Origin of the sequence: Moraxella sp. RCAD0137 (assembly GCF_002894025.1) — a bacterium.
GTDB classification, from domain to species: Bacteria; Pseudomonadota; Gammaproteobacteria; order Pseudomonadales; family Moraxellaceae; genus Moraxella; species Moraxella porci.
Genome location: NZ_LTCC01000015.1, coordinates 1 through 46,029 on the forward strand (window position 1 = coordinate 1; position 46,029 = coordinate 46,029).

At 48.3% G+C, this 46,029-nt stretch carries 45 protein-coding genes and 4 tRNA genes; 15 read left to right on the forward strand and 34 right to left on the reverse strand.

What is annotated here, in order from left to right; all coding sequences use genetic code 11:
- The coding region (locus AZ602_RS08440; protein WP_146025225.1) for an IS3 family transposase at positions 1–78 on the forward strand (78 nt) is incomplete at its 5' end.
- Positions 79–177: 99 nt separating this feature from the next.
- Here AZ602_RS08440 and AZ602_RS08445 read toward each other — a convergent pair.
- The 9 genes from AZ602_RS08445 to AZ602_RS08485 form a co-directional block, all read right to left on the reverse strand.
- Positions 178–1,704 carry a fumarate hydratase gene (locus AZ602_RS08445; RefSeq protein ID WP_103034526.1) on the reverse strand — a complete coding sequence of 509 codons (1,527 nt, stop codon included), beginning with the start codon at positions 1,702–1,704 and terminating at the stop codon, positions 178–180.
- Between the two features lie 159 nt (positions 1,705–1,863).
- Positions 1,864–2,949: a histidinol-phosphate transaminase gene (hisC, locus tag AZ602_RS08450; protein ID WP_103034527.1), complete on the reverse strand. Its 1,086-nt coding sequence runs from the start codon at positions 2,947–2,949 to the stop codon at positions 1,864–1,866.
- Positions 2,950–2,988: 39 nt separating this feature from the next.
- Positions 2,989–4,290, reverse strand: coding sequence for a histidinol dehydrogenase (gene hisD / locus AZ602_RS08455; RefSeq protein WP_103034528.1), 1,302 nt, complete (start codon positions 4,288–4,290; stop codon positions 2,989–2,991).
- A gap of 27 nt (positions 4,291–4,317) precedes the next feature.
- On the reverse strand, positions 4,318–4,980 hold the full coding sequence (gene hisG / locus AZ602_RS08460; RefSeq protein ID WP_103034529.1) for an ATP phosphoribosyltransferase: 663 nt from the start codon (positions 4,978–4,980) through the stop codon (positions 4,318–4,320).
- An 87-nt stretch (positions 4,981–5,067) separates the two neighbouring features.
- Entirely contained in the window at positions 5,068–6,330 is a 1,263-nt protein-coding gene (gene murA / locus AZ602_RS08465) for a UDP-N-acetylglucosamine 1-carboxyvinyltransferase (RefSeq protein WP_103034530.1), read from the reverse strand.
- Positions 6,331–6,351: 21 nt separating this feature from the next.
- Positions 6,352–6,594, reverse strand: coding sequence for a BolA family protein (locus AZ602_RS08470; protein ID WP_103034531.1), 243 nt, complete (start codon positions 6,592–6,594; stop codon positions 6,352–6,354).
- 167 nt (positions 6,595–6,761) lie between these two features.
- Positions 6,762–7,511, reverse strand: a complete 750-nt coding sequence (locus tag AZ602_RS08475) for a BON domain-containing protein (protein ID WP_103034532.1) — start codon at positions 7,509–7,511, stop codon at positions 6,762–6,764.
- 44 nt (positions 7,512–7,555) lie between these two features.
- The gene (locus AZ602_RS08480; RefSeq protein ID WP_103034533.1) at positions 7,556–7,966 is read right to left on the reverse strand and encodes a YraN family protein; all 411 of its coding nucleotides are present in this window, start codon (positions 7,964–7,966) and stop codon (positions 7,556–7,558) included.
- Positions 7,966–8,421: an RDD family protein gene (locus AZ602_RS08485; RefSeq protein WP_103034534.1), complete on the reverse strand. Its 456-nt coding sequence runs from the start codon at positions 8,419–8,421 to the stop codon at positions 7,966–7,968. The genes AZ602_RS08480 and AZ602_RS08485 overlap by 1 nt, the downstream gene beginning before the upstream one ends.
- Positions 8,422–8,614: 193 nt before the next feature.
- Between AZ602_RS08485 and rlmH the strand changes: the two genes are divergently transcribed.
- Positions 8,615–9,097: a 23S rRNA (pseudouridine(1915)-N(3))-methyltransferase RlmH gene (gene rlmH, locus AZ602_RS08490; protein ID WP_103034535.1), complete on the forward strand. Its 483-nt coding sequence runs from the start codon at positions 8,615–8,617 to the stop codon at positions 9,095–9,097.
- A gap of 81 nt (positions 9,098–9,178) precedes the next feature.
- Here the strand turns inward: rlmH and pnp are convergent, their stop codons facing one another.
- The 5 genes from pnp to AZ602_RS08515 all read right to left on the reverse strand — a co-directional run bounded on the left by pnp (position 9,179) and on the right by AZ602_RS08515 (position 14,065).
- Positions 9,179–11,272 carry a polyribonucleotide nucleotidyltransferase gene (pnp, locus tag AZ602_RS08495; protein WP_103034536.1) on the reverse strand — a complete coding sequence of 698 codons (2,094 nt, stop codon included), beginning with the start codon at positions 11,270–11,272 and terminating at the stop codon, positions 9,179–9,181.
- Positions 11,273–11,468: 196 nt separating this feature from the next.
- Positions 11,469–11,735 (reverse strand): 30S ribosomal protein S15, encoded by a 267-nt coding sequence (gene rpsO / locus AZ602_RS08500; protein WP_078317272.1) that lies wholly within the window; start codon positions 11,733–11,735, stop codon positions 11,469–11,471.
- A gap of 182 nt (positions 11,736–11,917) precedes the next feature.
- Entirely contained in the window at positions 11,918–12,550 is a 633-nt protein-coding gene (locus AZ602_RS08505; protein WP_103034537.1) for an opacity family porin, read from the reverse strand.
- Positions 12,551–12,733: 183 nt separating this feature from the next.
- Positions 12,734–13,654: a tRNA pseudouridine(55) synthase TruB gene (gene truB, locus AZ602_RS08510; protein WP_103034538.1), complete on the reverse strand. Its 921-nt coding sequence runs from the start codon at positions 13,652–13,654 to the stop codon at positions 12,734–12,736.
- A gap of 3 nt (positions 13,655–13,657) precedes the next feature.
- A complete protein-coding gene (locus AZ602_RS08515; RefSeq protein ID WP_078254069.1) occupies positions 13,658–14,065 on the reverse strand; it encodes a ribosome-binding factor A in 408 nt (135 codons plus the stop codon).
- Positions 14,066–14,557: 492 nt separating this feature from the next.
- On the opposite strand from AZ602_RS08515, the gene AZ602_RS08520 reads away from it, so the two are divergent.
- Entirely contained in the window at positions 14,558–15,409 is an 852-nt protein-coding gene (locus AZ602_RS08520; protein ID WP_199174111.1) for a DUF2382 domain-containing protein, read from the forward strand.
- Positions 15,410–15,556: 147 nt separating this feature from the next.
- A complete protein-coding gene (locus AZ602_RS08525; RefSeq protein WP_103034540.1) occupies positions 15,557–16,036 on the forward strand; it encodes a YsnF/AvaK domain-containing protein in 480 nt (159 codons plus the stop codon).
- Between the two features lie 70 nt (positions 16,037–16,106).
- On the opposite strand, the gene infB is transcribed toward AZ602_RS08525, so the two are convergent.
- From infB to rsmH, 13 genes are all read right to left on the reverse strand, one after another.
- The gene (gene infB, locus AZ602_RS08530) at positions 16,107–18,845 is read right to left on the reverse strand and encodes a translation initiation factor IF-2 (RefSeq protein WP_103034541.1); all 2,739 of its coding nucleotides are present in this window, start codon (positions 18,843–18,845) and stop codon (positions 16,107–16,109) included.
- Positions 18,846–18,996: 151 nt separating this feature from the next.
- Positions 18,997–20,478, reverse strand: a complete 1,482-nt coding sequence (gene nusA, locus AZ602_RS08535; RefSeq protein ID WP_103034542.1) for a transcription termination factor NusA — start codon at positions 20,476–20,478, stop codon at positions 18,997–18,999.
- Between the two features lie 59 nt (positions 20,479–20,537).
- Complete coding sequence (rimP, locus tag AZ602_RS08540; protein WP_103034543.1) at positions 20,538–21,035, reverse strand: ribosome maturation factor RimP; 498 nt, start codon at positions 21,033–21,035, stop codon at positions 20,538–20,540.
- Between the two features lie 185 nt (positions 21,036–21,220).
- Positions 21,221–21,297: transfer RNA gene (locus AZ602_RS08545), tRNA-Met, on the reverse strand.
- 86 nt (positions 21,298–21,383) lie between these two features.
- Positions 21,384–21,468 (reverse strand) — tRNA-Leu (locus AZ602_RS08550).
- Positions 21,469–21,524: 56 nt separating this feature from the next.
- Positions 21,525–21,824, reverse strand: coding sequence for a preprotein translocase subunit SecG (secG, locus tag AZ602_RS08555; protein WP_103034544.1), 300 nt, complete (start codon positions 21,822–21,824; stop codon positions 21,525–21,527).
- Between the two features lie 40 nt (positions 21,825–21,864).
- The gene (gene tpiA, locus AZ602_RS08560) at positions 21,865–22,623 is read right to left on the reverse strand and encodes a triose-phosphate isomerase (protein ID WP_103034545.1); all 759 of its coding nucleotides are present in this window, start codon (positions 22,621–22,623) and stop codon (positions 21,865–21,867) included.
- A gap of 267 nt (positions 22,624–22,890) precedes the next feature.
- A complete protein-coding gene (gene mraY, locus AZ602_RS08565; RefSeq protein WP_078317301.1) occupies positions 22,891–23,988 on the reverse strand; it encodes a phospho-N-acetylmuramoyl-pentapeptide-transferase in 1,098 nt (365 codons plus the stop codon).
- Between the two features lie 27 nt (positions 23,989–24,015).
- The gene (gene murF, locus AZ602_RS08570; protein WP_103034546.1) at positions 24,016–25,506 is read right to left on the reverse strand and encodes a UDP-N-acetylmuramoyl-tripeptide--D-alanyl-D-alanine ligase; all 1,491 of its coding nucleotides are present in this window, start codon (positions 25,504–25,506) and stop codon (positions 24,016–24,018) included.
- 38 nt (positions 25,507–25,544) lie between these two features.
- Entirely contained in the window at positions 25,545–27,104 is a 1,560-nt protein-coding gene (locus tag AZ602_RS08575) for a UDP-N-acetylmuramoyl-L-alanyl-D-glutamate--2,6-diaminopimelate ligase (RefSeq protein ID WP_103034547.1), read from the reverse strand.
- Positions 27,105–27,131: 27 nt separating this feature from the next.
- The gene (locus tag AZ602_RS08580) at positions 27,132–29,084 is read right to left on the reverse strand and encodes a penicillin-binding protein 2 (protein ID WP_103034548.1); all 1,953 of its coding nucleotides are present in this window, start codon (positions 29,082–29,084) and stop codon (positions 27,132–27,134) included.
- A gap of 3 nt (positions 29,085–29,087) precedes the next feature.
- Positions 29,088–29,441, reverse strand: a complete 354-nt coding sequence (locus tag AZ602_RS08585) for a cell division protein FtsL (RefSeq protein ID WP_103034549.1) — start codon at positions 29,439–29,441, stop codon at positions 29,088–29,090.
- 89 nt (positions 29,442–29,530) lie between these two features.
- Positions 29,531–30,511, reverse strand: coding sequence for a 16S rRNA (cytosine(1402)-N(4))-methyltransferase RsmH (gene rsmH / locus AZ602_RS08590; RefSeq protein ID WP_103034550.1), 981 nt, complete (start codon positions 30,509–30,511; stop codon positions 29,531–29,533).
- A 362-nt stretch (positions 30,512–30,873) separates the two neighbouring features.
- On the opposite strand from rsmH, the gene gltX reads away from it, so the two are divergent.
- From gltX to AZ602_RS08610, 4 genes are all read left to right on the forward strand, one after another.
- The gene (gene gltX / locus AZ602_RS08595) at positions 30,874–32,376 is read left to right on the forward strand and encodes a glutamate--tRNA ligase (RefSeq protein WP_103034551.1); all 1,503 of its coding nucleotides are present in this window, start codon (positions 30,874–30,876) and stop codon (positions 32,374–32,376) included.
- 125 nt (positions 32,377–32,501) lie between these two features.
- Positions 32,502–32,577, forward strand: a tRNA-Ala gene (locus AZ602_RS08600).
- A gap of 97 nt (positions 32,578–32,674) precedes the next feature.
- Positions 32,675–32,750, forward strand: a tRNA-Glu gene (locus AZ602_RS08605).
- An 84-nt stretch (positions 32,751–32,834) separates the two neighbouring features.
- Positions 32,835–33,521, forward strand: coding sequence for a metal-dependent hydrolase (locus AZ602_RS08610; RefSeq protein WP_103034552.1), 687 nt, complete (start codon positions 32,835–32,837; stop codon positions 33,519–33,521).
- Between the two features lie 6 nt (positions 33,522–33,527).
- Here the strand turns inward: AZ602_RS08610 and AZ602_RS08615 are convergent, their stop codons facing one another.
- From AZ602_RS08615 to AZ602_RS08635, 5 genes are read right to left on the reverse strand one after another with little or no spacing between them, the layout of a single operon-like run.
- Entirely contained in the window at positions 33,528–33,956 is a 429-nt protein-coding gene (locus tag AZ602_RS08615) for a CopD family protein (protein ID WP_227525207.1), read from the reverse strand.
- An 11-nt stretch (positions 33,957–33,967) separates the two neighbouring features.
- Entirely contained in the window at positions 33,968–34,801 is an 834-nt protein-coding gene (locus AZ602_RS08620; RefSeq protein ID WP_227525208.1) for a DUF3025 domain-containing protein, read from the reverse strand.
- Between the two features lie 29 nt (positions 34,802–34,830).
- Positions 34,831–35,715: a class II glutamine amidotransferase gene (locus tag AZ602_RS08625; protein ID WP_078317311.1), complete on the reverse strand. Its 885-nt coding sequence runs from the start codon at positions 35,713–35,715 to the stop codon at positions 34,831–34,833.
- Between the two features lie 24 nt (positions 35,716–35,739).
- On the reverse strand, positions 35,740–36,648 hold the full coding sequence (locus AZ602_RS08630) for an AEC family transporter (RefSeq protein WP_158245123.1): 909 nt from the start codon (positions 36,646–36,648) through the stop codon (positions 35,740–35,742).
- 41 nt (positions 36,649–36,689) lie between these two features.
- Entirely contained in the window at positions 36,690–37,688 is a 999-nt protein-coding gene (locus AZ602_RS08635; protein ID WP_103034556.1) for a homoserine kinase, read from the reverse strand.
- A gap of 176 nt (positions 37,689–37,864) precedes the next feature.
- On the opposite strand from AZ602_RS08635, the gene hisF reads away from it, so the two are divergent.
- From hisF to AZ602_RS08660, 5 genes are all read left to right on the forward strand, one after another.
- Entirely contained in the window at positions 37,865–38,647 is a 783-nt protein-coding gene (gene hisF / locus AZ602_RS08640) for an imidazole glycerol phosphate synthase subunit HisF (RefSeq protein WP_103034557.1), read from the forward strand.
- Positions 38,648–38,830: 183 nt separating this feature from the next.
- Positions 38,831–39,325 carry a 6,7-dimethyl-8-ribityllumazine synthase gene (gene ribE / locus AZ602_RS08645; RefSeq protein WP_078254621.1) on the forward strand — a complete coding sequence of 165 codons (495 nt, stop codon included), beginning with the start codon at positions 38,831–38,833 and terminating at the stop codon, positions 39,323–39,325.
- A 231-nt stretch (positions 39,326–39,556) separates the two neighbouring features.
- Positions 39,557–40,084: a transcription antitermination factor NusB gene (gene nusB, locus AZ602_RS08650; RefSeq protein ID WP_103034558.1), complete on the forward strand. Its 528-nt coding sequence runs from the start codon at positions 39,557–39,559 to the stop codon at positions 40,082–40,084.
- 3 nt (positions 40,085–40,087) lie between these two features.
- Entirely contained in the window at positions 40,088–41,017 is a 930-nt protein-coding gene (thiL, locus tag AZ602_RS08655; protein WP_103034559.1) for a thiamine-phosphate kinase, read from the forward strand.
- Positions 41,018–41,094: 77 nt separating this feature from the next.
- Entirely contained in the window at positions 41,095–41,676 is a 582-nt protein-coding gene (locus AZ602_RS08660) for a phosphatidylglycerophosphatase A (protein ID WP_103034560.1), read from the forward strand.
- Positions 41,677–41,729: 53 nt separating this feature from the next.
- On the opposite strand, the gene AZ602_RS08665 is transcribed toward AZ602_RS08660, so the two are convergent.
- Complete coding sequence (locus tag AZ602_RS08665; protein ID WP_103034561.1) at positions 41,730–42,632, reverse strand: Hsp33 family molecular chaperone HslO; 903 nt, start codon at positions 42,630–42,632, stop codon at positions 41,730–41,732.
- 134 nt (positions 42,633–42,766) lie between these two features.
- Complete coding sequence (locus AZ602_RS08670; RefSeq protein WP_199174110.1) at positions 42,767–43,258, reverse strand: hypothetical protein; 492 nt, start codon at positions 43,256–43,258, stop codon at positions 42,767–42,769.
- Positions 43,259–43,607: 349 nt separating this feature from the next.
- Between AZ602_RS08670 and glmS the strand changes: the two genes are divergently transcribed.
- Both glmS and AZ602_RS08680 read left to right on the forward strand, forming a co-directional pair.
- Positions 43,608–45,446, forward strand: a complete 1,839-nt coding sequence (gene glmS, locus AZ602_RS08675) for a glutamine--fructose-6-phosphate transaminase (isomerizing) (RefSeq protein ID WP_103034562.1) — start codon at positions 43,608–43,610, stop codon at positions 45,444–45,446.
- A gap of 149 nt (positions 45,447–45,595) precedes the next feature.
- Positions 45,596–45,946, forward strand: a complete 351-nt coding sequence (locus tag AZ602_RS08680) for a TnsA endonuclease N-terminal domain-containing protein (RefSeq protein ID WP_103034563.1) — start codon at positions 45,596–45,598, stop codon at positions 45,944–45,946.
- Positions 45,947–46,029: the final 83 nt, after the last annotated feature.

The following is a 46,029-nucleotide window of genomic DNA, read 5'->3' on the forward strand; positions in this document are numbered from 1 at the left end:
AATCATGATAGAATAAAAGTAAAATTAAAAGGACTGAGTCCTGTACAATACAGAACTCAGTCCTTTATTAAACCTTAACCGTTAATCTTAAACTGGTGTCTAAGAATTGGGGGTCGGTTCACATAAACTTGGGTGTTTTGTCATCTATCAGCAAATATCGCTAACAATGCCTGTCAATTAAGCTTCGGTCACTGGGATTTTGCCAATTTTGGCTTGCCAGATTTTTGGTGCGGTGGCGTGCACTGAGCTACCACTGCTATCGACAGCGACAGTCACTGGCATATCTTTGACTTCAAACTCATAAATCGCTTCCATACCAAGCTCAGGGAATGCCACGACTCTGGCTTGTTTGATGGCTTTTGAGACCAGATAAGCTGAACCGCCCACTGCCATCAGATAGACTGCTTTATTATCAGCGATGGCTTGGCAAGCTGCTTCGCCACGCTCTGATTTGCCAATCATGCCCAAAAGACCTGTTTGCTCAAGCATCTGACGAGTGAATTTATCCATGCGGGTTGCCGTCGTCGGACCTGCAGGTCCCACCACTTCATCACGCACAGGATCAACAGGGCCGACATAGTAGATTAGCTTATTGGTGAAGTCCACTGGTAGCGCTTCGCCGTTATTGAGCATATCGGTCATGCGCTTATGCGCTGCATCACGGCCAGTGTAGATCTTACCACTTAGCAGCAAGACATCACCTGTCTGCCACGTCGCCACTTCTTCTTTGGTTAGGGTATCAACATTGATGCGTTTGCCATTTTCAGGATTATAAGTGATATCAGGATAGACATCTAGGCTTGGCGGTGTCAGCTCGACAGGACCAGAACCGTCCAGCTCAAACTCCACATGGCGAGTCGCTGCACAGTTTGGAATCATGGCAATCGGCTTAGACGCAGCGTGGGTTGGGTAGTCTAGAATTTTGACATCCAAAACAGTGGTTAGACCACCCAAGCCCTGTGCACCGATGCCCAGCGCATTGACTTTTTCGTACAGCTCAAGGCGTAGCGCTTCGACAGTACTTAGCTCTGCACCTGATTTGGCTTTGGCTTGTAGCTCATGGATATCAATATGGCTCATCAGCGACTCTTTGGCAAGTAGTGCCGCTTTTTCAGGCGTACCGCCGATACCAATACCCAAAATGCCCGGTGGACACCAGCCTGCACCCATGGTTGGGATGGTTTTTAGTACCCAATCCACGATACTGTCCGATGGGTTTAGCATAGCAAGCTTTGATTTATTCTCAGAGCCGCCACCTTTGGCCGCACAGGTCACTTCCACTTTATCGCCAGCGACGATTTCCATGTGAATGACCGCAGGGGTGTTGTCTTTGGTGTTCACGCGTTTGCCCGCTGGGTCAGCCAGTACAGATGCACGCAAAGTATTATCAGGGTGGTTATAGGCACGGCGTACACCTTCGTTTACCATGTCAGCAACACTCATTGTCGCATCCCACTGAACATTCATGCCCACTTTCAAAAATACCGTTGCGATACCAGTATCTTGGCAAATCGGACGATGACCTTCGGCACACATACGGCTATTGACCAAGATTTGGGTCATTGCATCTTTGGCAGCCGGGTTTTCTTCTTTTTCTAGTGCTTCGACCAGCGCTTCAATATAGTCGGTCGGATGATAATAACTGATGAACTGAAACGCATCGGCAATACTTTGAATAAAATCTTCTTGCTTAATTACGGTCATGATGACTTCCTTTGTTGGCGAATTTGGCGTAAGCACGCCAAACGGCTGATATTATCTTGGCATCCGCCAAGACCCAGTGTGATGAATTTATTCTACCATTATTTATGATAAAAATTCACCCATATTTGTCAATTACTATGATTGAAAAAATTTCAAAAATTATAAAATTTGTTTTAAAACTTCAATCAATCGAGCGTTCTGCTCAGCAGTGCCGACACTGATTCGCAGATAATCTTTGATACGTGCCTGCTTAAAATGTCGGACAATCACGCCTTCGCTGCGAAGTTTGGCAGCGATATCAGCAGCATCTTGACCTGCGATAGTGGCAAAAACAAAATTCGCCGCCGATGGCAATACATCAAAACCAAGTGCCACCAAATCCGCTGTCAGCTGATGACGCAGCTCGATTACCTCGGTGCGACGACGCTCAAAATATTCACGATCCGCCACGCTGGCCGCTGCCCCTGCTTGCGCCACACGATCTAGCGGATAGCTGTTAAAGCTATTTTTCATCGCCATCAACGCTGCGATTAGGCTTGGATTGGCAAATGCCATACCCACTCGCAGACCTGCCAGTGCACGAGATTTTGAGAAAGTTTGGGTGACAACGATATTATCAAATTCACGAATCAGTGCGATTGCTGATGCCGCCTTGACATCATCAGCATAATCGATATACGCTTCATCAATGACCACGACTGCATCAGGATGGCGTGTGGCAAGCGTGCGAATGTCATCGAGTAGCAGTAGCTTGCCCGTCGGTGCATTCGGATTGGCTAGGATAATGGCATCACATGGCTTGTCGTAGTCATCGATATCAATGCCAAAGCTGTCATTGAGCGGTACAGTTTGGGCATCCACCCCAAAGGTATCGGCATAAACAGGATAAAAGCTATAGCTGATATCAGGCATCAGTAGCGGGCGAGTTTTTTTGAAAAAACACGCAAACACCAGCGCCAGCACTTCATCCGAGCCATTACCAACAAAAACTTCATCGCGACTAAGACCATAATAATCCGCCAATGCATCACGCAGATGATCTGACTCAGGCTCAGGATACAGACGCAGTGCCGTCGCTTCATCAGCGAGCACCGCTTGCATGGCCGCCACCGCTTTTGGGCTAGGTGGAAATGGGTTTTCGTTGGTATTAAGTTTCACCAAATTATCATGCTTGGGCTGCTCCCCTGGCACATACGGCGTCAGGCTTTTTGCCTTGTCGCTCCAAAGGCGAGTATCAATCGTCATGGGATTTCCTTTTGTTAATTGGTCAAAGCTGTTGCTTGCTCAGTTTGCCTGATGGCGATAGCGTGCTGACAAGGCGTGCGCTTCTAAATTTTCTTCGACGGCCAAAATATCAGCGGTCTTGGCAAGTGGTACCGCACCCGTCTGGGTACAATAAATCAGTGATGATTTCTTTTGAAAATCATACACGCCAAGCGGTGATGAAAATCTTGCCGTGCCCGATGTCGGCAATACATGGTTACTGCCTGCACAATAATCGCCAATCGCCTCAGGGGTATGACGACCCATAAAAATCGCACCTGCGTGGCGAATGTCATCAAGCACTGCCTCAGGATCATCCAGTGACAGCTCAAGATGCTCAGGTGCGACCTGATTGATCACTGCCATGCCCTCGCGACGATCTTTGACCAAAATTAATGCACCGCGACTCTTTAGCGCTGCTCTTGCGATGTCTGCCTTTGGTAAGCGTGCCAATGCCGTTTCAATCGCTGTTTCCACCGCTTGTAATTGCTCGGCACTGGTGGTGACAAAAATCGCCTGCGCCACGGTGTCATGCTCAGCTTGGGATAACAAATCCATCGCCAACCACTCCGCATTATCCGCTGCCTCGCCCTCAGCATAGACCAGTACCTCTGACGGCCCTGCGATCATATCGATGCCCACTTGTCCAAATACCGCTCGCTTGGCAGCGGCGACAAATTTGTTCCCCGGCCCTGTGATTTTATCCACCTTGGCAATCGATGTCGTGCCATAAGCAAGTGCTGCCACCGCCTGCGCCCCACCGATGGTAATCACCGTATCCACGCCTGCCAAGTGAGCCGCTGCCAAAACCAGTGGATTGAGCTGTCCATCTGGTGCTGGGACAACCATCGTGATATTCGCCACGCCTGCGACCTTGGCAGGAATGGCATTCATCAACACCGATGATGGATAGCTTGCCAAGCCACCAGGGACATAAATCCCGACACTGTCAAGCGGGGTGATTTTTTGGCCAAGCATATTGCCCAGACTGTCACTAAAGCGAAAACCGTCTTGGACTTGATGCTGATGAAAAGCAAAAATACGCTCAGCAGACAGCTGAAGTGCTGTACGCACCTCTTGGGCAAGTGCATCAAATGCCGCCTTTAGTGCATCTTGACTGATGAATAGCTCATCGATGCTCTGAGCAGGATGGCGGTCAAATTTTTGGGTCAGCTCAAGCACTGCGACATCGCCACGAGCACGCACATCAGCGATGATGGCATCAACGGTGGTGATCAGATTGGCATCGGTCACCGTCTCAAAAGCAAGCAAATCGGCCAATTTATCTTGGAAATCAGCACTGGTTGAATCTAGTTTTTTCATCGTTTATCCTTATGAATCAGACTGCCTTTATGATTGGTTTTGTTTCACGGCAGTTTGTAGAATCTGTAAAATCGGCTCAAGTCTAGCAAGTTTTCGCTTATGGCTAACTGGATTGGCAATCAGGCGTGATGACACTTGGCAAATGGTCTCAAGTGGCTCAAGCCCATTGGCACGCAAAGTATTGCCCGTATCCACCACATCGACAATCAAATCGCCCAGACCCACCAAAGGTGCCAGCTCCATCGAGCCATACAGCTTAATGATATCCACCTGCTCACCACGGCTGGCAAAATACGCGCGTGCGACATTGACATACTTGGTGGCGATACGTAGGCGGCGATTTGGTAACGCCTTACCCAAAATCCCTGCAGTCATCAGACGGCACTTGGCGATGTCAAGATCAAGTAGCTCATACACCTGTGCATCATACTCCATCAGCACATCTTTGCCTGCCACACCGATATCAGCCGCCCCATGCTCAACATAAGTCGGCACATCTGAAGCCCTTAAAATCAAAAAACGCACCGATGGATCAGTGGTCTCAAAAATCAGCTTACGAGATTTTTCCATATCTTCAAGCGGTGCAATGCCAGCTTTGGCAAACAATGGCAAGGTTTCGTTTAGGATACGACCCTTGGATAAAGCAATGGTCAAGCCATCAAAATCAGCGGTTTGGATTGGATCAGCCATGACAAATTTCTCAGTGTGTCAATGTTTAATAATTGTCTATACATTATAATGAAAAAACGCACCAAATCATCTTGGCGCGTCGCAATATTAGCCTTTGATACGTTCGATATTGACGCCTAAGGCTTTTAGCTTATTCTCCACATCATCATAGCCGCGGTCAATGTGGTAGATGCGGTCAATGATGCTCTCGCCCTCAGCACACGCCGCCGCCATCACAAGCGACATCGATGCACGCAAGTCGGTTGCCATCACAGGGGCAGGGGTGAATTTCTCAACGCCTTCGACGATGGCAGTATGGCCATCAACACGGATTTTGGCACCCATGCGTTGTAGTTCAGGCACGTGCATAAAGCGATTTTCAAAGATATTTTCAATGATGGTGCTCGTGCCTTCAGCCAGACAGCATACCGCCATCAGCTGTGCTTGCATATCCGTTGGGAAGCCAGGGTGTACTTGAGTGCGGATATCCACCGCCTTTGGGCGGCCTTTCATTACCGCACGAATCCAGTCATCACCTGTCGTGATGACTGCGCCCATCGCTTCAAATTTCTTGAGCACTGGGTGCAAAAATTCTGCCGATGTATTCTTGGTCAGTACATCACCCTCGCTCATCAATGCACCAGCTAGGTATGAGCCTGTCTCGATACGGTCAGCGATGACGCTGTACTCACAGCCATGCAGACTATCCACGCCCTCGATGATCATCGTCGTCGTGCCGATACCGCTGATCTTCGCACCCATCGCCACCAGCATATTGGCAAGATCCACCACTTCGGGCTCTGTTGCACAATTTTCTAGGCGAGTGGTGCCACGAGCAAGTGCCGCTGCCATGATGACATTCTCAGTACCGCCAACTGTCACCATATCAAAGCTGAAATCACAGCCAATCAGACGGCCACCTGCAGGGGCTTTGGCTTTGACATAGCCGTTCTCAACCGTGATGGTCGCGCCTAGCGCTTCAAAGGCTTTTAGGTGCTGATCCACAGGGCGAGAGCCAATCGAGCAGCCGCCCGGTAGAGACACTTCAGCTTCACCAAAGCGCGCAAGCAATGGGCCAAGCACCAAAATCGATGCACGCATCGTACGCACAAGCTCATACGGTGCATAATAGTCAGTCACCGTGCGAGCATCAGCCAAGACGGTATTGCCTTCTTTTTTGATGTTGACGCCTGTACCTGCAATCAGTTTCACCAAAGTTTCGGTGTCTTTGAGCGTTGGTACATTGTGCAGTACGGTTTCATCATTTGGCAATAGCATCGCTGCCAATAGTGGCAAGGCGGCATTTTTTGAGCCAGAAATAGCAACTTCACCTGCGATACGGCTTTTGCCTGTGATTTTAAATTTATCCATAGAATTTCTCTTATCAATCAATTAAGCTTTACGGGCATCATACTCAGCAGGAGTCAATGCATGGATGGTCAAGGCGTGCATCGCACCGCTTTGGATATGTTCATTGACCAAAGCAAAAATCATCTGCTGACGAGCCACCAATCGCTTGCCTTCAAAGGCATTATCCACGATAAGTAGCTCAAATTTATTGCCTTCATTGACCGCATCGATATGTGCATCAGCAAAGTGTGGGCGAAGTAGCTCGATTAAGGCTTGTGCATTCATGTATTTATTCTCATCAGTGTCGCGACCTTAGATCGCTAAAAATTATCGGTCTGTTATTATAGCAAAATGTATCATCAAAATGTCGCCAAAATGGCAGCAATTTGTATCGGCTTTTCTAGGATGTTAGACGACATTGACAAACGAACGCCAGTGCCGTCTGCCCAAATTTACTGAGCCACCTCAAATACAGGCGCGCTATTTAGCGGTGCAGCATTGTTCGCCTCAGGCAGATAGATTTCTTGCAGCGCATAGTCGCCCTCGGCCACATCTGGCTGCGAAGCCACGCCACCGTATGGGTCGCTAGGGACAGCACTGTCCACTGCTTCAGGTAGCGCTGCCGCCTCACTGTCGCTGACCAAAGTCGTCAATGTCACTGCCATCGCCATGCCTGGTGTGGCTTGGATGGCATCTAAGATATAAGTCTGCTGCTCTGGGGTCAGATAGCCCATCACATAGGCGGTGCGGTCGCGGACGATGACTTTGTATTGTGAGGATTTGATGTCGCGATTGGTGAGTAGGCGCGCATTGATTTTTGAGCGCAGATAGTTTTCGTGCACCGTATGGCTTTGGCTTTTTGGGGTCTCGGTGACGATCAGGTAATTAAATACCTTATTGACATCTTTCATCGATTCGATGGTGCGGCCGATCTCGACTTTGATTTGTTCAGATGGCACTTCACCAGTCAACAGCACCTCGCGACGATAGCTGTCGATGGCGATGCGTACATTATTCTCGCTGATGCCAGGGATGGTGGCAAGGTTGCGGCGTGCAGTCAGCTCAATGCTGCTGTCACTGATGCGCTCAGGGATCGTGCGACCCATCGCATCAGCGCCGACGCTGTCAGCACCGCTGGTGGCACATGCAGCCAAACCCATGCTCATCACAGCAATCATCGATACGGCAAATACTTTTTTCATAACAACTTTCCCATTTATCAAAGACTATAAACTTTAAAACTAAATCAAAACGCTGATATCAGCCAATCTTGCGTGACTGTGCCATCTTGATGGATATCAAAGGCAATCACATCAAAGCGCGTCGCCATCTTGGCATAACTCTCATGCTTCGCCAAAAAATGCTCAGCAGTACGATAGATTTTGGCTTGCTTGGCAGGGGTAATACTATCAATCGCAGTGCCAAAATCCGACGCCTTGCGACTACGCACCTCGGCGAACACCACGCATGGCACAAGCACACCACGCTCAAGCACTTGGCAAGTGGCGATAATATCAATCTCGCCAAGCTTGGGTGCTGTATAATTGGTCGCCACAATCTGGTAGCCCTGCTCAAGCAATACCTCAACCGCTTGACGCTCAAAAGCATCGCCCTGCCGTCGCTTGGCAGTTTTGGCACTCTTGGCAGACTGCACCATCAGCGGATACGCTTGACCACCACTGTGCCAGCGATCTTATCATGCCAGCCTTGTTTGCGCTTATCAAAAGCGATCCAAATAAAGCCCAGACACAGCACCAAGGCCGAGATGGTGTAGCCCACCAAATAACGCAGTAAGGCCTTTGGAGTACTGATAAACTGACCCGTCTTAAGATCGCGAATCTGTAAACCAAACAGCATCTTGCCAGGGGTAGCACCCTTTTTGACCCAAAGCCAAACCACCAATAGCACAATGACCACAGTCAGCACAAAATCAGTCACGGTATAAGTAGGCATCTGCTCAATCGGCACATCCGCCCAGCGCTGATATTCAAAATAATAAAACGGCGCGAGCAGTACCATGGCGATCAAAGAATCGACAACATACGCACCCAGTCGCACCCAAAATCCGGCATACACATATTCGCTATCATCCAAGCGAGGATCGTGTGTCATTTTTTTATCCTCATTGATTATATTACAGGCATTACTTACAGCTGCACCAGCCCATCACTCATGGCATCCATGCAGCAATGCTCACATTGTAGCATAACAAAGTTTTGTCATTTTCGCCATAGATTGATGATTTTTTCGGTGAATTTTTGGGGAAAATTGGGTAAACTGTTGGCAAATTTTTGGGAAATTGATGATGAAATTACGAATTTTAAGTGTCGGGCATAAGATGCCAAACTGGGTGCAGACTGGCTTTGAAGAGTACTTCAAACGCATTCAGCCGATGATGAGCGTTGAACTTGTTGAACTGCCACCTGCCAAACGCAGCAAAAACCCATCGCCTGCCGAGATTGAAAAATACAAAGCGGTGGAAGCTGCCACCATCTTAAACGCCAAGCAGCCCAAAGAACTACTATGGCTCTTGGAAGTCAAAGGCAAAATGCTCTCCACCGAAAAGCTTGCCGATAAGCTCTCTGTTGCCATGCAAGATGGTGCCGATATTGCCTTGGTCATTGGTGGTGCTGACGGTGTCGCTGATGATGTGCTACAAGCGGCGGATTTTAAGTGGTCGATGTCTGATCTGACTCTGCCACATCCTTTGGTGCGGGTGATTTTGATGGAGCAGCTGTACCGTGCGATGAGTATTATCAATAACCACCCTTATCATCGGGGCGGTTGATTGGTTTTATAAACACCAAGTCAATAAAAACCGCTTTATCACGACGATAAAGCGGTTTTTTTGATTAAGATTAGCAAAGAATTATTGCTCAATGCCTTTCATGGTCAGCTTGATACGGCCACGGTTGTCGATGTCTTGGACTTGGACTTTGACCACTTGACCCTCTTTTAGGTAGTCAGCGACATTCTCAACACGCTCATCAGAGATTTGGCTGATGTGTACCAAACCGTCAGTACCTGGTAGGATGGTCACAAATGCACCAAAATCAACGATGCGAGCCACAGTGCCTTCATAGGTCGTACCGACTTCAACTTCAGCGGTGATGGCTTCGATTTGGGCGATGGCAGCACGAGTCGATGCCTTATCCATACCAAAGATGCGGATGGTGCCGTTATCTTCGATGTCGATGGTCGCACCCGTGTCTTCGGTCAACTGGCGGATGGTCGCACCACCTTTACCAATCACATCACGGATTTTTTCTGGGTTGATGTTGATGGTTGCATAGTTTGGTGCGTGTGCATTGATCTCGGTACGACTTGATGAGATCACTTCATTCATCGCTTTTAGGATATGGATACGGCCAGCGTGTGCTTGCTTGAGCGCTTGCTCCATGATGTCAGCAGTGATGCCTTCGATTTTGATATCCATCTGAAGCGCTGTGATACCTTCGGTCGTACCTGCCACTTTAAAGTCCATATCACCAAGATGATCTTCATCACCTAGGATGTCTGATAGTACGGCAAAACGCTCGCCTTCTTTGACCAGACCCATCGCAATACCTGCCACAGGTGCTTTTAGCGGTACGCCTGCATCCATCAATGATAGTGATGCACCACACACAGATGCCATTGATGATGAACCGTTTGATTCGGTGATTTCTGATACCACACGGATGGTGTAAGGGAAGCGATCAGCGGCTGGTAGCATGGCTTGGACACCACGGCGAGCTAGGCGACCATGACCAATCTCACGGCGTTTTGGTGCGCCTTCACGACCTGTCTCACCCACTGAGAAATGTGGGAAGTTGTAGTGTAGCATGAAGTGGTCTTGCTTGGTGCCTGCCAAAGTATCTACCAAGTTTACATCACGGCTGGTACCCAGCGTGGTCACGACCAAAGCCTGGGTCTCACCACGGGTGAACAGTGCTGAGCCGTGTGTATAAGGCAACACGCCCACTTGGATATCCAATGCACGCACAGTCTCAAGGTCACGGCCGTCGATACGCGGTTTGCCTGATAGAATGTTGTCACGCACGGTGCGGTATTTTAGCTCTTCGAACAATGCTTTGATGTCATCAACACGCTCAGCATAACCTTCGCTCTCAGCGTCACCTGCCAATGCTTCGATGGCTTCGTTTTTGATTTCGTCTAGGCGAGCATAGCGATCTTGCTTGACGGTGATGGTATAAGCTTCGCTCACTTTATCAGTAAAGCCTGCTTTTAGGGCATTGTTTAATTCTTCGTTGATCGCAGGGGCGACAAACTCTTGCTTGGCATTGCCAACAGCTGCAGCAAAGGCATTGATGTTATCAATCACGATTTGTTGTTGTGCATGGCCATACAGTACTGCGCCCAGCATTTGATCTTCTGACAGTTCACGCGCTTCAGATTCAACCATCAAAACGGCCGATTTGGTACCAGCAACAACCAAATCAAGATCGCTTTGCTTCATCTGAGCCAGATTTGGGTTTAGGACATATTCACCATTGATAAAGCCGACACGAGCGGCACCGATTGGGCCATTAAATGGCGCAGGTGAAATTGCCAATGCCGCTGATGCACCAATCATCGCTGCGATATCTGCATCTTGGGTCTTGTCTGACGAGATGGTGGTGGCGGTGATTTGGATTTCGTTGTAGTAGCCTTCTGGGAATAGTGGGCGGATTGGACGGTCGATCAAACGAGATGTCAGCGTCTCAAACTCGCTGGCACGGCCTTCACGCTTGCCATAGCCACCTGGGATTTTGCCCGATGCGTACATTTTTTCTTGATAATTGACGGTCAATGGGAAGAAATTTTGACCAGCAACAGCTTCTGGGCGAACCACCACAGCAACCAGTACAGACACGCCGCCCATATGCACAAGCACTGAATTGGCTTGGCGTGCGATACGGCCAGTTTCTAGGACAACTTGTTGGTTGCCATATTGGAATTCTTGACGAATGGTATTAAACATAAACTTTTCCTAATTAATGAACTTTGGCAATATCTAAAGCCCTAAGCCATTACACCGATTGGAAAGCCAACTTGTGCCATGCCTTAGAGTTCTAAATACTTGCCAAATTTTGCTGAAAATTAACGAAAAAACGGCACGCAAAAAGCACGCCGTTTTTATTATCGTAAACAGGACTTACCTGTCGCCATCGGGCGAATTAACGACGCAGACCTAGTGAACCGATTAGGTCGGTATAGCGATTAAGGTCTTTACCTTTTAGGTAGTCAAGTAGCTTACGGCGTTGGTTAACCATACGGATTAGACCACGACGGCTGTGATGGTCAGCTTTGTGAGTTTTGAAGTGGTCTTGTAGGTCGTTGATGCGAGCAGTTAGTAGTGCAACTTGCACTTCTGGGCTACCAGTGTCATTTTCAGCGCGCTTGTATTTAGCGATGATGTCGATACGATCTTGATTCGTTAGCATAACAATTTCCTAATAAGCAATGCGGTGAGATTCGGGCAAGCATTGCATTGCTAAAGCCTGCCTAAGCCTAATGGCACTTAAACGCAGATTATAACAGATTTTTAAGCTGATGTCAGCTGATTTTGTTATTTTTGGCAAAAAACCCATCAACGAATTGATGGGTTTAAAGCTTGGACAACCAATTAAAAATTCATACGCACGCCGATATTGGCACCAGTTTGGTCGATTTTGGTATCGCCAACTTTGCCCAGATAGTTGTATTCGCCGCTGACATTGACCGCAACCGCAGGCGTTGCTTGATAGCTGACACCCACGATGCCGCCGATGCCGACACGAGTGTCGGTGTTGGTATCTTCGCTATAGCCACAAAATTCACCGCCATAGCCGTATAATGACACACAGCGGCGCAGATCATCACTTAGGAAATTGACACCGACACGGGCGCCAACATAAGGGGTTAGCTTGCTTGTGTTCTTAAAGTCATAAAAGGCGCTGGCACCGATTGAGTGCGCATAGACATTGTACTCATCATGGATATAGGCCGTGCCATCACGATAGTAGTAGTTATCTTCGGCATTACCAAAATAGCTGTAATCATAAGCATAGCGATAGCTGCCTTTGTCCTTACCGATGCTAATACGAGCGCCGACACCATCTTCGGTGCGATTGGTATCGCCAAAATCAAAGTCCAGCTCTGAATAGCCGATGTCCGCTTGCCAGTACCATTGACCTTGATTGGCAGGGGTATCATAAATCGATGCGTTCGCTGCGGTCGCTGTCATCATCGCCAAAGCTAGTACAGAAAGTTTTTTCATTTTATCACCTTGTTATTGCAGGGGTTGCTGATGTGTTTCATTGTACGACTAAAGTGTATCACTGGCAAGCGCTTGACGGTGGCATTTGATGGGTTTCTTGAAAAATTTTGTAACATTTGCTGGGAAATTGTACAAATAAACCCACCGAAAAAGATTCGATGGGTCTGTATGGATTGGATAAAGCTAAGCCACAAGTTTCTTCGGCTGCAGCCTACCTGTCACCGCCACTTCACCAAGCCCGATAAAGTCAGCGCAATGATACAGACGCACCAAGCAAGTCTCATCAAAGGCAGGCAATGCCATCACTCGGTCTTTGACATTGAGCCGTTGACCAAGCTTTAGCCGTGATGCTTCATCATCACTCACCGCCAAAGTCGGCAGATGTGTCAGCATGGCATCGATTGGTAGTAGTCTGCCAAGTCGCTCGCTCATCGGCAGTGTTTCAAGCGCATCGATCGTGATGGCATCCTCAATACCAAAACCGCCCGTCATCGTGCGATGTAGCCGTGTCAGATGCCCAACTGTGCCAAGCTGTTTGGCGATGTCTTCGCCCAGCACACGCACATAAGTGCCTTTTGAGCAAGTGACATCAAGCTGCACAGTATCATCACTGATTTTGGTTAGGCTCATCGCATGAATGGTGATGGCTCGTGGCGCACGCTCAATCTCAATGCCGTCTCGGGCATATTCATAAAGTTTTTTGCCGTCTTTTTTGAGTGCTGAATACATTGGTGGGATTTGGCTTTGCACCCCAGTCATGTTATCTGCGATGGCATCAAGCATCGCTTGATCAAAGCTTGGCACAGCTTTGGTATCAATCATTTGCCCATCAGCATCGCCCGAATCAGTCGCCACACCTAGGCGAATGGTCGCCGTATAGCCCTTATCCGCATCGAGTCCATATTGGGCAAATTTGGTCGCTTCGCCAAACACCAAAGGCAACAGCCCTGTTGCCATCGGATCAAGCGTGCCTGTATGTCCTGCTTTTTTAGAATCTTGGCTATCTGATTTGAACAAAAATTTGGCTTTTGCCAATGCCGAATGCGAGCTGATGCCTTGTGATTTATCCAGTAGTAAAATGCCTGAAATGACGGTTTTGGTCATCGCTCACTCTGCCGTCTCATCGTCATAATGCTTTTCGCTCTCGTGCGTCTTTTTCATTGCTTGATTGACCAAATCCATCATGTGATTGCCATGTGCTGTCACCTCATCATAATGAAATCTTAGGCGTGGCGTGGTGCGAGTTTTCATCGTGTGTGATAATTCGGTGCGCAAAAATCCCGACGCACGGTTCAAAATCGCGACGCTCTCACGGTGGCTATCGATATTCATGCCTGTGTCATTGTGTGGCTCAAGAATGGTCACATACACATCGGCATAGCCCAAATCAGGGCTGACCTTGACGCTTGAGATGGTCACAAATCCCGTCAAGCGCGGATCATTAATCTCATCACGAATCAAGGTGGCAAGGGTGCGCTGAATTTGATCAGCAAGTCGTTGTAAGCGTTGGCTCATACTGTCTCTCTTTTTGATAATAAAATAATACACTGATGTTTGTCGACCAGTATAGCTTATTTTGGCGATGAAACCAATTATCTGCCTTTTTAATTTAAATATCAGGGGGTATTTGCAGAGCAATACAGGGCAAATAGCATAAAATCATGTCATTTTTATGAAAATTTCATGAGAAAATCGCACAGCTAACATCTTTTAACAGCGCAGCCACAGCATTAAGATAACTTACTTAATATTACATTCATTTACTTTGATTTGTAAATTATCATCGCCAAACCATCATTTTTTGACAAAAAACGCCTATTTTTCAAATTTTAAACTGCCTATACTAAAAACCAAGGAAGCATAGACAGCATGAAGTTGTCGATTGCCAACTTTGGGTAAAGCGCTTTAAACTGCTGCCTTATCCAGAAGACATCAAACTCCATCAACCGATGTCCAAGCGCAATGAGTGAATCATTGCTGATTAAATGATCAATATATAAGGAAGACATTATGAGTAAGCTAGTTCGTTTGTATGACATTGAAGCCAACCATCGTGAAGTTTTGGGTGATGGTTATTACAATCCCATCGGCAGCACGGCCTATGGCTTAGGGGAAGAAAAGATTGGTAAAGTCCAAGATGTATTGGTAGAAGACGAAACTGGTAAAGTACGCTACTTGGTGGTGGATGCCGGCGGTTGGTTCTTCTCAAAAGAAGTGCTGGTACCAGCAGGGCTGTCACGCATCGTCGGTGATGACGTCTATTTTGATGGCTTGACCAAAGATCAGGTCGAGGCGATGGAGCCGTATGACCCAGATTACAGCTACAGCTATCAAGAGCAATTTGACAAAGATCGCGCATTTTATGCCGCAGATACGCTGCCAGCTGACAGCCGCTTGGATTTAAACGAAACGCATTACACCGCACCAAATACCTTGGAGCTACTTGAAGAGCGTTTGACCGTCAATAAAGATCGTATCGTTTCTGGTGTGGTGAGCGTCGGCAAGCATGTGGTCACTGAAGATCGCCGCGTTGAAGTGGATCTGCAAGAAGAGCATGCGCACATTGAGCGTACTGCTGTGGATCGTCCTACCGATCGTCGCATCGGTGATGATTTGGGCGCTGACACCATCAGCGTCGAGCTGGAGGCGGAGCGTGCCAATGTCACCAAACAAACCTATGTGACTGAAGAAATCTCACTGGGCAAAACCACTGAGACGCGCACCGAGACCATCCTAGAGACCATCCAGCGCGAAGAGCTGAATGTCGATGATTTGGGTAATGTCGTAGATAAAGATGGCAATATCGTCACTTATGATGGCATCACCGCTGATGAAGTGCGTCGCGCTCGCGGCCTGTGATTGATCACAGACATCAAAAAGTCAGGGTTTTTACTCTGACTTTTTTTGAACTTATTAGATAATTCAATGCTAAATTTGATGGCACCGATGGGGCATCTGTCTTCGCCTCGACGATGGCATCTGTTGGCTTAGCCATTAAGGACAATCATGAAAACAACCGATCAAAATGTGCAAACGCTTGAGCTACTTGAAGAGCGCGCAGAAGTCCAAAAACATCGCATTCATAAGGGCAAGGTGGTACTATCCAAACAAACCCGTATGCGTACTGTTCATGTACCTGTCACGCTGGCAGAAGAATATTTGGTGATCGACTATCAACCGTTAGACTCACTGCCCATCGATGAACAAATCCCAGTGATCGATGCGCCGTCAAGCACCAGCGCCGAAATCCAGCTCAATGGTGAGCTGATCACAGTCAGCCAAGAGGCACCGATTGAGATCTTATTATCGCGCGAGACGGCCTCAGTGCATAAGACTACGCACGCCATCGAACGCATCAATTTACAGACTCACACCACCACACAAGAACACACCCTCACCGCCGAACTTCAAAAAGAAGTTTTGGACATCCAAGAAGGCGCGGATCTGCTGGTGCATGCCGACCCAGCCAACCATCCAAATGATTAATCGCTGGATCAGTCATCCAATAAAACGCCCCAAAAGCACAGTGACTTTTGGGGCGTTTGCTATCTGGCTATCACAGCTCGCGCTTGACCTCGTGGATCTCAAAGACTTCGATCTTATCGCCTGCAGCGACCTCATAGCCTTTGACGGCAAGACCACATTCCATGCCAGCTTTGACTTCATTGACATCGTCTTTGTAGCGACGCAGTGACTGCAGCTGACCTGTGAAGATGACCTTGTCATCACGCAGAACGCGGATTGGCTTGTTGCGATGGATGGTACCTTCAAGAACCATACAGCCTGCTGCTGCACCGAATTTGCTTGAGCGGAAGACTTCACGCACTTCAGCGATACCCAAGATCTTCTCACGATGTTCAGGGGCAAGCATACCGCTCATCGCCGCTTTGACATCATCGATCAAGCCATAGATGACGCTGTAGTAACGGATATCTAGACCTGCTTCGTCTGCCTTGCGCTTGCCTTGGTTGTCAGCACGCACATTAAAGCCTAGCAGTACCGCTTCTGAGGATTCTGCCAAGATGACATCAGATTCGGTAATCGCGCCGACACCAGAGCTGATGACGCGCACTTTGACTTCATCAGTCGATAGCTCATCAAGCGCACCAAGCAATGCTTCTAGCGAGCCACGCACATCGGTCTTCAAGATGATGTTCAAGGTGGCGACTTCTGCGCTACCCATGCTGTCAAATAGCGTGTCTAGGCGCATCTTGTTTTGACGCTCAAGGATGCGATCACGCTCACGAGCGGCACGGAAATCAGCCACTTCACGGGCTTTTTTCTCATCTGAGACAACCAAGAATTCGCTACCTGCTGCCGGCGCTTCAGGCAAGCCTAGAATCTCAACAGGAATCGATGGGCCAGCTGATTTGATACGCTGACCATTCTCATCAGTCATCGCACGCACTTTGCCGTAGTATTCACCCGCCAAGACCAAATCGCCTTGGTTCAATGTACCTTTTTTGACCAATAGACTTGCGACTGCACCACGACCTTTGTCCAAGCGAGACTCAATCACCACACCTTGGGCAGCACCATCAACAGGTGCTTCTAGCTCCATCAATTCTGCTTGGATACTGATGACTTCTAGCAGCTCATCAATACCCATGCCTGATTTGGCAGAAACTTTGACCATCGGGGTATCACCGCCCCACTCTTCAGGGATGACTTCTTTGACAGACAGCTCATTGATGACGCGATCAGGATCGGCAGTGTCTTTGTCCATTTTGTTAATAGCGACAATCAGCGGCGTACCTGCTGCACGCGCATGGTCAATTGCTTCTTCAGTTTGTGGCATCATGCCGTCATCGGCTGCAACCACTAGGACAACGATATCAGTCGCCTGCGCACCACGAGAACGCATTGCTGTAAAGGCAGCATGGCCTGGGGTGTCAAGGAAAGTAATCACGCCACGATCTGTCGTCACATGGTAGGCACCGATGTGCTGAGTGATGCCACCTGCTTCGCCAGATGCCACCTTGGTCGCACGAATCTTATCCAGTAGTGATGTTTTACCGTGGTCAACATGGCCCATGATGGTCACAACCGGTGGACGAGTTTGGACATTGCCCGATTTTTCATCGACTGCCACTTGTAAATCATCTTCAAGCTGTGTGTCGCTGACTGGGATAAAGTTATGGCCAAATTCTTCGATCACCAATGCCGCCGTCATCTGATCGATGGTATCAGATTCACGCACCATCTCACCCATCTTCATCAAGGCTTTGATGACTTCACGCACTTTGACGGCCATTTTTTGAGCCAAATCAGACAGGACGATGCTCTCACCCACCTCGACATTGTGGACGATTTTTTCGACAGGCATTTCAAACTTATGCTTGTTGGCTTGTGATGACTTCAGGCCCTTTGAACGCGTTTTGATTTCACGCTCTTCTTGCTGACCTTTACGGCCTTTTTTGGCACCTTTGCCCGCTGTGCCTGTGGCGCCACGCTTAATTTCACGGCGCTCTTTTTCGAACGACTCTTCAAGTGCCGCGCCCACCAAGCCATCTGCCAGCGGTGCATCATCTTTGGTGCGCACGATGGTGCTGCTTGCATTGTCATCAGTGTCGCTATAGCGCGAGGCCATCTGTTTCATCTGCTCAAGGGTACGCTTTTGGGCTTCTTCGGCCGCTTTACGGCGAGTTTCGGCCTCCATCTGGCGTAGGCGCTCTTCTTCGGCCTCACGCGCTTCACGAGCCGCTTTGTCTTCGGCTGATTCTTGCTTGACCGGTTTGACTGGTTTTTTCTTATCAGCTTTGTTGTCTGCTTTTGGCGCTTCTACAGCATCATCTTTTTTGGCTTTTTTGACCACAACGCTGCTGGTATTATCAGACTTTTCAGTGGGTGCGCTGCTGGCTCGCATCGCTGCCAAAGTCGCTGCTTGACGCTCAGCCGCTTCTTTTTTGCTGCGCTCAGCGGCTTGCTTGGCTTCAGCTTCTTTTAGGCGAGCTTCTTCGGCTGCACGCGCCTTAGCCGCGATTTCAGCTTCAATTTTGGCTGGATCAGGTTTTTCGTACACCACTTTTTTGGTGCGCACGACATTGACTGTCTTGGCTTTACCTGATGTGCCAGTGACCTGAGCGGTTGAAGTGGTTTTTGATTTTAGGCTGATGCGAGATTTGGGAGTTTCGCCGTGGCTTTGTTTTAAAAAGGCCACCAGTTTTTCTTGTTCAATATCAGAGACGCTGTCGTTTTCACCACGCGCTGGCAAACCAGCATCGCTTAATTGTTTTAAGATGGTTTCGGGGGTTGTTTTTGAAAGTTGTGCAAGTTCTTTGACTGTTTTTGCCATTCATATCACCTAATTTTTTGGTTTGGCAAGTGGGTTTGACATCGCTGCCAAACGCCACTTTATGTATTGTATGCCAAACCTCAAGGCTTGGCAAAATTATTTGATCAGCGGCGCACTCATTGTGGTGCGTCCACGACTGCAGCGCCCACGATTACTCGAACCATGATTGGCGAGCTTGCATGATCAGCTTGCCGGCGCTTTGTGCATCTAGGCCTTCGATATCTTCGATATCAAATACCGCTTGTTCCGCCAAATCATCCAAAGTAATGATCTCACGCTCCGCCAATTTATAGGCGATCGCAGGCGTCATGTCTTCTAGAGCAAGCAGTTCAGCGCTTGGCTCTTTGATGTTTTGTTGTTTTGCCAATTCATCTGAGATGATGACTTCTTTGGCACGAGCTTGGATCGCAGCGATGGTCTCATCATCAAGGCCATCAATCTCATAAAACTCTTCAACAGGCGCATAAGCCACTGTTTCGATGTCACTAAAGCCAGCCTCTGCCAGCACTTCTGCCAAATCACGATCAACCTCCAGACGCTCGTAGAACATCTCGATGACAGCTTGGTTTTCTGACTCTTGGCGCTCGTTATATTCTGATTCTAAAATCATGTTCAGCTTATAGCCAGTCAATTCAGATGCCAAGCGGACATTTTGGCCTTGCGAGCCGATCGCACGCGCCAACTGATCATTGGTCGCAAAAATCACATCGGCTGTCTTGGTGTCTTCGTCAAGCACCAGACCGCTGACATCGGCAGGCTCTAGCGCGCTGATGATGTACTGGGCTGGATCTTCGTTCCAGACGATGACATCGATGCGCTCGCCATCAAGCTCTTGCTGCACCGCTTGGATGCGCGTGCCACGCATGCCGATACACGCACCCACAGGATCGATGCGGTGATCATTGGTCTTAACCGAAATCTTAGCGCGCAAACCTGGCAGACGCGCGACATCACGGATCTCGATGATCTGCTCGCTGATTTCAGGGACTTCTTTTTGCATCAAAGCGATCAGCATCTCTTTGTTGGTGCGAGATAACACAAGCTGCGGACTTCTGCCATCACGATTCACCTGAGACAAAATCGCAGTCACACGGCTTTTTGGGCGCAGGCTTTCGCGCGGCAGGGTTTGATCTTTTGACAAGTAGCCTTCACCGCCCTCGCCCAAATCGATGATATACGCATCACGGCTTTGTTTTTTGACTTCACCAGTCACCAACTCACCCAAGCGTGATTCAAAGGCATCCGCCACCAATGCACGCTCAGCTTCACGAATCTTTTGGATAATGACTTGCTTGGCTTGAGTGGCTGCAATACGACCAAATTCGATCGATTCGATTTGTTCTTCGACGATATCGCCGATTTTGTATTCGTTTTCGTCCAAGTCACTGATGGCAAGCTGGCACGCTGGCATTTCATGATCTTCATCAGCCACCACTGTCCAGTAGCGGAAAGTGTCATAATCGCCAGTTTTGCGGTCGATATGTACACGGATCGCCACTTCTGGCTGTTCGGTATAGACTTTTTTCTTGGTAGAAACGACCAGCGCTTGCTCAATCGCTTCAAAAATATCTTCAGGATTTAGCCCTTTTTCGTTACTGACGGTCTCGACTACGGTCAAAATTTCACGACTCATCTGCAGATCCTTTGGGTTGGGTTAATGAATAATAACTTAATAAAATTGGTTAAATCGATTTAGTCTTCATAGACCAAGTGTGCTTTATCGACGCTGTCAAATGCCACATCAAACTCAAGCTTATCTTCGGTAACCACCTTCATCGTGTCTGTGCCGACTTCGACCAAACGACCAACGACTTTACGACGCTTAGCATCACCAGTGCCGATGGCATGAATTAAGCGTAAGTTGACAATCTCGCCGACATATTCAGCGACCTGCTCACGGCTAAATAGCGGACGATCAAAGCCTGGGCTTGACACTTCCAGCACATATTCGCCAGCGATGGGGTCATGGACATCTAGGACGCCTGAGACTTGATGGTTCACCGCTGAGCAATCTTCGATGGTCACATGTTCGCCATTGGCACGAGCTTCCGGCAGGGTTTCGATATAAATACGCAACAGCGATTTGCGTCCTTGTGGCATAAACTCAATGCCCCACAAATCCACACCGCAAGCGGCAACCGCAGGGGCAATCAATTCAGTCAATTCAGCAATTTTGCTCGATGGTTTCATGATTTAAATTGTGTTTCCTAAATAAAGCGCACAATCTTTGTGCAAGTTTGGCAAATGATAAATACAAAAAAACCCACAAAACTTCTCGTTGGTGGGCAATCTTTATACCAGCCGACAGCTTATGCTACCATTGCAGCAATAAACCACCTAAATTCATCAAAACACAAATTTAGGATTTAAAAAAGTGGTAGCGGGGGCTGGATTTGAACCAACGACCTTCGGGTTATGAGCCCGACGAGCTACCAGACTGCTCCACCCCGCATCAATTTAGACTGCTTATTATACGGTAAAATTTACCAATGTCAAGCATTATTTTAAAAATTTTACCTACTTCATCAGTAGGAAATTTGGTGCGATCGGAGGGACTTGAACCCTCACGCCGTGAAGCACCACCCCCTCAAGATGGCGTGTCTACCAATTCCACCACGATCGCAAAACTGCTGAGTATTCTACCTAAAAATACCGCCCAGTGCAAGCAAATTTGACAAATCAGTTGCTCGGCTCAGCAGGCGCTTGGCTTGTGGCTACGGGTACATCTAAGCGCAGCTGATCTTCGGCTTGTTTTTGGGCGAAATGCGCCAGCGCAAGACTGGTCATAAAAAAGATCGCCGCCAGCACCGCTGTCGTGCGCGTCAAGAAGTTCGCCGAACCTGCCGCACCAAACACCGTACCTGCCGCGCCTGAGCCAAACGATGCACCAGCGTCGGCACCTTTACCATGCTGAATCAAAATAAACCCCACCATCACGATGGCAACGATGATATGAATGGCTAAAAGAACTGTAAGCATAAACTTCTCAATTAAAACTCATACGCAAAAAAAATCAAAATCACGATGCAAAGGCTGCCACAATCTGAGCAAAGGCATCGGCTTTTAAAGAAGCACCTCCAACCAAGGCACCAGCCACCTCCGGCGCCTCAGCAAAAGCGGCAGCGTTGTCGGCATTGACACTGCCGCCATATAACACACAGACCTCTGGCAGCTCTTTATCCGCCAGCGTCGCGCGTATATGGCGATGCACTGCCACCACCTCATCGACCGTTGGCGTCAATCCTGTGCCGATCGCCCATACAGGCTCATAGGCGATGATCAATTGGCTGCGCGGCACGCCCAAGCCATCCAATACCGACAGCTGCTCTTCTAACACTGACAGCGTTTCGCCAGATTTATACTGACTTTCGGTTTCGCCAACGCACAGTATCACCACCAAATCAGCAGCGATGGCTTGCTGGATTTTTTTGGCCAATACTGGATTATCCTCGCCTTGGTATTGGCGGCGTTCAGAATGACCCAAGATCACAAAGCGCGCGCCTGCATCGACGATCTGCGCGGCCGACACATCACCTGTGAATGCGCCTGTCGCGCCAGTACTGGCAGAAATATCCTGCGCACCGACCCAAATAGCACAATCGCCCAGCACAGCCGCCACTTCAGGCAAATGCAAAAATCCAGGCGCACAGCCCAACTTCACCTGCGTTTGATCCGCCAAAGCTGCTTTTACAGCTGCTGCCAGCGCTTTGGCTTCATTCAAGCTTGCAGGATTGAGTTTCCAGTTGCCGATGACATATTTTGATGTGCTTGCTGTCATGTGATGATCCCTGTCAGATACGATAGTTGTGTCGCCCTGCCCTCTGATCAGCCCAATCTGCCAGCTGATCTCGTTGCCGATATGGCACGATTGACAAGGTCAACGCGATATTATAACCCAAAATCTCTTAAAACACGCTCATTTGTTTTAAATATTTATCAAAATTTACAAATTTTCAGCAAATCGGCATCAAATGCGCACTTAGGCCCATCAAGCATGCATAAATAAACCCAACAGCAGGTGTTGGGTTATCACAGTCAATCTAAATCAGCGTAGCTTTAATGTCATCAAACCAAGCACCACAAGGATAATACAGACGATGTAGAATCGGGCGACGACTTTGGTTTCTTTGAGACCCATTTCTTCAAAATGATGATGCAGTGGTGCCATCAAGAAAATGCGTTTTTTGCGTAGGCGATACGAACCCACCTGCAAAATCACCGATACCGCTTCAGCGACAAAGATACCGCCCATGATAGCAAAAGCAAGCTCTTGACGAGTCATCACCGCAATCGTGCCAAGCATACCGCCCAATGATAACGCCCCAACATCACCCATAAAGACATCGGCAGGCGCTGCGTTATACCATAAAAATCCCAAACCTGCACCGATGATGGATGCACAGACGATGGTGACTTCACCATTATAAGCGATGTGCGGTACGTGCATATAGTCTGCATAGTTGGCCGACCCTGAGATATAAGCAAACACCCCAAGCCCTGCGGCAACCATCACCACTGGCAAAATTACCAGACCATCCAAGCCATCAGTCAAGTTCACCGCATTGGATGAGCCTGCCAACACAAAATAAGTGGCAATGATAAAGCCCAATCCCAATGGAATCGCCGAAAACGGAATGACCACATCTTTAAATAGTGGAATCAGCATATCTTGCATGGCAATCATCGTCGCTGCATCTTGCTGTGTGGCGATATAATACAGCGAGCCGCCAGCGAACAGCGAGCCGACCGACAGCCAAAAATATTTTTTGCGAGCGATCAGACCCTGTGGGTTTTTGTGCTTGATTTTTAGCCAATCATCTGCCCAGCCAACTGCACCAAAGATGACCATCACCACCATCAAAATCCACACATAAGGATTGGACAAATCCGCCCAAGCCAAGGTCGCAATACCAATCGCCACCAAAATCAGCACGCCACCCATCGTTGGTGTGCCTTGTTTGGCAAGGTGAGTTTTTGGGCCATCATCACGCACCGCTTGACCATATTTGAGCGTACGCAGATAATTAATCACAGGCTTACCGCCTAAGATTACGATGACCAATGCTGTAATTACCGCAAGCAGGGCTCGCAAGGTCAATGACCCGATGGCGATGTCTGTTTGTTGCAATAACCAATAAAGCATAATTTTTCCTTAAAGTATCTTATAGTCTTAGACGGTGGTCAACTCATTAATCAATGTTTCCATTGCCATGCCACGAGAGCCTTTAAATAGCACGGTGGCTTTACTTTGGTTTAGTAATTCTTGCAAATCCTTCAGCAAAGCTGTCTTATCCTGATAATGCGTCGCAATCGGCTTGATGGCATTGATGGCATCAGCGGTGTGTACCATATGCACTCCCAAGGTCAATACATGATCGATGCCAAGCACTGCCAACTCCTTACCCAAGCTTGCATGCTCACTATCGGCAGCATCACCCAGTTCAAAAATATCACCAAGTACCAAAATCTTGGTATTTTCTTCAGCTTCAAGCACACGAGCTGCTGCCATCATCGATGTTGGATTGGCATTATACGTATCATCAATCAAGCTATGCTCGCCAAAGCTAATACGGGTCAAGCGACCTTTTGGCGGTACTGCCGACTCAAGCCCTCTGACGATAGTCTGTAGATCCACACCCAACGCAAAGGTCGCTGCCGCTGCCGCCAGTGCATTGGCAACATTATGCTCACCGATAAAAGGCAGATGCACAGGCAGACTTTCGACATCATCCACATCAAGATTGGTATTTAGAGTAAATGTACAATGCGTTGCAAAACTTTCAACATCATCAGCAAACAAATCGCCCATCATCAGCACGCTTTCAACGCCTTCTGCTTTGAGCGCTTGACAATCTGTATCGTCCAGTCCTGCTTCATCAATGGCGATAGATTGTTCACCAAAGCTTAATGCCTGCTCGGTGTATTTGGCAGCTTCATCCGCCAAAGTCGGATAAAATTCGTCAGACAAAGGCAGCACTGCCACACCATCGGCGTGCAGTGCGGTATAGATCTCGCTTTTGGCACGAGCGATATTGGCACGACCGCCGAACTCACCCAAATGCGCCGTGCCGATATTGAGCACGACAGCGACATCAGGACGCACCAAATTGGCAGTATAAGCAATCTCGCCCAAGTGATTAGCACCCAACTCCATCACCGCAAAGCGATGCTCATCGCTAAGCTCAAGCAGCATCATGGGTACACCAAGGTCGTTATTGAGATTGCCACGCGTCATCAAGGTCGGCGCAATTTGGCTTAAAATCGCCCCAATCATCTCTTTGGTCGTCGTCTTACCACTTGAGCCAGTCAAGGCAACGACGGTCAGATCAGGATGCTGATCACGGCGATATTTACCCAAATCCCCCAAGGCAAGCTTGGTATCTTTGACAATCAACTGCGGTAGATCACAGTCCACTTCACGCTCGACAATCAGTGCGACTGCACCATTTTCTTGGGCGGTTTTGACAAAGTCATGTGCATCAAATCGGTCACCTTTGATTGCCAAAAACACATCGCCCGCACCGATTTTGCGGGTATCAGTGGTGATGGCGGTCGCAGTGATTGCTTGTCCATCAAGCTTGTGCCAAACCCCCTGTGTGGCTTGCTGTAAATTGTCTGCTTGCCAAATATAGCTTGGCAAATCGGCAGTGGAAGCGGTCATAATATCGCCTTAACTTTTAAAAATTAAATACACTCAAATTATTTGCCATACTTGGCCAAATAGTCATCCAAAATCGCCATATCATCAAAGTCATAACGCACGCCTTTGATTTCTTGATAAGTCTCATGCCCTTTGCCTGCGATAACCACGATGTCATTGGCACAGGCTGTGCGAACCGCTAATTCTATCGCTTTTTTACGGTCGGCTTCGATGGTAATTTTGTAATGATCTTCACAAGACAGACCCTGCTGCATATCTTTTAGGATGACAGATGGCTCTTCGGAGCGGGGATTGTCCGCTGTCAAAATCACATGATCAGCAAAATCAAGTCCTGCTCGTGTCATCAAAGGTCGCTTAGTGCGGTCACGATCTCCACCACATCCGAATACTGCAATCAGCTTGCCATCACAGTGCTTGCGTAGGCTTGAGAGCACTTGTACCAGCGCATCAGGCGTATGTGCATAATCGACGATGAACGAGCCAGTCTTTGAGACAGCTCGCTGCATTCGCCCACGAGCACCGACAAGCTGGGTAATATAAGTCGGCAAGGCATCCGCCTTTTGTGGATACAACGCCAAAAATGCCGCCATGCTTGCCATCAGATTATCGACATTAAATAGACCAAGAAGAGGACTATGCACCATCATCTCGCCATGCACCGTATTGACATCGATCGCCACACCGTCTAGGCTTGGCTGCACTGTCTTGGCATAATACTCAGCCGTGCTGTCTTTTTGGCTATAGCGATATACTGGGTACGATTTGGTGTCACCAAACAGCTGATACTCAGCATCAGCATTGATGACGCCTGCTTGTAGTGTTGGGAAAAGCGTTGGTTCAAACAGCTTTGCCTTGGCATCACGATAGTCATCCATATCACGATGATAATCAAGATGATCATGTGATAAATTGGTATAAACTGCGACCGCTACAGGTACGCCCTGCAAGCGATATTGATCAAGTCCATGCGAGCTGGCTTCAAGTGCGACAAGCTTCACGCCGTCTTTTGCCATTTGGTACAAAAACTCATGCACCATCAGCACATCACCTGTGGTATTGGCTGACTGTACCAGCTGACCCAGTCGCCCATTACCTGCCGTACCCATGATGGCAGACGGCACACCTGATAATTGGCACAGCTGAGCAATCAGCTGACTGACGGTCGTTTTGCCATTAGTGCCTGTCACTGCGATCACAGCCGGTAGCGGCACAGACCCATCAAGCTGAAAACGAGCAGCGATCAAATCACCCAAGATGGTGCGGATGGTTGGCAGGCTCACCACAGGAATGCAGACGCCATCAAGCACAAGTACATCTGCATCAAACTCAGTGATGATAAAGCTTGCGGTATCTTTGACGGCTTGGATATAGCGATTGGCACTGTCAATGGCTGCTTGAGTGTCTTGGCTTGTGCTTTTCAGCAAAACAAAGCCGTCTTGCTCGCCAATTTTGCGACTATCCAAACAAAAATTGGCCATCTGGTGCGATAAAATCGGGGCGAACCAATCGCCAAGCGTCGCCATCCCCACTGAGGCGGCGACCGTGTGGTCTTTGGCGATGGCTTGTTCGATGATTTGACGGATGCTGACTGGCGACATGGGTGAGTTTTCCTTAATCACATTAAATCAATCATTGGCCGCGACACGCAGCGACTTATCATAAGGCACATTATAAAGACGCAGCGCTTCTTTCATCACATTATGAAACACTGGCGCTGAGACTTGTCCAGCATAAGACTGGCGACGCGGATCTTCCACCAAGATCGCCACAGCAAAGCGAGGATTGGATGCAGGTGCCAGACCCACAAAAATGGTGCGATGTTGATCGGTATAGTAGCCGCCCTGCGGATTGGTACGACGCGAGGTACCTGTCTTGCCAGCGACTCGATAGCCATTGATGGCAGCCGCTTGACCAGTACCGCCTGGGCCAGTCACCAACTCCATCATACCGACGATCGACTCAGCGTGTTCGGCACTGATGACTTGTGTTGGCTCTTGCTTATTATCCTCTTTGACCAAAGTCAATGGCTGCATTAGGCCGCGATTACCAAGTGCAGCATAAGCTTGGGTCAGCTGCGCCAAGGTCACCTGCTGACCGTAGCCATAGCTCAAAGTCGCACGGCGTGACAGCTCACGCTCTTTGGGCGTGGCGACCTTGCCTGCTGATTCGGCAGGAAAATCCAGCGCCGTCTTGGTGCCAAAGCCGAATTTTTTTTGCATGTTGGCGATGGCATCGGCTGGTAGATTTAGCGCGATTTTGGTTGAGGCGACATTACTGGATTTTTGGATGAGCTTATCCAAGGTGATGGCACCATAATTACCGCCATCTCGAATGGTATAGCCACCGACCAACACGCTGCCTGGATTGGTGTCAATCACTGAGCTGGTGCTGTATTTGCCCGACTCTAGCGCAGCTGCGACGGTAAATGGCTTCATCACCGAGCCTGGCTCAAAGACATCCAGCACAGGGCGGTTGCGCTCATTGGCGCCATCTCGTTCGGATAGATTATTAGAATTAAAGGATGGCCATGATCCCATCGCTAAGACTTCGCCTGTTTTTACATCGACGACCATACCCGAACTTGAGCGCGCCGACTGCAAGCGGCCGACTTGCTCAAGCTCTTTATACAGCACATATTGTAGGCGCGAATCGATGGTCAGATGAATGTCTTGACCCTCGATCAGTGGCTTGACCTGCTTAATCTCTTGGATCGGCTGTCTGCCAGTGCCGCGCAAGATCATTACCAAGCCATCTTTGCCTGCCAAACGCTCATTATATTTGGCTTCGATGCCAGCACGCCCGATGTAGCCATCATCGCCGCTGCTGGAGCGTGCCATAAAGCCCAAAATCTGCGCATTGGGCTCAGCTTGTAGATAGTAACGCTGAAATGAACGCTCGGTACCGATGGCAAACAACCCCAGATCCGTCACCGAACTTGCCACCTCTGGCGAGACGCGGTTGAGCAGCACAAGGCGGCGCGAACTTGCTCCCTTTGGCAGCGCTGCAGCGACTTTTTGGCTGTCTGAGGTGTCAAGCAGCGGATCGATTTTTACTGCCGCTTCAAGTTTTTCTAGTGGGAAATTTGCCGCACCTGCCAGTTTCACCAGATCCATTTCTTTGAGTTTTTCTAAAGCGCGCTGCTTGGCGGCATCGCTTTTACTGGTGTTCATTTCATTGACCAAGCGATAATACTCCTCGGCATACGCATAAGGATCAAAGAACACCGTATAAAGCGGTGCATTGGCCGCCAAAGGTGCGCCAGCGCGATCGGTGATCACACCGCGATACGCTGGCTCGATTTGTTCTTTGGTGATCAGATCATCGCCTTTTTCAATATAAAATTGTGCATTAAAAATCTGCAAATAAGCCGCGCGCGCGACGATGGCAGCAAAAAACAGACCCATCACCGCCCATACCGCGACATAGCGCCATGCGTCTTGCTTGCCGCCTGTGAGATTGGCGCCAGCCTGTTTGCTGCGTTTTTTGCCGAACAGTCCGAAATTTTTGCTGTTTTTGTTGTTACGCAAAGGCGCCGTGACCTTGGCCGAGCTGGTTTTTGGTTTTTTTGGGGACTTCATGCTTTACTCACTTGTTTGGCTCGACTCGGTTGCAGGTTTGGCACTGGGTGTGATGACTCGGCGGCTATCGGCACTTGGGAAAAACATGCCCAGCTCACTCACCGCACGGCTGGCCACTTGCGGGGTGGCGCTGAATGTCTGTTGCTCAATCATCAGCCGCTGCTCTTCGATTTTTAATAGATTCAATTCACGGCTAAGTTTTTGTAGCTCGATGTAAGTTTCATGACGGGTTTGAGTTTGGGTGACGATGCCCAGCGCTGTCGCAAAAATCATCACCACCAAAATCGCCAACACCGCTCTTAGCATCCAAATCATGCTGCCATTGCTCGTCTTCGCTGTCAGATGAGAATTGCTCATGTCACTTACCGCCTATCCATTCAATCCAATGTATCAATCTTTAATCGATCTTAAGTTTATATTACCAAGTACTGCCCGATCTGCCGACCTTAGGCATCCACCCACGCCACATCGCTACGAGTCGCGCCACGCAGCCATGCACTGCGCGCACGGGGATTGGCTTTGACTTCAGCATCGCTGGGTGCGACTCGCTTTGGTTTACCAAAGTATTTGGGACGCACAGGCGGTATCGGCAGATGTGCATCTTCTTCGTATTGGCCACGACTATGTCTTTGTAAAAACTGCTTGATACGGCGATCTTCAAGCGAATGAAAGCTGATCACCGCAAGCTCACCGCCTGCCTTTAGCACCCTGATGCTCTGCTCTAGAAAATCATCGACATCACCAAGCTCATTATTGATAAAAATTCTCATCGCTTGAAAGCTTTGGGTGGCAGGATGCTTGCCTTTTTGCCAGTTTGGATGTGCCTGTTTGATAACTTCTGCCAGTGCCAGCGTTGAGTCATAATTTTCCATCGCCTTGATCGCTCGAGCGATACGCCGTGAATGGCGCTCTTCGCCATATTCAAACAATACATCAGCAAGCTCATCGGCAGACACACGAGCAAGCCACGCCGACACAGGCTCACCACGCGTGGTATCCATGCGCATATCCACCGCCCCATCTCGCATAAAGCTAAAGCCACGAGCGCCATCATCCAACTGCGGGCTTGACACACCAAGGTCTGCCATCAAGCCATCAATCTTATCAATACCCAGTGCCATCAGGCTATCTGATAGACTTGCAAAGCTATCATGCACCACTTTGATGCGTGCATCTGTCTGTGCTAAGTCCCGTGCCACAGCGATGGCTTCAGGGTCTTTGTCAAACACCACAAGACAAGCATCATCCGCCAGATACTCCAGCAGCAAGCGGCTATGCCCACCGCGCCCAAAGGTCGCATCGACATAGACGCCCGATACCGACCGCTTTGGCACATCGGCAAGCGTCTTGACGCCAAGCACCATCGCCACCGTCTCTTCGAGTAAGACAGTGGTGTGACTAAATTCGGCTACAGCTTGGCTTGACATATCGCCCCTTTTTGGCTTAGGTTTTTGGCTAGTTTTAGTGGGTTATGGCTAAGTTTGCAATGATTATGAACCACTTGAGTGCTATCGATCATCAGCATAAATAATTTAACAAAATTACAAATTTAATAAATCTAAAATAAATCAAGTATGCTTTAATAATCTTATGGAGCCATAACCTTACTATTTTAGCAGTAATTGGTGTATTTTTGGGGAAAATGTGGCGGTTTTTTGTATGCGTTTGTTACTGATTTTAAACAGCTTTGGCGATTCATCACCATCATCACATCGACAGCTACCAAAAATCGTGCTAATTTGGTATCATAAGTCAGATTTTATCCAAATTTTATTTTTTTGAGAATATTATGACTCGTCCAGTTCGTACTCGTATCGCCCCTAGTCCAACAGGCTTTCCCCATGTTGGCACGGCTTATATCGCCTTATTCAATCTCGCCTTTGCCAAGTCGATGGGCGGTGAATTCATCCTGCGTATCGAAGACACCGACCAAGTCCGCTCGACCGCACAATCTGAACAGATGATCCTAAACGCCCTAAAATGGATGGGTTTGACTTGGTCAGAAGGCCCTGATGTCGGCGGCCCGCACGCACCGTATCGTCAGTCAGAGCGTAGTGAAATTTATAAAAAATATGCTCAGCAGCTACTTGATGATGGTCATGCATTCCGCTGTTTTTGCACACCCGAAGAGCTAGACGCCATGCGTGAAGCACAAATGGCACAAGGCTTACCGGTCAAATACGACGGCCGCTATGCCAACCTGAGTCGTGAAGAATCAGACGCTCTAGTCGCCCAAGGCAAGCCTTATGTCATCCGTATGCGTGTGCCAAGCGAAGGTGTCTGCACCATTCATGATATGCTGCGTGGCGAAGTCACTATCCCTTGGGAGCAGGTCGATATGCAAGTTTTGCTAAAGACCGATGGACTGCCAACTTACCATCTTGCCAATGTCGTCGATGACCATTTGATGCAAATTACCCATGTATTGCGTGGTGAAGAATGGCTACCATCAGCACCAAAACATCAACTGCTATACCAGTATTTCGGTTGGGAAATGCCTGTGCTATGCCATATGCCGCTACTGCGTAACCCTGACAAATCCAAACTGTCAAAACGCAAAAACCCAACTTCCATCACCTACTACCGTGATGCTGGCGTCTTGCCTGAAGCTCTACTGAACTACCTAGGTCGCATGGGTTACAGCCTACCGAATGATCAAGAAAAATTCACCCTAGATGAGCTGATTGCAAGCTTTGATATCCAGCGTGTATCACTGGGTGGCCCTGTCTTTGATATCGAAAAACTCTACTGGCTAAACGGCGAATACCTACGCGCTATGGATGTAGAAAATCTAAAAAATACCATCCTAGCATGGGCAAGCGATGATGCCAAGCTCACCGCCATCGCCAAAGCCATTCAGCCACGCATCAATCTACTGTCTGATGCCGTGAACTGGGCAGGCTTTTATTTCCAAAACTTGCCAGCCATCACTGCCGAAGATTTCGCCCATAAATCACTGGATACTGATCAGCTCATTGAGATTTTATACCTTGCCACATGGCAGCTTGAGGGCCTACCTGAGTGGAGCGAAGAGAATATCTATAAGGTACTAAAAGGCTTAGCGGCGAATTTTGAGATTAAGCTCAAAGACTTTATGCAGCCATTTTTTGTTGCCATTGCAGGTAGCACATCGAGCACGCCTGTGATGAACTCCATGTTCGTCATCGGTGCAGATATGACACTGGCTCGCCTGCGTCATGCTACCGAAGTGCTTGGCGGTCTTGGCAAGAAAAAGCTCAAAAAGCTTGAAGAAAAGAACAAATCTTTGCCAAATTTCTTAGCGGATGAATAATCAGTGATTGGATTTGATAAAGACAAAATCAAATCACGGGCTGCCGATGGCCAAATCTGCAAATTTTTTGCAAAAAAAGTCTTGACGCTCCCAAAAATTACTGTATAATACGCACTCATTAGCACGGGGCTATAGCTCAGTTGGTAGAGCACTTGCATGGCATGCAAGGGGTCAGCGGTTCGACTCCGCTTAGCTCCACCAAATTGCTAATGAGGAATGTAAGCACCTAGGCATTTTCTTACATTCTATAACTATTCAGTTATTTTTTAGTTTTTATTAAAAAAATAACGAACCTTGCGTCCCATTCGTCTAGAGGCCTAGGACACCGCCCTTTCACGGCGGTAACAGGGGTTCGAATCCCCTATGGGATGCCAATATTCTTCTCTATAGAGAGCAAATCGCCAGTCTTATATCAGACTGGCTTTTTTGTTTGTGATGATTGTGTTGGATGGCGCATTATGGCAAATTTTACCACTCACTTGAGCGTCGGCGCTGCTGGCAGCATCGTGATCGCTGCTGCTGGTTATTATTTTGAACTGTATGGTCTGACAACAGCGGTGCTGTGCGCCATCGTTGGCACGCTTGGCAGCCTGCTGCCTGACATCGACCTTGAGCATTCACGCCCTGCCGCTCAAGGATTTCTAATCTTCTCGCTCATCACATCGACACTCATCACCATCTTATATGCCAACCGTTATACCGCCGATCAGCTGGTGCTCGATTCTTTGATTTTGTGGTTGGTGGCATTTTTATTGCTGCGTTTTGGGCTGTTTGAGACATTCAGCCGCCTGACTGTGCATCGTGGCATGGTACACTCTGTGCCATATATGGCGCTGTTTGGGCTGCTTTTGGCTTGCGGGGCGTTTTATGGGCTAAAGCTCACCGCCTTTGTCAGCTGGCTGTTTGGCTTGGTGCTGTTTATCGGCGCCATGATCCACCTGCTGCTGGATGAGATTTATAGCGTCAATGTCTATGGCCTGCGCCTAAAAAAATCTGCTGGCAGTGCGTTTAAACTTTTTGAACGCAAAAAGCCTGTACAATACACTTGCCTTTATGCGCTACTGGCTGCAGTGGTCTATGTCGCGCCGCCTTATGGTGATCTGTGGCGCAGCTTAGTGCGCATCACGCGTCAGGTGATCAGCTAAGTACAGTCAAAAGTGAAATGCCATCCCTGTCGCCACAAAACATATTGACCACAAACAAATCAGACCTACATGAATTGCCATCACCTTTAGGGTGTTATCGGTAAATTTACCCTGCTCAAGCTTAGCTACCACTCTAAATCGAGCGTGCAGTGCGGTGATGATGGTCAACAGCAGCCAAGTCAATTTGGCATGGATAAGAGCGGTCAGATAACCCATCGGTGTCAGCCAAGTTGCCGCAGGTACGATGGCATTCATCATATACAGACCCGTCAGTACCTGCACTGCCAATGCCGTCATACCAAGTGGCTCGTAGCTTTTTTCAAACTTCAAAAAACCTGCCACATCTTGATCACGGACAAATCTTGGCATCAGGCGAATCAGCAAATATAGATGTCCGCCCACCCAAATACTAGCACCGATTAAATGTAAAAACAAGGCAATCTTCATCATTGTCTGCGTCCATCACGAAACACACTTTTATCCTGATAAAAGCCATCATCTTGACCATCCCAAAAATACGGTACGCCAAGCACAGGCAAAGGTTGCAAATCTCTTGGTGTAGCGGTAGGATTGGATAGCCAATGGTTGAGCTTTTGTGCGACAAGCTCATCTAATATCGACAAGCGTTCGGCAAATGACATCTCAAAAAACGAGCCACCCACAGGGATAATCAGCGTATGACCGCATAAATTTTTGCGTGGGTGGATCAGTTGTTCTAATAATGCGTGCCCAAAGATAAATGCTTGAGCATGGATATCGGTTTGCTTATCAGCACCTGGCTGATACCAAGACTGCCTTGGGGTGACAAGCGAACCTACCCAATCAAACTGACACAGACTTTTGGCAATAGTTATCCCAATCGCATCATCACGCACCGCCAAGATGATGCCATTTTCATCAAACACCGTGATGGCATCACGCACACGATTGCGTTTGTTGTTGGTGTTGTCATCGCTTAGGTGCTTTAGATGGTGATGATTGAGCATGGCTTTAGACTTAGGATAAGTCGCCCAAATGCACGCACCGAACCAATCATGCAGATTATCCCTCGTGGGGATGTTGCCTGTCTCTCCGATATGGTGTTCGTATGCTACGCCATGCGGCAAATCGCTTTGGTCGCTAAAGCTAAGCGATCGCCCTGTACAGCTGACTAGCGGTACAGTTGCCTTGGCAAAATACGCATTGAGCCATGCGGCCAACGGCACTTTGCCATCAACCTGATAAGCCTGATGCATCGCCAACAATGGTGTCAGCCAAGGGCGTGATTGGTCAATAGTCACAAAAGCATCAATAAAACTTATGGATGCCATCACACACTCGCCCCGACTGAGCGCGCCAGTGCGATGCCCTCTTCGATGCTTAGATAAGTTTTTTTGCTTGGCGTATCACGAAATACCACATCACCATCTTGGAATATCAAGCATTCATCGACCGCAAACTGCTGCCAAGATTCATTGTTGGTCAAAGGGATCGTGGTCATGATGGTGACTTTGTCGTTCTCGGTGGTGACATCTTGAAAATTGATGCTCATCTCGCCATCGGAGAGCTTGGCCTCACCAAAAGGTGCTTTACGCGTCAAATAAAACAACAAGCTGCCAGCATACCCCAGCTGCCAGTCGCCATTAGAAATCAAGCAATTAAACAAGCCATTGGCTGACAGATAACGACATTGCGCGGTCAAAAATGTAAACAAAGCCTCATCCGATGGACGGCTTTTGAAGGTGGCTTTTAGGCGGTTTAGTAGATAACAAAACGCCAGCTCGCTGTCCGTCGTCCCCACAGGCGCATAATGCTCAGCATTGCCGTTGGTCATCAGTCGCTCGGTACGCTTGACAAAACTGTCGGTCATCTGCCCATTATGCGCAAATGCCCATTGCTCACCCCACACCTCACGCACGAACGGATGGATGTTGGCAAGGCCGTGTCCGCCTGTGGTGGCTTTGCGGATGTGTGCAATGACATTCATCGCACGGATGGGATAGTTATTGATCAAATCCGCCACAGGTGATTGATGGCTGGGTTTATCATCATGAAATTGGCGCAGCCCGATGCCGCCCATCTCCGTTTTCTCAAAAAACGCAATCCCAAACCCATCTTCGTGATGGTCGGTCAATCCGCCACGCTGCCGAAAGCCAGCAAAACTAAAACCGATGTCAGTGGGTGTGTTACAGTTCATTCCTAATAGTTGGCACATAATCAATCTCTAAATAACAAAACATTATAGCACTAGCCATAAAATCACAGGCAAAGTCAGCATCGCAAGCAGCGTCTGCATACTGATGATGTTCGCCATCAATGGGTGGTTGCCGCCCAGCGCTTGGGTCAATGAAAATGCAGTTGGCGCGGTCGGCAGCGCAAAAAACAGCGTGATGATCTGTCGCTCAATGCCCACCACACCCATCATCGTACACAGTGCATAGGCCAGCACTGGCATGCAAAGCAGGCGGATCAGGCTGTTGGCGATGATGATGCCAAGCTCGCTCGATTTTAGGCGAAATTGCAGCCCTGCACCGATGCACAACAGACCCAAAGGCAAGCTGGCTGAGGCCAATTGCCCAAAAAATCCCTCAACGCCCGCCATCAAAGTCAGCGATGAGGCATTGAACGCAAGCGCCAATGCACATACCACAATCAGCGGATTTTTCAGCACATTCATCAGCAATAGCCGCGCATCAAAGCCATGCTGTAGGCTCAGCGCAATGACAGAGATCACATTGATCGGCGGAATGAACAAAGCAATGATCAGCGAAAAGATCACCATGCCCGCCTCATCAAACAGTGATGCCATCAGCGCCAACCCCACATAGGTATTAAAACGGATGGCGCTTTGCATATACACACCGATGTTTTGTGGATGAATGTCAAACACTCGATGCGCCACAAAAATCGCAATGCTCGCCAGCAGCAGCACCGCCAGCACCACAGACAACGCCAGCGCAAACTTCGCCAAATTCATGTCCGCTGTCGCTAAGTTTAGGAACAATAGCGCAGGGAACAGCAAATAATAATTGAGCCTATCTAACTGCTGCCAAGTCTTAGCGCTCAAAAACCCTTGATGCTTTAGCACAAAGCCTGTCAAAATACACAGACCCAATGGGATTAAGCTATTTATAATCGGTGCAATCATCATCCATCCATCTTGGCGTACTTATCATCCTTGATTCTTGCTTAGACACGCCCCCAATGATAGCTTGCCAAGCGTTTCATCAAATCAGGATTTTTGACCATAATGTCATCGCCGGTACGCCCTTGTTCACGGTTATAATAGATGACATTGAGGCGTAGTAGCCAAAAGATGGTCGCGCTATAGGCAAGCATCACAGGCAGTGCGGTTTTTTCGTCCGCTGTCAATGCTCGTACACTCTCATAGCCTTTGATAAAGGCATCCATCTTGGCGGTATCAAAATTCACGCTCTCACCATCAGTGGCATTGCCCCAAGTGGTACAAAAATCGTTGATGGTGATTGCCACATCCATCAAATAATGCTCCACCGACACTTCAGTAAAATCAAGTAAGCCTGTCAAGCGTGGCATCTCGGCACTAAAATCCCACAAGGTATTGTCAGTAAACATATCCAGATGACAAAGCCCTTTTGGTAAATCGCTTGGCAAATTGGCATACGCTGTCCAAATGTCGTTCATCAGGCGCGCTTCATCGGTCGGCATAAAGGCAGTTTCACGCTCTTTGACTCTCGCCCAGTCATACAGTGGCACGCCATAGTCTTCGGCAGGCTGTAGCGTGGTCAAGGTGTCATGCAATACCGCCAGTGCCTTACCCATTTCATAGCACATCACAGTATCTGTTTGGGTTGGATGGCTACCTGCTAATTTTGGCACGACCAAAATCGCTTTATTCTCATAACGCATCACACAGTCTTCACCGATTTGATTGCCTTTGGCGGTGAGCTTAACCAAGGGTGGTGCAATCGGCAATTTATCCTTTAAGGCGTGCATGACGGTGGCCATTTTCATGATATCAGCAGGCACACGCTCTTCGTATAAGGTGAACACATAAGAAAAATCATCGCCTTCGTCGCCATCTGTCTGTACAAACCAGTTGGAGTTTTTCACGCCTTGGACGATGGGAATGGCTTTTTTGAATTTCACGCCAAACAGACCACAAAACGCAAAAAATTCATCTTCGGACAAATGGGTATAAACAGACATAAGGTTTCCTACAATTGACACAAAATCGGGCAAATCACCCAGAATAAAAACTTGCTGATATTTTAATGATTTTTTGATAAAATTGCCAAGTTATTTTAGGATTAAGCAGTGATTATTTCTGGCATAAGCGCCAATTACTGCCAACCATTGCCCAATAATCTGCCATAGGATACGCCATGCTTGCCAAACGCCTGATCCCTTGCCTTGATGTCGAAAATGGACGCGTCGTCAAAGGCGTGAATTTTGTTGATATCAAAGATGCAGGCGATCCTGTCGAAGTCTCAAAACGCTACAACGACCAAGGTGCCGACGAAATCACCTTTTTGGACATCACCGCCACTTCCGATGGCCGTGACACCACTTATCATACCGTTGAGCTGATTGCCAAATCCATCTTCATTCCACTGACCGTCGGTGGTGGCGTACGCAAAATCGAAGACATTCGCAATCTACTAAATGCCGGTGCGGACAAGGTCGGCATCAACTCTGCTGCCATCACCAATCCTGATTTGGTCAATGATGCCGCGGCTCGTTTTGGCAATCAGTGCATCGTCGTCTCTATCGATGCCAAGCGAGTCACTAAGCCTGATGGCAGCACAGGCTTTGAAATTTTCACTCATGGCGGACGCAAAGCCACAGGCATCGATGCCATCGAATGGGCAGTAGAAATGACCAAACGCGGTGCAGGCGAACTGCTTGTTACCAGTATGGATGGCGATGGTACACGCCGTGGCTATGACCTTGAGCTGACTCGCACTATCTCTGATCGTGTCAATATTCCTGTGATCGCATCGGGCGGTGTGGGCAATCTACAGCACTTGGCAGACGGTGTCACCCTAGGCGGTGCTGATGCGGTGTTGGCAGCGAGTATTTTTCATTTTGGTGATTATACCATCCGTCAAGCCAAAGAATTTATGGCAGCCCAAGGCATTCCCATGCGATTGGTTGAGCCACGATAAAGCACGAAAAGCATGATAAAGCATGATAAAGTCAGTTAAGCCAGTTTTATCGCCAATCAGACAGCTGAATCATGAGCAATTTTGCAATCAAAGGTTGCAAAATGACGCTTAAAAACACAGCCAATGTATGCTACAATAGCTCTATGACAATCATTCATATATTTTTAAAATTAGGATAAGACAATGACAACTTATACTGCACAAAAAGCCGCCATCACGCACATCGAAGGCGCTTTGGACAACAACACTGCTGTACGCATCGGTATCGCTGTTGGTCGTTTTAATGGCTTTTTGGTTGAAAGCTTGGTTGAAGGTGCTATCGACGCCCTAGTACGCCACGGTGTGCAAGGCGAAAACATCGATGTGGTGCGTGTGCCTGGTGCATTTGAGCTACCACTCACCGCCAAGCGTCTGGCTGAGTCGGACAAATACGACGCCATCATCGTACTCGGTGCCATCATCCGTGGCGCAACACCGCATTTTGACATCGTCGCCAATGAGTCTGCCAAAGGTCTAAGCCAAGTCGCACTCAGCCTAGGCAAGCCTGTCATTAACGGCATCTTGACCACCGAGAACATCGAGCAGACCATCGAGCGCGCCGGCACCAAAGCAGGCAATAAAGGCTATGAAGCCGCGATGACTGCCCTTGAGATGGTCTCAGTCCTAAAAGCCATCTAAGTTTATCCATCTTGGCATATCCATCATAGGGTGGATATGCTCGGTGCGTTTTGGCGACGCATCACGAATGAGCCAGCATTCTGTACTATTTAACAGCTTCAATTGATCTTTTGCTTTGCAATCGGATGCTTGGCACGCCTTGCAAATTTGCTTGATTTGCCAATTTATGCACTGGCGAATTTATGGTATAGTAAGCCATATGCATCCTTTTGCCATTACTGGACATCGTTTATGACAGACCATATTATCCCATCAGACACAGGCTATAAGACTTCTCACACCGCCGTGCGTAAGGCGCGCCGTTTTGCCCTACAGGGTCTTTATGAGTGGCTATTGACCGATTATCGCTTCTCAAAAATCGATCGTCATCTGATGGGCGGCAACGAGCCACACACCATCGCCGCTCGTACTCGTGCGGACAATGCCATGCATACCGTGCATTTGGGCTATTATCATGAATTGATGCGTCAGATTCCAGAGCAAGCAGATCAATTGGTGCTCGACATCTCAAGCTACATCGATCGTAGCTTTGATCGCCTTGATACCATCGAAAAAGCAGTATTGCTGATCGGTGCGTATGAACTCAAACACAGCCTACACATCCCTTATAAAGTCGTCCTTGATGAAGCCATGCAGTTGAACACCCACTTTGGGGCAACCGATGCGCATAAGCTGATCAACGCCGTGCTGGATCAATACGCCAAAGTCGTGCGTGAAACCGAAGTCAACGCCGACCAAGCCAAAAAATCTGCCAACTGACTTATGTCCGAATTTTCGCTCATCGCACAGCATTTTAGCCGTCATCAAGCGACGAATGATATCGCCATCAGCGTCGGTGATGACTGTGCTGTCGTCGATGTGCCTGCCGGTCAGCAGCTGGTCATCTGCACCGATACCATGGTGGCAAATCGCCATTATCCCAGTGACACGCCAGCACACGCCATCGGGCATAAGGCGGTGGCAGTCAATCTATCTGACCTATCTGCGATGGGGGCGACACCGCATAGTATTACCCTTGCGTTAAGCCTACCGAGCTATGATGTCGCTTGGGTGGCAGGCTTTGCTGATGGACTGTATGCGATTTGTAATCGCTATGGCGTCAAGCTCATCGGCGGTGATACCACATATGCACCGACGACGACCATTAGTGTGACAGCAGTGGGTTATATTCCAAAACACCAAGCCATCACGCGTCATGGTGCGATGGTCGGTGATGTGATTTGTGTCAGCGGTCATATCGGCTCAGCAAGTTTTGCCTTATCCCAAATTCTGCAAAATCAGCCAAGTCAGTTACGCGACAAGCTTGATTATCCCGAGCCACAGGTGGCGCTTGGGCAGGCATTGCGTGGTTATGCCCATAGCATGATTGATATATCAGATGGCCTAGGGCAGGATTTGGGGCATATCTTAGCGGCAAGCGGTGTTGGCGCCCGACTCGATTTGGATAAAATCCCTTGTCATACCCTGCTAGAACATCTACCCTTTGCCCAAAAATATCAGCATATCATAAATGGCGGTGATGATTATCAGTTATGCTTTACGATGAACAAAGAAAAATTTGACCAATTTCAGGCTAATTTTCCCCATTTTTCCATCCATGCCATTGGTGAGATTGTGGCGGATGGTGGTGTGCAGTTATTTGAGCATGGGCAAGCGGTCGCGTTTGATATCAAAGGATTTGAGCATTTTTAGGAACGACCATCTTGTTTGACACCCATAACTACCAATCTCATCTTTCTAATTCATTTTAACCAACCAAGAATAAGTCCATGAGCCAAGCCAAACCCGATATCTACCAATCCAATCACTGTCCGCCTTGCCCACCAACTGCCAGCACTTTTGACAAGTGCATTTATTGGCTTGGTATCGGTCTTGGTTCAGGACTGCCACGCCGTGCTGCCGGTACTTGGGGTACAGTGGGCGGTCTTGTTGTTGCCCTGCCTATGATTTGGGCGGGATTTTGGGTGTTTGTGGCGGTGACGCTTATCGGACTGATTGTCGGTAGCTTTATCTGTGGTCAGACATCTAGACTCATGGGCATCGACGATGATCCGCACATCGTTTGGGATGAATGGGTGGGGATGTGGTTAAGTTTATTGCCGACGGTATTTGTACTGCATCAGTTTGGGCAGTTGAGTGATTTTTATCCAGCTTCCATCACTTTTTGGATTGTTGTTGTGCTAAGTTTTGGGTTATTTCGCCTGTTTGATGTGTTAAAGCCAGCACCGATCAGCTGGGCAGATAAGCACGTCTCGGGTGGCTTTGGGATTATGCTTGATGATGTGCTGGCAGGCATCATTGCAGGGATGATTACGGTGATTATCGTGTTTAGCTTTACCCCGATGACTTAGTGATTTGAATCATTAAAAAAGCCCGCTGCTTGGCGGGCTTATCACTCACTGCATCACGCATCAGCAAACAGCGCTTCGATGGCTTGTTCATCAAAAGGATACTCTTTACCACAAAAACCGCAGTCAAGCACCAATACGCCGCCGTGTGCCGCGACCGCTTGCTTGGCCTCATCATAGCCCAGCTGCATGATGGCGCCTTGGCTTTTTTCGAGCGAACAGGTGCAGGCAAAATGCAATGGCGTCGGCTCTGGCAGCACCACTTCTTCTTCGTGATATAAGCGATATAAGATCTCATCGGCAGGCAAATCGGTGATTTCCTCATCTTTTAGCGTGCTGGTGAGCGCGATCAAGCGATCCCACAAATCAGGATCATTTTCTTTGTCGGCATCCGTCTGCGGCAACAGCTGCACCAATACGCCGCCTGCCGATGCCTCACTGGTAGCAAGCTTGATGATGGTTGGGATCTGCGCCGATTGCTTTTGATAATGCGCCAAACACTCGCCCAAATCATCACTGACGCGCTCGACGATGCCTTGATACGCTTCGCCTTGTTCAGGATGGATGCTGATAAACAGCACGCCTGCACCCAGCTGGGCAAAGGCTTGATTACTGCTGCTCAATGACTGCCAAAATGCTTGATCATCCTCACTGTCAGCATCGAAGCCTGCCAAAGCACGCACCGCGCCTGTGTGGTCGCACTCTGCCATCGCCCAGTTCAGCTTGGCATGCTCATCGGAGCTTTGTAGCTGAATGGAGAGCTTGCCATCGATTTTTAATGTGCTGATCAAGAGACTTGCCGACACCAACATCTCACCGAGCAATGCCTTGATGGCGGCAGGATAAGCCTTTTGGTCGATGACGGTTTGATAGGCATCAGTCAGACGCACCACATCACCGCGCACAGCAGAATGATTGATAAAAAAACGCTGACGGTAGTTATTGAGGTCAGTTGTCATAATATGATCCAAATTAGCAAATAAATAAGATGCCAGTTATATGGGGATGATGGGTGATTTTACAAATCATTTGCCACATAAAATAAAAAACCAAGCCATCAGATGACTTGGTTTTAATTTGTCAAAGAACAGGTTTATAGCGCTTTGCACTGATCTTCTTTATTGCCATTAACGCGATTGGCTTGACCAGTGACCTGTTTGGTATTGCCTTTGCACTGTAAGTTACCATCGACGGTGTTGCGCTCGGCACGCACGCTGCCACGATTATCAAACAGCTGAATATCGCCATCAACACGCACACCATTGATACGCACACTGCTTGACTGCTTGACTTGGATGTTACCATTGACCGCACCGCCAGTGACTGACACCGAGCTTGCCTTGTCTGCTTGGACATCGCCATCGATGGTGGCGTTTTTGATGATGAGTTTACCTCCTTGATAAACTTTGACATTGCCATCGACGGTTGTGCCATTGAGCGTACAAGTGCCACGCACCACGACATCACCATCGATACGCTGCTTACCAAGCGTCGATGAACAAGTCACATCGCCTGCGTGTGCTGTACCCACCAACGCCATCGCCACAACAGAACCCATCGCCAAAGTTTTGAATAATGCTTTCATCACATACTCCTTAAAAGATGAAAAAATGATCAAATCAGTGAACAACTGTCCGATCCCATGAGTGCTATTATATGTAACAAAATATGTATGACAAGCGTTTTTACATGAATTAACCATTTATTTACGCTAAATTACACGCAGCGATAAATAAGACAGACAACATTCAGTGTGAAAAAAATTATCCATCCCAGTCCATCTCGCTGCCTGCTTTTTATTAAAAAAAATTTACACGCTCCACCAAATACACCATGCTATAATAAAGGGCTTGATCAGCATGCTTTATCTAACGATTTGGGATAAAGTGGTGCTGATTGTTATCTTTGACTAATTTGATACTAAGGAACAGCTTATGTGCGGTATCGTCGGTGCCATTCGTGCACATCATAATGTGGTTGATTTTCTCACAGATGGCCTAAAACGCCTAGAATATCGTGGCTATGACTCATCAGGCATCGCCGTGCAGACCGAAACAGGGATTCGCCGTGTGCGTCGTGTTGGTCGTGTGGCACTGATGGAAGAAGCCGCCAAAAACAAAGAAATCTATGGTCATACCGGCATCGGGCATACCCGCTGGGCAACACATGGTGGCGTGACCGAGCCAAACGCCCACCCACATATCTCAGCAGGACTCATCTCGGTCGTGCATAACGGCATCATCGAAAACTTCGAAGCCGAACGTAGCCGCCTAGAAGCACTGGGCTATGTGTTCGAATCACAAACCGACACCGAAGTCATCGCCCACAGCGTGCATCACGAATATGAGGCCAATGGTGGTGATTTATATCGTGCGGTGCAGACTGCTACCTCTCGCTTTCATGGGGCTTATGCCATCGCTGTCATCGCCAATGATAAGCCAAATCAAATGGTCGTCGCTCGCATGGGCTGTCCACTGCTGGTGGCTTTTGGTGATGAAGAAGTATTCATCGCCTCAGATGTCTCAGCCGTGATTGCGTTCACTCGCCGCGTCAGCTATCTAGAAGATGGTGATATCGCCCTATTATCCGCCAATGGTATCGATAAACTGCTTGATAAAGAAGGCAATGAAGCCCAGCGTATCATTAAAACATCTGAGCTATCGCTTGCCTCACTTGAGCTTGGCCCATACAGCCACTTTATGCAAAAAGAGATTTATGAGCAGCCTCGTGCCGTGTCGGATACCGCTGAGATTTTCTTGGAAGGTGGTTTTATCGCTGAGAACTTTGGTGATGATGCACCTGAGATTTTTGGCAAAATCAATAGCATCAAGATTCTTGCCTGCGGTACTTCGTATTATGCCGCTTTGACAGGCAAATACTGGCTTGAAAGTATTGCCAAAATCCGCTGCGATGTCGAGATCGCCAGCGAATATCGCTATCGTGATGTCATCGGTGATGAAAACGAGCTGATCGTGACCATCAGCCAATCAGGCGAGACGCTTGATACCATGGAAGCGTTGAAGTTTGCCATGACCCAAGGGCACAAATACAGCCTATCCATCTGTAATGTGATGGAGTCAGCCCTGCCTCGTAACTCAACGCTTGCAATCTATACCCGTGCCGGTGCTGAGATCGGCGTGGCAAGCACCAAAGCGTTTACCACACAGCTTGTGGTGCTATTTGGCTTGGCAGTGACTTTAGGTAAAATCCGTGGTCATGTCAGCGATGAGACCGCTGAACAATACGCCGAAGAGCTACGCCTACTACCAGGCAGCATTCAGCACGCTTTGAACCTTGAGCCGCAGCTTGGCGCATGGGCACAAAAATTCTCTGCCAAGCCATCGGCACTGTTCCTAGGTCGTGGTATTCATTATCCAATCGCCCTAGAAGGCGCTCTAAAACTCAAAGAGCTGACCTACATCCATGCTGAAGCCTATCCAGCTGGCGAGCTTAAGCATGGCCCATTGGCGCTCGTCGATGAGAATATGCCTGTTGTCGTCATCTCGCCAAATGATGGCCTACTTGATAAAGTCAAAGCCAATATGCAAGAAGTCAGCGCCCGTGGCGGTGAGCTGTTTGTCCTATCTGATCTAGATAGCGACTTCACCGCTGGCGATGGCATCCATGTCATCCGCACCCCACGCCATGTCGGTGTGCTGTCACCGATTGTACACACCATTGGCGTACAGCTACTGTCTTATCATGTCGCCTTGGTGCGTGGCACCGATGTCGATAAACCGCGTAACCTAGCTAAGTCGGTGACGGTGGAATAAGTCAGCCATCGCTGTATGAAATTAATGTAGCAAAGTAATTAGGTATCATACTAAGTAATTACTTATCATACTTTTTAATTAGGTATCATACTATTGACACCTGTTTAATCCTTTGTTATTCTGTTCTTGAGAATAATGAAGGATTTTTTATGCCTATTAAAAAACCACAACCTTACCAACCTTTTGTAAAAGTGCAGGATATTTCATCATTTGGAAGGTCACATCGAGTGTTTGGGCATAAATCAGGCCGCACCCATCATTTGTTATCTGACTTAGAATTGAGTATTTTCTTATTGTTTGAATGGAATGCAAATGTGGTTTCGATTGACGAACAATTTGCATTAAATTTGGAAGAGACCATAGCTTTAGCAACGGAGGCTAATATTAGGCATCCAAGAATCAGAGGCGAAAATAAGGTGATGACTTCAGATTTTTACATCACGTTAAATGCCAAAAATAAAGTGAACCGTCCCGAGTTTATCGGAGACAAGATTGCTTGAGTCAAGCAGCATAGCCTGACGGTTTTAATGAACAATAGTAAATATTCTCCGCATCAATAGGCGACAAATATCCATTTCTAGAA

What these genes read in the sequence shown, in the direction of transcription:
- AZ602_RS08515 (WP_078254069.1), bottom strand. Translation starts at nt 14,065, where the DNA reads ATGAGCCAACGCTTACAACGACTTGCTGATCAAATTCAGCGCACCCTT.
- pnp (WP_103034536.1), bottom strand. Translation starts at nt 11,272, where the DNA reads ATGTTTAATACCATTCGTCAAGAATTCCAATATGGCAACCAACAAGTT.
- murF (WP_103034546.1), bottom strand. Translation starts at nt 25,506, where the DNA reads ATGACCGCTTCCACTGCCGATTTGCCAAGCTATATTTGGCAAGCAGAC.
- AZ602_RS08475 (WP_103034532.1), bottom strand. Translation starts at nt 7,511, where the DNA reads ATGAAAAAAGTATTTGCCGTATCGATGATTGCTGTGATGAGCATGGGT.
- rpsO (WP_078317272.1), bottom strand. Translation starts at nt 11,735, where the DNA reads ATGCTAACGAATCAAGATCGTATCGACATCATCGCTAAATACAAGCGC.
- AZ602_RS08485 (WP_103034534.1), bottom strand. Translation starts at nt 8,421, where the DNA reads ATGACACACGATCCTCGCTTGGATGATAGCGAATATGTGTATGCCGGA.
- murA (WP_103034530.1), bottom strand. Translation starts at nt 6,330, where the DNA reads ATGGATAAATTTAAAATCACAGGCAAAAGCCGTATCGCAGGTGAAGTT.
- AZ602_RS08625 (WP_078317311.1), bottom strand. Translation starts at nt 35,715, where the DNA reads ATGTGCCAACTATTAGGAATGAACTGTAACACACCCACTGACATCGGT.
- AZ602_RS08575 (WP_103034547.1), bottom strand. Translation starts at nt 27,104, where the DNA reads ATGTCGCCAGTCAGCATCCGTCAAATCATCGAACAAGCCATCGCCAAA.
- AZ602_RS08635 (WP_103034556.1), bottom strand. Translation starts at nt 37,688, where the DNA reads ATGTCTGTTTATACCCATTTGTCCGAAGATGAATTTTTTGCGTTTTGT.
- AZ602_RS08610 (WP_103034552.1), top strand. Translation starts at nt 32,835, where the DNA reads ATGGCAAATTTTACCACTCACTTGAGCGTCGGCGCTGCTGGCAGCATC.
- mraY (WP_078317301.1), bottom strand. Translation starts at nt 23,988, where the DNA reads ATGCTTTATTGGTTATTGCAACAAACAGACATCGCCATCGGGTCATTG.
- AZ602_RS08525 (WP_103034540.1), top strand. Translation starts at nt 15,557, where the DNA reads ATGAAAACAACCGATCAAAATGTGCAAACGCTTGAGCTACTTGAAGAG.
- hisF (WP_103034557.1), top strand. Translation starts at nt 37,865, where the DNA reads ATGCTTGCCAAACGCCTGATCCCTTGCCTTGATGTCGAAAATGGACGC.
- AZ602_RS08660 (WP_103034560.1), top strand. Translation starts at nt 41,095, where the DNA reads ATGAGCCAAGCCAAACCCGATATCTACCAATCCAATCACTGTCCGCCT.
- truB (WP_103034538.1), bottom strand. Translation starts at nt 13,654, where the DNA reads ATGACCAAAACCGTCATTTCAGGCATTTTACTACTGGATAAATCACAA.
- secG (WP_103034544.1), bottom strand. Translation starts at nt 21,824, where the DNA reads ATGCTTACAGTTCTTTTAGCCATTCATATCATCGTTGCCATCGTGATG.
- rimP (WP_103034543.1), bottom strand. Translation starts at nt 21,035, where the DNA reads ATGAAACCATCGAGCAAAATTGCTGAATTGACTGAATTGATTGCCCCT.
- AZ602_RS08445 (WP_103034526.1), bottom strand. Translation starts at nt 1,704, where the DNA reads ATGACCGTAATTAAGCAAGAAGATTTTATTCAAAGTATTGCCGATGCG.
- AZ602_RS08480 (WP_103034533.1), bottom strand. Translation starts at nt 7,966, where the DNA reads ATGGTGCAGTCTGCCAAGAGTGCCAAAACTGCCAAGCGACGGCAGGGC.
- ribE (WP_078254621.1), top strand. Translation starts at nt 38,831, where the DNA reads ATGACAACTTATACTGCACAAAAAGCCGCCATCACGCACATCGAAGGC.
- glmS (WP_103034562.1), top strand. Translation starts at nt 43,608, where the DNA reads ATGTGCGGTATCGTCGGTGCCATTCGTGCACATCATAATGTGGTTGAT.
- AZ602_RS08630 (WP_158245123.1), bottom strand. Translation starts at nt 36,648, where the DNA reads ATGATTGCACCGATTATAAATAGCTTAATCCCATTGGGTCTGTGTATT.
- AZ602_RS08665 (WP_103034561.1), bottom strand. Translation starts at nt 42,632, where the DNA reads ATGACAACTGACCTCAATAACTACCGTCAGCGTTTTTTTATCAATCAT.
- AZ602_RS08470 (WP_103034531.1), bottom strand. Translation starts at nt 6,594, where the DNA reads ATGAATGCACAAGCCTTAATCGAGCTACTTCGCCCACACTTTGCTGAT.
- AZ602_RS08670 (WP_199174110.1), bottom strand. Translation starts at nt 43,258, where the DNA reads ATGAAAGCATTATTCAAAACTTTGGCGATGGGTTCTGTTGTGGCGATG.
- rsmH (WP_103034550.1), bottom strand. Translation starts at nt 30,511, where the DNA reads ATGTCAAGCCAAGCTGTAGCCGAATTTAGTCACACCACTGTCTTACTC.
- AZ602_RS08585 (WP_103034549.1), bottom strand. Translation starts at nt 29,441, where the DNA reads ATGAGCAATTCTCATCTGACAGCGAAGACGAGCAATGGCAGCATGATT.
- gltX (WP_103034551.1), top strand. Translation starts at nt 30,874, where the DNA reads ATGACTCGTCCAGTTCGTACTCGTATCGCCCCTAGTCCAACAGGCTTT.
- infB (WP_103034541.1), bottom strand. Translation starts at nt 18,845, where the DNA reads ATGGCAAAAACAGTCAAAGAACTTGCACAACTTTCAAAAACAACCCCC.
- hisD (WP_103034528.1), bottom strand. Translation starts at nt 4,290, where the DNA reads ATGAAAAAACTAGATTCAACCAGTGCTGATTTCCAAGATAAATTGGCC.
- rlmH (WP_103034535.1), top strand. Translation starts at nt 8,615, where the DNA reads ATGAAATTACGAATTTTAAGTGTCGGGCATAAGATGCCAAACTGGGTG.
- hisC (WP_103034527.1), bottom strand. Translation starts at nt 2,949, where the DNA reads ATGACGATTGATACTCGCCTTTGGAGCGACAAGGCAAAAAGCCTGACG.
- thiL (WP_103034559.1), top strand. Translation starts at nt 40,088, where the DNA reads ATGTCCGAATTTTCGCTCATCGCACAGCATTTTAGCCGTCATCAAGCG.
- AZ602_RS08680 (WP_103034563.1), top strand. Translation starts at nt 45,596, where the DNA reads ATGCCTATTAAAAAACCACAACCTTACCAACCTTTTGTAAAAGTGCAG.
- tpiA (WP_103034545.1), bottom strand. Translation starts at nt 22,623, where the DNA reads ATGACAGCAAGCACATCAAAATATGTCATCGGCAACTGGAAACTCAAT.
- AZ602_RS08580 (WP_103034548.1), bottom strand. Translation starts at nt 29,084, where the DNA reads ATGAAGTCCCCAAAAAAACCAAAAACCAGCTCGGCCAAGGTCACGGCG.
- hisG (WP_103034529.1), bottom strand. Translation starts at nt 4,980, where the DNA reads ATGGCTGATCCAATCCAAACCGCTGATTTTGATGGCTTGACCATTGCT.
- nusA (WP_103034542.1), bottom strand. Translation starts at nt 20,478, where the DNA reads ATGAGTCGTGAAATTTTGACCGTAGTCGAGACCGTCAGTAACGAAAAA.
- AZ602_RS08505 (WP_103034537.1), bottom strand. Translation starts at nt 12,550, where the DNA reads ATGAAAAAACTTTCTGTACTAGCTTTGGCGATGATGACAGCGACCGCA.
- nusB (WP_103034558.1), top strand. Translation starts at nt 39,557, where the DNA reads ATGACAGACCATATTATCCCATCAGACACAGGCTATAAGACTTCTCAC.